Below are 55934 nucleotides of genomic sequence, written 5' to 3'. Positions count from 1 at the left end.
GTCAAATCTTGTAGTATGCCAAACCTTCACAACCATTATTCACAAGTTGTTGTTATTTGATACCACATCGGATCCAACTATACGCGACGACGTTTCGGAGGACGGCATCCGTTGTGAGGAACTGGTGTTACGTCTTTAATGAGGTTAACTTCCAATCCAGCTGCTTGAAGCGAACGAATTGCTGCTTCACGGCCAGCGCCTGGTCCTTTTACCATCACTTCTACGGTTCTCATGCCATGCTCCATTGCTGCTTTCGCAGCCGTTTCAGCAGCCATTTGAGCTGCGAAAGGCGTGCTCTTACGTGAGCCTTTGAAACCCATGTTACCAGAGCTTGCCCATGAAATCGCATTGCCGTGCGGATCCGTGATCGTAACGATCGTATTGTTGAACGTTGAGCGAATGTGCGCAACGCCAGTCTCAATATTTTTCCGGTCGCGACGTTTCGTACGAACGACTTTTTTTGGTTTAGCCATTGTCCATTATCCTCCCTTCTTATTTCTTCTTGTTAGCTACAGTCCGACGAGGACCTTTACGCGTACGCGCATTTGTTTTCGTACGTTGACCGCGAACAGGCAAGCCGCGACGGTGACGAAGACCACGGTAGCATCCGATTTCAGTCAGACGTTTAATGTTAAGCGAAATTTCGCGACGCAGGTCGCCTTCTACTTTAACAGATTTATCAATTGCTTCACGAAGGCGAGCAAGTTCATCTTCTGTCAAATCGCGAACGCGAGTGTCGTAGCTAACTTCAGCTGTATTCAAAAGTTTTTGCGACGTTGTTTTGCCGATACCGAAAATGTATGTCAGGGCGATTTCGACGCGTTTGTCACGCGGCAAGTCTACACCAGCTATACGTGCCATAGGCTATATTCCCCTCCTTCTATCCTTGTTTTTGTTTGTGTTTCGGATTTTCACAAATCACCATAACGTTGCCTTTGCGACGAATGACTTTGCATTTTTCGCAGATCGGCTTTACCGAAGGTCTTACCTTCATTGTGATTACCTCCCGAATCTTTCGTAACCAAGCAGCAACGGCTGCTTATTTACGATAGGTGATGCGCCCTTTTGATAAATCATAAGGCGATAACTGTATAACCACCTTGTCTCCTGTCAGGATGCGGATAAAGTGCATTCTGAGCTTACCGGAAACATGTGCGAGAATTTGGTGACCGTTCTCCAGTTCCACCTTAAACGTGGCATTCGGCAACGGCTCTATAACCGTACCTTCGACCTCAATGATGTCTTCCTTAGCCAAGCGTCATTCTCCTTTCGCATTAACATACTTCTGAATAGCGTAACGTAACTTTGCGTTGGTCACCCTGCCGGTTTCTTGCATGCTGCTTGAAACCTCAGAACTAATTGCAGGCTGTAACTCGAGATGTAGAACGTTCTTTCTCTTCGGCTGATCGAATCGGCGCTTATGGCCATCAGCAATCGTGACGAATCGATCATCAACGATTGTTAAGATAACCGCATAGCTTTCCTCATCTTTACCGCGAAGAACTTTGACGAACTGACCAATCTGGGGACGAGCATCCATCATCATGCTTATGACTGCTGCGGCAGAATGGTCAATATTTCAAAGCCGTCCTCTGTAACAGCTACTGTATGCTCGAAATGCGCACACCATGAGCCGTCTTCCGTTACAACCGTCCAATTGTCTTCGAGCGTACGGACATATCGTTCACCGATATTAACCATTGGTTCGATTGCAAGCACCATTCCGGTCTTCAAACGAGGGCCGCGATCAGGTATGCCGTAGTTCGGTATTTGTGGTTCCTCATGGAGGTCCGCGCCGATTCCGTGCCCTACGTATTCCCTAACTACGGAGAATCCTGCATCTTCAATTACCTTTTGAATAGCGTGCGAAATTGTATATAGTCTAATATCTGGTTTGATAAGCGCAAGCCCCGCATATAGCGATGCTTCCGTTACATCAAGCAGCTTCTGAACATCAGGCGTTACTGCTCCAACCGCATAGGTCCAAGCCGAGTCGCCATGATACCCTTCATACTGCGCACCGATATCGATACTAATAATATCGCCTTCGTTCAACTTGCGTGAACCAGGGAAGCCGTGCACCAGCTCGTCATTCACAGAAGCACAAATGCTGGAAGGAAAACCATTGTAACCTTTGAAGGATGGAATCGCATTTTGACTCTTAATGAACGTTTCAGCGATTTGGTCAAGCTCACGAGTCGTGATGCCTGGTTTCACAGCCTCCGCCATCAATCGATGCGTTTCCGCAACAATGCGTCCAGCTTCCCTCATATATCGCAGCTCCGATTCGGATTTGCAAATAATCATTACAATGAACCTCTCAAGTTGGAAATAATGTCGGATGTTACGACATCAATGTCCTTCTCGCCGTCGACTTCGCGAAGGAGACCTTTAGCACTGTAGTAATCAAGAAGAGGAGCCGTCTTGGATGAATACTCATCCAAACGCGTACCAACCTTTTCTTCCGTATCATCAGAACGCTGATACAGTTCGCCGCCGTCTTTATCGCAAATGCCTTCGACCTTAGGCGGGTTAAAGATTACGTGATAAGTCGTACCTGTCGTTTTCGATATGCGTCTGCCCGTCAAGCGAGCAAGCAGCAAACTGCGGTCAACCTTTAAATTTACAACATGGTCAATGCTGCGACCGAGCTCCGCAAGCATAACATCGAGTGCTTCTGCTTGCTGCAGTGTGCGAGGAAACCCGTCGAGCAAGAATCCATTTTTGCAATCGGATTGTTCGAGTCTTTCCTTCACAATACCGTTCGTGATCTCATCGGGAACGAGCAAGCCTTGATCGACATACTCTTTCGCTTTGATTCCAAGTGCGGTTCCTTCTTTCATAGCGAGACGGAAAGCATCGCCAGTAGAAATATGCGGAATACCGAACTCTTCAACGATCCGTTCAGCTTGTGTACCTTTACCGGCTCCCGGAGGGCCCATGAATAAAATGTTCATTGCTGAGTTCCTCGCTTTAAGCACAATAGGCTCGGGCGGGCTACCGCAGTGCGCAAGTTGACGAACGCGGAAGCCCGGTCAGAACCTATTGTTATTTATTGATAAACCCTTTGTAATGGCGTTTGATCAACTGGCTCTCGATTTGCTTCATCGTATCCAGTGCAACACCGATAACGATTAAGAGCGAGGTGCCGCCTAGCTGCACTGAGCGCGGTAATCCTGCCAACGTTCCGAAGAACACTGGAAGTACAGAGATGACAGCCAGGAAGATCGCACCAGTCAACGTGATACGCGACATAACGCGAGTCAAGTAAGACGATGTTGGCTTGCCTGGACGAATGCCAGGAATGTAGCCGCCGTTCTTCTTCATCTGATCAGCCATTTGAACCGGATTAATTTGCACGAATGTATAGAAGAAGGTAAAACCGATGATTAACAATACGTACAATACCATACCAAGAGGTCTGTCATAGTTCATATTGTCAGTAATCCATTTCGCCCAAGGCTGGGTGGACCAGAATTGTGCGATCGTAATCGGGAACATAACAAGCGATACCGCGAAGATAACCGGAATAACGCCCGCGCCGTTCACTTTCATAGGAATGTGAGTCGACTGTCCGCCGTACATTTTCCGTCCAACAACGCGCTTAGCGTATTGAACAGGAATTTTACGAATACCTTGTTGTACGAATATAACACCGACGATGATTGCGATGATCGCAATCAGGATCAGTACCATTTTGATAATGTTCAAGAACAACTGATCTTGGGCACCTACGAACTGATCTTCAACAATCGTACGAATGTGTCCAGGGATACCAGCTGCAATTGCAGCAAAGATAAGAATGGAAATACCATTTCCGATTCCTTTTTCCGTGATTTGCTCACCTAGCCACATCAAGAAAGCAGTACCTGCAGTCAAGATAATAGCAATGAGAACATAATCGACGAATGTCGCGCCAACAATCATTTCGTAACCGTATTGACGGTTAAAGCCGATTGCCGTAGCGAAACCTTGGATCAAACCAAGTACAATCGTACCATAACGCGTGATTTGCGCGAGCTTACGCTTACCGTTCTCGCCTTCCTTTGCCCATTCTGCAAACTTAGGAATAACGTCCATAGACAACAGCTGTACGATAATCGAAGCTGTAATGTAAGGCGTAATTCCGATTGCGAAGATGGAGAATTGGAACAAAGCACCGCCGGAAAACGTGTTAAGCAAGCCGAACAGATCCGCACCGGCTGCATCAACCTGCTTAAACACATCTTTGTTTACATCGGGAACCGGGATAAATGAACCGATGCGGTAAATCAAAAGGATGAAAAGCGTGAAGAGGATCCTTGTACGAAGATCCGCCACTTTCCAAATGTTGGACACGGTCTTGAACAATTAGATCACCTCGGTTTTACCGCCGGCAGCCTGGATTTTCTCTACCGCAGATTGAGAGAACTTGTTTGCTTTTACAGTAAGTGTAACGCTAACTTCACCATTACCCAAAATTTTGATTCCTGCGAGCGGGTTCTTAACGATCCCAGTCTCGATGAGAACTTCTGGAGTGACTTCAGTTCCTGCTGCAAACGCATTTAGTTCTTCAATGTTGACAATCGCGTACTCTTTGCGGAACGGGTTGTTAAATCCACGTTTCGGCACTCGACGATACAAAGGGTTTTGTCCGCCCTCGAAACCAGGACGAACGCCGCCGCCGGAACGAGCGTTTTGACCTTTGTGACCTTTACCGGCTGTTTTACCGTTACCGGAACCGATACCGCGACCTTTGCGCTTTGGCGCTTGGGTTGAGCCCGGTGCTGGTGCTAGCTCATGCAATTTCATCGTTCGTGCACCTCCTTATTTATTTCTTGGAACTACATGCTATTCTTGTACTTCTTCTACTTTTACCAAGTGACTAACAGTGTTAACCATGCCGCGGACAGCTGGGCTGTCGTTCAAAACAACTGCCTGACGAATCTTTTTAAGACCGAAAGATTCAACCGTTGCACGTTGTTTCTCGTTGCGACCGATTAAACTGCGAACGAGGGTGATTTGCAATTTTGCCATCTTATTTCCCTCCTTAGCGTAACAGCTCTTCGACTGTTTTTCCACGTAGCTTTGCAACTTCTTCCACGCGTTTAAGACGGGAAAGACCTTCAAGCGTTGCGTTAACCATATTCATGGAGTTCGAAGAACCTAGCGATTTCGTTAAGATGTCGCCGACGCCAGCAAGTTCGAGAACTGCACGAACCGGGCCGCCTGCGATAACGCCAGTACCTTCAGAAGCTGGCTTCAGAAGAACTTCACCTGCTCCGAAATGTCCGAGAACAAGGTGGGGAATAGTCGTGCCAACGATTGGAACGTGGATCAGGTTTTTCTTAGCATCTTCGATACCTTTGCGGATTGCATCAGGTACTTCGCCTGCTTTACCGATCCCTGCGCCAACGTAGCCTTTACCGTCGCCGACTACTACAAGTGCACTAAAGCTGAAACGGCGTCCGCCTTTTACAACTTTAGATACGCGATTGATATTAACAACTTTTTCAGTCAGTTCTAACGTATTTGGATCTACACGCAAGTCGTTTAACCTCCTTATAAATAAAGTCGATTAGAATTCTAGGCCAGCTTCGCGAGCTGCTGTAGCAAGTGCCTGAATTCTGCCGTGATACAAGTAACCGCCGCGATCAAATACTACTTGGGTTACACCCTTAGCTTGAGCGCGTTTCGCAATCAATTCTCCGACTTTGCTCGCTGCATCGATGTTGCCACCGTTGCCAACCGCTTCAGTCAATTCTTTATCCTGTGTGGATGCAGAAGCGATTGTTACGCCTGAAACATCGTCGATTAATTGAGCATACATATGCTTGGAGGAACGGAATACAGATAGACGCGGACGTGCAGCTGTACCGTTAATTTTTTTACGAACACGAAGGTGTCTTTTCAGACGAGCCTTGTTTTTGTCGCCTTTCGTAATCATACAAAGTTCACTCCTTTCTTTCAGCCTTAAGACGCTATCTTAAGCAAACGGACCGTTTGCTTATTTTTTCTTACCAGCTTTACCTTCTTTGCGGATGATACGTTCGCCTTCATACTTGATACCTTTGCCTTTATACGGCTCTGGTTCACGTACGGAACGAATTTTCGCTGCAGTTGCGCCAACAAGCTCTTTATCGATACCGCGAACAGTAATCTTAGTGTTCGCAGGCACGTCGAACTCGATGCCGCTATCTGGAGTGATCTCAACTGGGTGAGAGTAACCAACGTTAAGTGTGATTTTGTCACCAGTTTTGCTTGCACGGTAACCTACGCCGACTAGCTCCAAGTTTTTGGAGAAGCCTTCTGTAACGCCGCTCACCATGTTAGCGATGATGCTGCGAGTAGTACCGTGCAACGAGCGATGCAATTTATTATCGGAAGGACGTTCTACTAGGATTTCAGTTTCCGTTACGTTCACTTTCATTTCTTTGTGAATTTCACGCGAAAGTGTTCCTTTCGGTCCTTTTACAGTAATAACTGTGTTGTCCAAGTTGATTGTTACGCCGTTAGGCACTTGGATTGGTTTGCGACCAATACGGGACATTGTTACACCTCCTATCTTTGTGACTTGTTACTTACCAAACGTAGCAAACTACTTCGCCGCCAGATTTAACTTGGCGAGCTTCTTTATCAGTCATAATCCCTTTGGAAGTGGAAATGATAGCAATTCCAAGTCCACCGAGTACACGGGGGATTTCAGTTGATTGTGTATAAACGCGAAGGCCTGGTTTTGAAATACGTTTCAAGCCAGTAATAACGCGCTCTTGGTTAGGGCCGTATTTCAAGAAAATACGGATAATCCCTTGTTTGTTGTCTTCGATATATTCAGCGTCGCGGATAAAACCCTCGCGCTTCAAAATCTCAGCGATTTGCTTCTTCATTTTCGAAGCGGGCATTTCCACGGTCTCGTGACGAACAACATTCGCATTACGAATGCGCGTCAACATATCTGCAACCGGATCAGACATAACCATTGTGTTAACCTCCTTCCCAAACTAGGCTGATTACCAGCTTGCTTTTTTAACGCCAGGAATCTGGCCCTTATGTGCTAACTCACGGAAACAAATCCGGCAAATTTTAAACTTTTGCAAAACAGAATGCGGACGGCCGCAACGCTCACAGCGCGTATATGCACGCACTTTAAATTTCGGTGTGCGTTGTTGCTTCACTTTCATCGAAGTTTTTGCCACTGGGTATTACACCTCCTAAAAGTGGATTACTTCGTAAACGGCATGCCCATTTGGGTCAGCAGTTCACGAGATTCTTCGTCCGTTTTTGCCGTCGTGACGATGACGATGTCCATACCGCGCACTTTATCGACTTTGTCGTACTCGATCTCTGGGAATATCAATTGCTCTTTCAAGCCAAGCGTATAGTTACCACGGCCGTCGAAAGCTTTGTTCGATACACCGCGGAAGTCACGTACACGCGGAAGAGAAATGTTGAACAGTTTATCTAGGAAATGATACATGCGCTCGCCGCGCAATGTAACTTTAACCCCGATTGGCATGTTCTCACGAAGTTTGAAGCCTGCAATAGACTTCTTCGCACGAGTAACGACTGGTTTTTGACCGGAAATGATACGTAGTTCTTCAACTGCTACATCAAGGATTTTCGAATTGGAAACCGCTTCGCCTACCCCCATGTTGATAACTACCTTCTCAATTTTCGGCACTTGCATAACAGACGTATAGTTGAACTTCTGCATAAGAGCAGGAGTTATTTCGTTTAAGAAACGACCTTTCAATCTTGCTGCCATTGATCATGGACCTCCTTTCCTACCGTAACGATTAGTCGATTACTTCTCCGGAACGTTTCGCGATCCGAACTTTCTTGCCGTTGTCGAGCACTTTGTATCCGATACGTGTTACTTTACCGCTTTTCGGATCGATATGCATAACGTTTGATACGTGAATTGGTGCTTCTTGTTCGATAATACCGCCCTGTGGATTAGCTTGCGATGGACGAGTATGTTTCTTAACAGTGTTTACACCTTCTACGAGTACGCGGTTTTCACGCGGATACGCAGCGATAACGCGGCCCTTCTTACCTTTGTCTTTACCGGTAATGACGATAACCGTGTCGTCTTTTTTCACGTGCAATTTATTGTTATGGGATTCGAGTACTTTTTTCAGCCTTGGCATGAGTTACACCTCCTGCACGCTTGTGCTTTCAAGCTTATATTTGGTTCTTAGATTACTTCTGGTGCTAGCGATACGATTTTCATGAAATCTTTATCACGAAGCTCACGGGCAACTGGTCCAAAGATACGAGTACCGCGCGGGCTTTTGTCTTCCTTAACAATTACAGCTGCATTTTCGTCAAATGCGATGTACGAACCGTCTTTACGACGAACCGAACGCTTTGTACGAACGATAACCGCTTTAACAACGTCACCTTTTTTGACAACGCCGCCTGGTGTTGCTTGTTTAACCGAGCAAACGATCAAATCGCCGATGTGACCAACGCGACGTCCCGTTCCACCTAGTACACGGATACACATTAATTGCTTTGCGCCGGAGTTGTCAGCAACCGCTAAGCGCGAGAATGGTTGAATCATTTCAACGTCCTCCTTTCGGAAAAATGCTCAGGTACTGCATACGCTCATTAGATAATGACAGCAACTTCAACAACTTCTACAAGTCTGAAGCGTTTGTCTTTCGATAGCGGACGAGTCTCCATGATTTTCACGATGTCGCCAATTTTCGCTTGGTTATTTTCATCGTGCGCTTTAAATTTTTTCGTAACTTTAATGCGTTTATGGTACAAATCGTGTTTTTTGTATGTTTCGATAGCAACCACGATTGTTTTGTCCATCTTGTCGCTTACCACTTTGCCGATTTGAACTTTGCGGGCATTGCGTTCGCTCATGTTCTTCCTCCTTCCTTCAGCCGTGTTTATGCATTCATGTAAGGGATTGACTAGCTGCTAATTCCGAGTTCTCTTTCACGCAAAATCGTTTTAGCACGAGCGATTCCTTTACGCACATCACGGATCCGAGTCGGGTTATCCAATTGGCCAGTAGCCAGTTGGAAACGAAGATTGAAAAGCTCTTCTTTAAAACCAGCGACCTGTTGTTCAAGCTCAGCGGAGGTTAGGTTTCTAAATTCACTAGCTTTCATTTGCTTCACCACCCACTTCTTCACGTTTCACGAATTTAGTCTTGATTGGCAATTTATGAGCCGCAAGACGCATCGCTTCACGAGCGGTTTCTTCGGATACGCCAGCAAGTTCAAACAGGATTTTACCTGGTTTAACTACGGCTACCCATTTCTCAACGTTACCTTTACCACTACCCATACGCACTTCTAGAGGCTTTTGAGTAATTGGTTTAGCAGGGAAAATTTTAATCCACACTTTACCACCACGTTTGATGTAGCGAGTCATTGCAATACGAGCCGCTTCAATCTGACGGTTGGTGATCCATGATGGTTCTAGAGCTTGAAGACCGAATTCGCCGAATGCTACTGTAGTGCCGCCTTTAGCGCGACCCTTCATATGACCGCGTTGTTGTTTGCGGTGTTTGACACGTTTAGGTACCAACATGATTAGTTGCCTCCTTCCTGGGGAGCTTTCTTCTTAGTCGGAAGGACTTCGCCGCGATAGATCCATACTTTAACGCCAATACGGCCGTATGTTGTAGCCGCTTCAGCCGTGCCGTAATCGATATCTGCACGTAATGTATGAAGTGGTACTGTTCCTTCGCTGTAGCCTTCCGAACGTGCGATTTCCGCGCCACCGAGACGACCGCTAACTGCGGTTTTGATCCCTTTAGCACCTGAACGCATGGAGCGTTGAATTGCTTGCTTCAATGCGCGACGGAAAGATACACGACGCTCAAGTTGTTGTGCGATGCTTTCAGCTACAAGAATAGCGTCAAGATCTGCATATTTGATTTCAGAGATGTTGATGTGTACTTTTTTGCCTTTAGTGATTTTACCAAGCTCAGTACGAAGGTTTTCTACTTCGGAACCGCCTTTACCAATAACCATACCTGGTTTTGCGGTTTGGATCGTTACGTTCACGCGGTTAGCTGCACGTTCGATCTCGATGTGAGAAACTGCTGCGTCTTTCAGCTTGTTTTTCAAGTATTCACGGATTTTAACGTCTTCCATTAGAAGATCGCCGAAATCTTTGCCCGCGAACCATTTGGACTCCCAATCACGGATAACTCCGACCCGGAAGCCTACTGGATTTACCTTTTGACCCACACGTAATCCCTCCTTATTTTTCAGATACCACCAAGGTAATGTGGCTGGTTCTTTTATTGATCCGGCTTGCGCGACCCATCGCACGAGGACGGAAACGTTTCATCGTTGGCCCTTGGTTAACGAAGGCTTGCGATATAAACAATTTGTTTACGTCAAGCTGATAGTTATGCTCAGCGTTAGCAATGGCAGAGTTCAGCAGCTTCTCCAAAATTGGGGATGCAGACTTAGGCGTGTGACGCAAAATCGCGATTGCTTCGCCAACTTGTTTACCGCGAATCAAATCCGCAACAAGCTGTGCTTTACGGGGAGCAATTCGGATGAATTTAGCGTGCGCTTTAGCTTCTGGCATGTAGGAACCTCCTCTCGTTCAGTTAGAGATGTTTAAGGGCAAATTAACGTCTGCCCGTTTTTTTGTCTTCACCAGCATGGCCTTTATACGTACGAGTTGGTGCGAATTCACCAAGCTTGTGTCCAACCATATCTTCCGTTACATATACCGGTACGTGCTTGCGACCGTCATATACTGCAAACGTGTGACCAATGAATTGCGGGAAAATGGTCGAGCGGCGGGACCAGGTTTTGATAACGACCTTCTTCTCAGCTTCGTTCAATACCTCGACTTTTTTAAGCAGGTAACCGTCAATAAACGGCCCTTTCTTTAAACTGCGACCCATTTGAGTTCCTCCCTTCGTATAAGCGGTAGCGATACTTTCGTATCACGAAGTTTTATCAAGCTGCTATTATTTCGTGCGACGACGAATAATGTATTGGCTCGATGCTTTTTTCTTCTTGCGCGTTTTGTAACCAAGAGTTGGTTTACCCCATGGTGACAACGGAGATTTACGTCCGATTGGAGCACGGCCTTCACCACCACCGTGTGGGTGATCGTTAGGGTTCATGACGACACCACGTACAGTAGGACGATTTCCGAGCCAACGGTTACGGCCGGCTTTACCGATTTTCACAAGTTCATGATCTTCGTTACCAACAGAACCAATTGTTGCGCGGCAAGTGTTCAGAATGCGACGAACTTCACCTGAAGTCAAACGAACGGATACATAGTTTTCTTCTTTACCAAGAAGCTGCGCACTAGTACCAGCTGCACGAACAAGTTGTCCGCCTTTGCCCGGTTTCAATTCGATGTTGTGGATAACTGTACCGACTGGGATATTCACAAGCGGCAAAGTGTTTCCTGGTTTAATGTCAGAGCCAACACCAGAAGTGATTTTGTCTCCAACTTTCAAACCTTTTGGCGCAATGATGTATGCTTTCTCACCATCAGCGTAATGGATCAAAGCAATGTTGGATGAACGGTTCGGATCGTATTCGATCGTCGCTACGTTACCAACAATACCATCTTTCGTACGTTTGAAGTCGATAATCCGGTATTTACGTTTGTGTCCGCCGCCGTGGTGACGAACCGTAATTTTACCTTGGTTGTTACGTCCAGCTTTTTTGAAAAGCGGAGCAAGCAACGATTTCTCCGGTGTACTTGTCGTGATCTCTTCGAAAGTCGAGACGGACATGTTACGACGTGCTGGAGATGTCGGTTTGTACTTTTTAATTGGCACTTCGATTCCCTCCTTTTCTAAACAGACGTTTCAAAGAATTCAAGTTCTTTGCTGTCAGCGCTCAGTTGAACGATCGCTTTTTTCCAATCCGGTCTGTATCCGCTATGTTTACCATAACGTTTTGGTTTACCCGCAACACGCATCGTGTTAACGCCGGTTACTTTTACTTTAAAGATTTGCTCGATAGCAAGTTTGATTTCAGTTTTGTTTGAACGAAGATCAACTTCGAACACATACTTCTTATCAACCATGTAATCGGACGTACGTTCCGTGATAACCGGGCGCTTGATAATATCGCGTGGATTTTTCATTACGCAAGCACCTCCTGTACTTTCTCTACTGCTTCTTTAGTGATGATAAGGTTGTCATGCACCAATACATCCAGAACATTAATGCCGTCAGCTGCAACGAATTTAACACCTGGGATGTTACGAGCAGACAATGCTACGTTATCTTCATAATTAGCCGTTACTACAAGAGCTTTGCGGCCAACTTTAAGGTTGCTTAGAATTGCTGCGAATTCTTTCGTCTTAGGAGCTGCTAATGTCAGTTGATCCAGAACGATAATCTCGTTCGCAATCACTTTTGAAGACAAAGCGGATTTAATCGCAAGACGACGAACTTTCTTAGGAAGCTTGAATCCGTATGAGCGTGGAGTCGGTCCGAAAACCGTACCGCCGCCAACCCATTGCGGGGAGCGAATGCTACCTTGACGAGCACGGCCAGTACCTTTTTGTTTCCAAGGTTTACGACCGCCGCCGCGTACTTCGGAGCGTCCTTTAGTTTTGTGATTGCCGAAGCGTTCAGATGCTTGTTGGTTAACAACAGCACTGTGCAAAACATGAACGTTTGGTTGAATTCCGAAAACCGTCTCAGCCAGTTCAAGCTCGCCCACTTGCGCGCCACTCACGTTATATACTGTTACTTTAGGCATATCCTGTTCCTCCTTTCTTTAAAAGCGATTAGTTCTTAACGGTTTGTTTCACTTTTACAAATCCGTTTTTCGGGCCCGGAATCGAACCTTTTATTAGAAGAACGTTACGTTCTACATCTACACGGATAACTTCAAGCTTTTGGATCGTGATTGTTTCGTGACCCATATGTCCTGGAAGGCGTTTGCCTTTCGGTACACGGTTCGCTTGGATAGAACCCATCGAACCTGGTCCACGGTGGTAACGGGAACCGTGAGACATAGGACCCGTGCTTTGTCCCCAACGTTTGATAACGCCGGCAAAGCCTTTACCTTTCGAAATACCTGTTACGTCAACGAACTCGCCCTCTGTGAAAAGGTCAGCTTTAACTTCTTGGCCAACTTCATAATCGCCCAAGTTAATGCCGCGAATTTCACGAACGTAGCGCTTAGGTGTTGCATTTGCCTTTTTGGCGTGACCAGCTTCCGGCTTGTTCGATCTGCTTTCCTTTTTATCGGAGAAACCGAATTGAACAGCTTCGTAGCCATCGTTTTCTTGGTCTTTCTTCTGTAGTACTACGCAAGGTCCAGCTTCGATAACCGTTACTGGAACGACGTTACCTTCAGCAGTGAACACTTGAGTCATACCAAGTTTTTTTCCTAAGATACCTTTCATGTTGACACCTCATTTCCTTCCTATAATCGCATATGCTGATATTACAGTTTGATTTCGATATCTACACCGGATGGTAAATCCAGGCGCATCAACGCATCAACCGTTTGCGGCGTTGGGTTCACAATGTCGATCAAACGCTTATGAGTGCGTTGTTCGAATTGCTCCCTCGAATCCTTGTACTTGTGTACCGCACGGAGAATGGTGATGATTTGCTTTTCCGTTGGCAACGGAATCGGCCCGGATACGCCTGCACCGGAACGTTTTGCAGTTTCAACGATTTTCTCTGCGGATTGATCAAGAATCCTATGATCGTATGCTTTCAAGCGAATACGAATCTTTTGCTTTGCCATATAAGTCCCTCCTTCTATCGCCCAATTTATTATCGGACATACTCCGTAAGAAAACCCTGCACATGCCCCATGGCAAAGGGGCCGGGTGTGTCGGCAACCTCTCACATCATCGCAACGTCAGACCAACAGACATTATTATACCGAATTGAATGGGCAATTGCAACTTAAAGTTTAAGTTGTTTCAAAGTGCTACTCTACTTATCAAATGGCTCAGTAGTGCGGCCTGTCAGATCCGACACACTCTAGCAGTATAAGACTACAACAGGTCTGACTGAAACATGAAAACAAGGCAAACTCACATACATCACCCATTATGTCCCTTATTACAAGCGTTCAATACTTATCTGATTATAATAACGGACAAGATGGGTGCTTTCTGATTATAAACACATCCGATATGAAAAGACACCGCCAAATAACGCCAGAACCGAAGAGCCATTTATTCTAATTGGCATGTACGCCGCTACCTGCAGCTAGAAACCACTGATATCAGGACTCATACTTTCTGAATACAAAAAGAACCACACGTTCCGCATTAAAGCGAATCGGATGGTTCTTCGCATTATCCCAGTACAATTCGGTCATCAGCCAGCTTCTTGCCACTAATGATCTCGAATTCCCCGAGCAGTTCCGCAACAGTCAGGTCTTTCTTCCGTTCTTCCGGCACATCGAGAATGATTCGACCCTTGTCCATCATAATTAACCGGTTGCCAAGCCTGATGGCTTGCTCCATGTTGTGGGTCACCATCAACGTCGTAAGATTCATTTCCCTCACTAACGTTTCCGTTAACGTTGTAATAAGCTCCGCCCTCGCAGGATCAAGCGCAGCGGTATGCTCATCCAGGAGCAGAATCTGCGGCCTTGTAAAGGTAGCCATTAGCAAGCTTAACGCTTGTCTCTCCCCGCCGGACAACAAGCCTACCTTTGCGCTTAAGCGGTTCTCAAGCCCAATTCCCAACCGCTGAAGCTCTTGTTTGAATATGGCGCGTTTTGCACGCGTCACACCGAAAGAGAATCCGCGGGATTTGCCGCGCGCGTATGCAATTGCCAGGTTTTCTTCTATAGACATCCGCGGCGCAGTACCTGCCATCGGATCCTGGAACACGCGGCCAATCCATTTGCTCCGCTGATACTCCGTTAGATTGCTTATATTTTGACCATCAATCCTAACTTCACCCGCATCCGGCTTCATGACGCCGGATATGATATTCATCAGCGTTGATTTACCTGCGCCATTACTCCCAATTACCGTAATGAAATCACCCGGTTTCATTAGAAGGTTAGCACCGACAAGAGCGGTTTTCTCGTCTACCGTTCCCGGATTAAACAGCTTAGACACCTTTGCGATTTCCAACATCAGCGTTCACCTCCCGGTTGTGCTTTATCTAAGGCTGCCAGCATTTCCGCCGTGCGTCTGCGAGCCGTGTTTTTTTGCTTCCATACTCTTCGCGCTGAAGGAACTACAAGAGCAAATATAATGATCACTGCCGTTATAAGCTTCATATCGGATGCATCCAACCACTCCACGCGAAGAGCAAATGCATAAATGATACGATAAATGATAGAACCAAGAATAACCGCCAATGTCGCTCTAAATATCGTACGTGAACCGAATATCGCCTCACCGATAATAACAGAAGCAAGTCCGATGACGATCATCCCGATACCCATGCTGTTATCCGCATATTTTTGATAATGAGCGATCAATGCGCCTGAAGTGGCGACAAGAGCATTCGATAATGCAATGCCGAAAATAGTAGTAATATCGGTATTCGCACCAAAGCTGCGAATCATTCTTGAGTTATCCCCAGTCGCACGCAAGCTCAAGCCAATATCTGTCCTGAAAAATAGATCGAGGATGACCTTCACTACAATAACAAAAATGATCATCATACCTAGCGTAGACACATGATCGAATAGGTTTTCCTGTCCCCGCAACGAGACATTCGGTTTGCCCATAATTCTTAGATTAATGGAGTACAAGGCAATCATCATAATGATACCCGAGAGCAGGCCGTTGATTTTACCTTTCGTGTGCAAAAGTCCTGTACATGTACCTGCCAAAGCACCGCCAATAAATGCGCATAACACTGCAAGCCAAGGCGGCGTACCGCTAACGGTCATTACCGAGCCAATCGCAGCGCCTGTTGTAAAGCTTCCGTCTACCGTCAAATCCGGAAAGTCGAGTATACGGAACGTGATATAAACGCCAAGTGCCATAAGCGCATACAATAAACCGCTTTCTACAGCCCCTTGCATGGATGCGAGCATATGACATACCTCCTCTTCAAAACAAGAGGGTGAACCAGTTGCCTGATCCCCCCGTATCGTTTTTGTTCATATTATTTTAAACGCTTATTACCATTACTACTCAATGATGTTGTTTGCAGGATCTTTGACAAAAGCTTTCATTTCGTCCGTAACGGTAATGCCTTGCTCAGCAGCAGCCTTCATGTTGAAAATAAAATCAAGCTTTTGAGGAACAGTCACATTCATATCGCCAGGGTTTTTACCGTTTTTCAAAATTTCTACGGCCATTTGTCCAACTTCATAACCATGGTCATAATACTTGAAGCCGACTGCGGCAAACGCGCCTTTTTCTACGGTATCACGGTCAGCTGAAAAGAAAGGAATTTTGTTAGCGTTAGCTACTTCAATAATGGCATCCGCACCTGTAACAACCATATTGTCCAATGTGATGTAGATCGCATCAACACGGCCAACCAATGAGTCTGCAGCTTGTTTCACATCAGAAGAGTTAGCAACAGAAGCTTTAATCAATTTAATATTATGCTTCGCCAAAGCTTCTTCCGCGATATTGCCCATAACTACCGCGTTTTGTTCGCCTTCATTTATGATAAGGCCAACATTTTTTGTATTAGGGAATTGCGATGCAATGAAATCCATGGTTTGCGTGATAGCCGCAGGGTTCGTATCAGAGGCACCTGTAATATTGCCACCTGGTGCTTCCAATTGCGTTACGATACCAGCATCAATCGGATCTGTTACAGCAGCGAACAACACAGGGATGTCCTTAACGTCATCAGCAAGCGCTTGTGCTGTTGGCGTTGCGATTCCTAATGCAAGGTCACTTTTGCCGCTCGCGATTTTTTGAGAAATCGTTTTAATATTAGTTGCGTCGCCTTGCGCGTTATTGAAATCGATGGTTAGATTTTTGCCTTCCTCTATGCCTGCATCTTTAAGCGCTGCAATAAAGCCCTCTCGCGTAGCATCCAATGACGGATGTTCTACAATTTGAGAAATCGCTACAGTGTAAGACTTTTCAGCCTCGCCGCCCGTATTAGGCGCATTCGTGCCTGCGTTTGTTTCTGATTCCGTTTTGGCCCCACAAGCTGCCGTCACGATCATTACAGATGCCAATGCAATGCTGATCCAAAATTTTTTACTCATTCGTCTAAACCCCTCTCATCGTATAAATCCCTTAGTCATATGGCCCAATCGAACTCGTACATACACATCAAAGCAGCACTGCTTTCTCTCAGTAAAGTCAGCAGCTTCAACGGTACATCGATTATGGACTTCTCATGGACAACCTCTTTTTACTATTCCCTAATATTAAATGGGTGTAAGGTCAACCGTCAATCATTAGTTAATTGTAAAGATTAAGTAAATCACTTCAGTGATTCAATTATGAATGTCCTAAAAATCAAAAGCCCTCACCGAAGTGAGGGCTTTTTCTATTCATAGCGGCTAAGCCGCCATCAATTATTTTTGGATAGAAGCTACCGCGCCAGCGCCTACAGTACGGCCGCCTTCACGAATAGAGAAACGAGTTCCATCTTCTACAGCGATAGGAGCGATAAGCTCAACCGTTACAGTGATGTTGTCGCCAGGCATAACCATTTCAGTACCTTCTGGCAGGCTGATGATACCCGTTACGTCAGTTGTACGGAAGTAGAACTGTGGACGGTAGCCAGTGAAGAAAGGCTTGTGACGGCCACCCTCTTCTTTAGTAAGAACGTAGATTTGAGCTGTAAAGTTAGTGTGTGGTTTAACCGAACCCGGTTTAGCCAAAACTTGTCCACGCTCGATGTTGCTGCGGTCTACACCACGAAGCAATGCACCTACGTTGTCCCCAGCTTGAGCGGAGTCAAGCAATTTACGGAACATTTCAACGCCTGTTACTACGGATTTGCGGGACTCTTCAGCAAGACCGATAATTTCTACCTCGTCGCCTACTTTGATAACGCCACGCTCTACGCGACCTGTAGCAACTGTACCACGGCCAGTGATTGTGAATACGTCCTCGACAGGCATAAGGAAAGGCTTAGCTGTGTCGCGCTCAGGAGTTGGGATGTAAGTATCAACTTGCTCGAAAAGCTCGATGATTTTTTCAGCCCAAGGACCTTCTGGGTTAGCAAGAGCTTCACGAGCAGCTCCGCGGATGATTGGAGTGTCGTCGCCTGGGAACTCATACTCGGAAAGAAGGTCGCGAACTTCCATCTCAACTAGCTCAAGAAGCTCTTCGTCTTCAACCATGTCGCATTTGTTCAAGAAAACAACGATGTAAGGTACGCCTACTTGTTTCGAAAGCAAGATGTGCTCACGAGTTTGTGGCATAGGACCGTCAGTAGCGGAAACTACAAGAATAGCTCCGTCCATTTGAGCAGCACCAGTGATCATGTTTTTTACATAGTCGGCGTGACCTGGGCAGTCAACGTGAGCGTAGTGACGAGCTGGCGTCTCATACTCAACGTGAGCTGTCGAGATCGTGATACCGCGCTCGCGCTCTTCTGGAGCTTTATCGATTTGGTCGAATGCGATTGCTGCACCGCCGTATTTTTTGGAAAGTACAGTTGTGATAGCTGCAGTCAAAGTCGTTTTACCGTGGTCGACGTGACCGATTGTACCGATATTAACGTGCGGTTTGTTACGTTCAAATTTAGCCTTAGCCATTGAACTTGAGCCTCCTCAATATATCATGAATTTTTTATGTGTGGGCCGGCATCAGGTTTGCGAGCAAACAAGCTGACGGCCAAAAGCAAATGGTTTGGAAGGACAAAAACGATTACTCGCCTTTGTTCTTAGCAATGATCTCTTCAGAGATCGATTTTGGAACTTCTTCATAATGAGAAAGCTCCATGGAGAATACGCCGCGTCCTTGTGTACCGGAACGTAGTGTAGTGGAATAACCAAACATCTCGGAGAGAGGCACCTTGGAGCGGATAATTTGTGCACCTGCACGAGTATCCATACCTTCGATACGACCACGACGGGAGTTAAGCATACCCATAACATCGCCCATGTACTCTTCAGGAACAGTAACTTCTACTTTCATGATTGGCTCAAGAAGAACTGGCTTACATTTATCTTTGGCAGCTTTAAGCGCCATCGAGCCTGCAATTTTAAACGCCATCTCCGAGGAGTCAACATCATGATAAGATCCGTCTACTACAACAGCCTTGACATCAACGAGCGGGAAGCCGGCTACTACACCGTTCTTCATTGACTCTTCGATACCAGCCTGGATAGGAGCGATAAATTCACGAGGAATCGAACCGCCGACTGTTTTGTTTTCGAATACGAAGCCTGAACCTGGCTCAAGTGGTGAGAATTCAACCCAACAATGACCGAATTGACCTTTACCACCGGACTGACGAACGAACTTACCTTCAACCTTCGCAGCTTCACGGAACGTTTCACGGTAAGCAACTTGCGGTTTACCAACGTTAGTTTCAACTTTAAATTCGCGGAACATACGGTCAACGAGGATCTCAAGGTGAAGCTCACCCATACCAGAAATAATCGTCTGGTTTGTTTCTTCGTCCGTATGTGCACGGAAGGTAGGATCTTCTTCTGCCAGCTTGGAAATAGCGATACCTAGTTTGTCTTGGTCAGCTTTCGTTTTTGGTTCGATAGCAACCGAGATAACCGGCTCAGGGAAGTTCATGGACTCAAGAATGATGATATTCTTCTCGTCACATAGAGTGTCCCCAGTCGTCGTATCTTTAAGTCCAACTGCTGCAGCGATATCGCCTGCATACACTTCAGAAATCTCTTGACGAGCGTTCGCGTGCATTTGAAGAATACGTCCAATCCGCTCACGTTTGCCCTTAGTTGAGTTAAGAACATAAGAACCGGATTTCAGAATTCCCGAGTACACACGGAAGAACGTCAATCTACCAACATAAGGATCCGTCATGATTTTGAATGCCAAAGCCGAGAACGGCTCTGAATCGGATGATGGACGTTCGCCTTCTTCGCCTTCTTCAGTTGTACCTTTAATAGCTGGTACATCAAGAGGAGATGGAAGGTAGTCTACAACCGCATCCAACATCAGTTGAACACCTTTGTTGCGGTAGGAAGATCCAACGATTACAGGGAAGATTTTAACTTCGCAAACGCCTTTACGTAGCGCTGCTTTGATTTCTGGAATTGAAATTTCTTCGCCTTCCAGATATTTCATAGTCAACTCTTCGTCAAGCTCTGCTACCTTTTCAATCAATTCCGTACGAAGCTCTTCCACTTGGTCAGCATACTCCGAAGGAATTTCAACTTGAATAGGATCTTTACCTGTATCGTCTTTGTACTTGTAAGCTACGCGCTCAACGATATCGATAACGCCGACAAAATCAGACTCAGCACCAATCGGAATTTGAATGGCAACTGCGTTTGCTTGAAGACGCTCGCGCATATCCTTGATAACGTTTAGGAAGTCAGCACCAATGATGTCCATTTTGTTGACGTATGCGATCCGCGGAACGTTGTAACGGTCTGCTTGACGCCATACAGTCTCGGACTGTGGCTCGACTCCTTCTTTCGCACTGAAAACTCCAACGGCCCCGTCCAAAACGCGCAGGGAACGTTCAACTTCTACTGTGAAGTCAACGTGTCCCGGGGTATCGATAATATTGATACGGTGTCCATTCCATTGAGCGGTTGTCGCGGCAGACGTAATCGTGATACCGCGCTCTTGTTCTTGCTCCATCCAGTCCATCGTAGCTGCACCTTCGTGCACTTCTCCGATTTTGTGGGTACGGCCTGTGAAGAACAAGATCCGTTCAGTTGTCGTGGTTTTACCAGCATCAATATGCGCCATAATCCCGATGTTACGCGTATTGTTCAAGGAGAACTCTCTTGACATAAAATGGTCTCCTCTCGAATGTTAGAATTCTACCAGCGGTAGTGAGCAAATGCTTTATTTGCTTCAGCCATTTTGTGAGTGTCTTCGCGCTTTTTAACAGCTGCGCCAGTGTTATTGGAAGCATCTGTGATTTCAGCAGCTAAACGCTCTTCCATCGTTTTCTCGCCGCGGTTACGTGAGTAGTTCACGAGCCAACGGAGACCAAGTGCCGTACGGCGCTCTGGTTTAACTTCGATAGGCACTTGATAGTTCGCACCGCCGACACGGCGTGCTTTAACCTCAAGTACTGGCATAATATTTTTCAAAGCTGCTTCGAACACTTCCATCGGATCTTTACCCGTGCGTTCTTGAATCAGTTTGAATGCATCATACAATAGCGTTTGTGCAACGCCTCTTTTACCGTCTAGCATAATGCGGTTGATTAGGCGCGTTACCAGCTTGCTGTTATACAGCGGATCTGGAAGCACATCGCGTTTCGTTACAGGACCTTTGCGTGGCATGAGAAAGTCCCCCTTTCTTCTAATAGTCGCTATTTCTAGCATTTCAATGACCCGTTAGGGATATTTTCAATATCCCGTGCAAGGGTTAATCTTATGATTTTTTAACTTTCGGACGTTTTGTACCGTATTTCGAACGAGCTTGCATACGGTTGTTAACACCCGCAGTATCAAGCGCGCCGCGTACGATATGGTAACGTACTCCTGCTAAGTCTTTTACTTTACCACCGCGGATCAAAACAACGCTATGCTCTTGCAAGTTGTGTCCGATACCCGGAATGTAAGCCGTAACTTCTAAGCGGTTCGTTAAACGAACACGAGCATATTTACGAAGTGCGGAGTTCGGTTTCCTTGGAGTCATTGTACCTACACGAGTGCACACACCGCGTTTTTGAGGAGCGCTGATGTTAGTAGCTTCACGTTTCAATGCATTGAAACCTTTTTGCAATGCCGGCGATTTCGATTTAACGACTTTCGCTTGGCGTCCTTTACGGACTAGCTGGTTAATAGTTGGCATGTTGCCACCCCCTTCCTTATATTCATGTCTTTTGAGAATATAAGCATTTATAAATACATTTGTTTATAAATCAACTTATATTTCTTTTGCGTAAGCGGGCTCTTTCCACCAAAAGACGGCAACAGCCGTGTACGCTTGTATGGTAGACATTTTACCTAAAATTAAGCCCACAGATCCAGGCGGTTCATAAAAGAACAAACAAAAGTTCTCGCCAGTCAATCATCGTTAAATAATCAACTAACAAAAACGGATATTGCATTATTCTTCTTCGGTTACGAGCGCTGCCATCGCGGCCCCGATATCAATGCCGCAGGTTTCCCCAAGCTCATCCATTGAATCGATCCATTTCACCGGAACTCCCGTCCGCTCACATAGATGAACAATCTTCTCTTTCATCTGCGGATCTGCATCTCGTGCAACATAGACTTCAATCGCTCTTTCTTGCTCGAGCATCTTGGCAGTCTGCTTTGCGCCGACTTTGAATTGCATGAAAATCACCTTCAATTCTTCCATTCAGCGATCACACAATTAGGCACACTTCGATATAATAGCACCTATACCGTGATTGTGTCAAGAAACTTCAAGATAATCATTTGCAAACCAATTAACAATGAATTTCACACTGTAAACATGCAAAAGAGCGACCATCTTCCGCTTCCAAATAAAGCGGAAGATGTAACGCTCTTTCTGTATGGTTTAGTATCCGGTTATAGAGCGTAATCGGTAACCGTCAATTAATCGACAGTTACAGCTTCCGTCTCCAATTCCCCTTCAACTGCAGTAGTAGCTTCATCTTCTAGTCCAGCAAAGCGAATGTTACGGTATCGAGCCATTCCCGTACCTGCAGGAATCAACTTACCGATAATAACATTTTCCTTGAGTCCAAGCAACTGGTCAACTTTGCCTTTAATAGCTGCGTCAGTTAATACACGAGTTGTTTCTTGGAAGGATGCTGCTGACAAGAAAGAATCTGTCTCAAGCGATGCTTTCGTAATACCGAGCAAAACTGGTTTTGCGACAGCCGGCTCCAAATCTGCAAAGATCGCAGTGCGGTTCTGAGATTCATATTCATGAATGTCAACAAACGCGCCTGGAAGCAGAGTCGTACCGCCTGCGTCTACGATACGGATTTTCCGGAGCATTTGCTTAATCATGACCTCAACGTGCTTGTCATTGATTTCTACCCCTTGGTTCCGGTATACGCGCTGTACTTCTTGCAAAATGTAGTTTTGAACGCCACGGATACCTTTGATGCGCAGCATATCTTTAGGGTCAATCGATCCATCCGTCAGCTCATCACCGGCTTCGATTTGTTGACCTTGCGTTACGCGAATACGCGATCCATAGGTAACAGCATACACTTTCGATTCCGCTTCGCCTTGAACCTCGATTTCACGACGGTCCTTAGCTTCACGGATTTCTTTGATTACACCGTCAAGCTCAGAGATAATCGCTTGACCTTTCGGATTACGCGCCTCAAACAACTCTTGAATACGCGGCAAACCTTGTGTAATATCATCGCCGGCAACGCCGCCCGTATGGAACGTACGCATCGTCAGCTGTGTTCCTGGCTCTCCGATGGATTGTGCCGCGATAATACCAACCGCTTCCCCAATCTCAACGTGCTTGCCAGTTGCAAGGTTACGGCCGTAACAGATCTTACATACGCCGTGACGGGCACGGCAGCTCAGTACGGAACGAATTTGCAGTTTTTCTACGCCGGCATCGATAATCGCATCTGCTTTATTGGAATCAATAAGCTCGCTGCGGTTAACGATAATCTCGCCGGTTTTAGGGTTACGAACGGTTTCAAACGCATAGCGGCCTTCAATACGGTCATAAAGATCTTCGATAACCTCTTTACCGTCTTGGATTTTGCTTACGGAGAAGCCTTTATCCGTACCACAATCTTCTTCGCGCACGATTACGTCTTGTGCAACGTCGACAAGTCGACGAGTCAAGTAACCGGAATCGGCAGTCCGAAGTGCTGTATCCGCCAAACCTTTACGCGCTCCGTGAGTCGAGATAAAGTACTCGAGTACCGTTAGGCCTTCGCGGAAGTTCGATTTGATCGGCAACTCGATGATACGACCGGATGGATTGGCCATTAGACCACGCATACCGCCGAGCTGTGTAATTTGTGATTTGTTACCCCGTGCTTTGGAGTCTACCATGAGCATGATGTTGTTGTAACGATCCATCGACTTCATAAGAACTTCGGTGATTTCGTCTTTACATTTACTCCAAATGCTGATGATACGGTCATATCTCTCTTCGTTCGTAATCAAACCGCGACGGTACTGATTCATAACGGTAGATACCTTCTCATCGGAGCGCTTCATGATTTCGTCTTTCTCCACCGGGATGATAACGTCGGAAACGCCGATCGTAATACCAGCCTTGGTCGAGTACGTAAAGCCCAGTTGCTTAATGCGGTCAAGAAGCATCGCCGTAAGCGTTGTGTGGTATTGGCGGAAACATTCTGCAATGACTAATGCAAGATAATCCTTACCTACCGCACCTGGCGTGTCGATTGCATCCAAGAACTTAGGAAGATCGGCACCTTTTTCGTAGACGAAATATTTATCAGGCGTACCGTGCAGCAAATTCGTTTTTGTAGCTTCATTGATATAAGGGAAATCTTCAGGGAAAATTTCATTGAAGATAACTTTACCAACTGTCGTTACGAGAAGTGAATTTTGTTGCTGCTCGGTGAAATTAACTTTTTTGAGCACGCGAACTGGAATGAAAATTCTAGCGTGCAAGGAAACGATACCACGTTGGTAAGCAGAGATGGCCTCGTTAATGGTACCGAATACGGAACCACTGCCTTTGGCTTCTTTGTTATCCATCGTTAAGTAGAAGCTTCCCAATACCATATCCTGTGAAGGAGTAACGACCGGTTTGCCGTCTTTCGGGTTAAGAATGTTGCCTGACGCAAGCATTAACAAGCGAGCTTCCGCTTGTGCTTCAGCAGATAACGGAACGTGAACGGCCATTTGGTCACCGTCGAAGTCAGCGTTGTACGCTGTACATACGAGCGGATGAAGCTTAATTGCACGACCTTCTACTAGAATAGGTTCAAATGCTTGAATACCTAGTCTATGAAGCGTCGGGGCACGGTTAAGCAATACTGGGTGTTCCTTGATGACTTCCTCAAGAACGTCCCATACCTCAGGGCTTACGCGTTCGACTTTGCGCTTCGCGCTCTTGATGTTATGCGCTAGGCCTTTATTAACAAGCTCTTTCATAACGAAAGGCTTGAACAATTCTAGTGCCATTTCCTTTGGTAGGCCGCACTGGAACATTTTCAAGTTTGGACCTACTACGATAACCGAACGACCAGAGTAGTCAACCCGTTTACCGAGCAAGTTCTGACGGAAACGTCCTTGCTTACCCTTCAGCATATGGCTGAGGGATTTAAGCGGACGGTTACCAGGACCAGTTACGGGACGACCGCGACGACCATTATCGATCAATGCGTCGACCGCTTCCTGCAGCATCCGTTTTTCATTCTGAACGATGATGTCAGGAGCGCCTAGGTCTAGCAGTCTCTTCAAACGATTGTTACGGTTAATAACACGGCGATACAGATCGTTAAGGTCGGATGTCGCAAAACGTCCGCCGTCGAGCTGTACCATTGGACGAAGCTCAGGAGGAATGACAGGAAGCACGTCAAGAATCATCCATTCCGGCTCATTGCCGGAGTTGCGGAATGCTTCTACGACTTCTAGACGCTTAATAGCACGGTTGCGGCGTTGGCCTTGAGCCGTACGCAGCTCTTCCTTCAGTTGCTCAAGCTCTTTATCAACGTCGATATCCTGCAAAAGCTTTTTGACAGCTTCCGCGCCCATGCCAGCATGGAAACCATACCCGTATTTCTCACGGTAGCTGCGGTATTCTTTCTCCGAAAGGAGTTGTTTTTTCTCAAGCGGCGTATCACCTGGATCAGTAACCACATAGGATGCAAAGTAAATGATCTCCTCAAGCGAACGAGGGGACATATCCAGCGCAAGACCCATACGGCTTGGAATCCCTTTGAAATACCAAATATGGGAAACTGGCGCAGCCAGCTCAATGTGACCCATGCGCTCGCGACGTACTTTAGCGCGGGTTACTTCAACGCCACAGCGATCACAAACGACACCTTTATAGCGTACACGTTTGTATTTGCCGCAATGACATTCCCAGTCTTTTGTAGGTCCGAAAATTTTCTCGCAGAAGAGACCTTCCTTCTCCGGCTTTAAGGTCCTATAGTTGATCGTCTCCGGTTTCTTAACTTCTCCGCGGGACCACGAGCGAATTTTATCCGGCGATGCCAGACCGATTTTCATATACTCGAAGTTGTTCACGTCCAACAAGGAGCAACCCTCCTCCGTCATGTATGACAATGTCTATCTAATCAGCTAGATTCCGTCATAGGCGCGTGACCATGTGACGGAATCCAGCAACTAGTTTATTCAGCAGCGCCGATTTCGGCACCTTCAATATTGAGGTTGAGCTTATCGCCTGTAGCCTCGTCTTCATCGTCCATTTCTTTCATTTCGATCTCTTCTTCGTTCTCGGACAGAATTTTAACATCCATACCCAAACTTTGAAGCTCTTTGATCAAAACTTTGAACGATTCAGGAACGCCTGGTTCTGGAACATTCTCGCCTTTGACGATTGACTCGTATGTTTTCACACGACCAACCACATCATCGGATTTCACCGTCAAGATTTCTTGAAGCGTGTACGCAGCGCCATATGCCTCAAGCGCCCATACCTCCATCTCCCCGAAACGCTGTCCGCCGAATTGTGCTTTACCACCGAGCGGTTGTTGCGTAACGAGCGAGTAAGGTCCAGTTGAACGGGCATGGATTTTATCGTCGACCATGTGCGCCAGCTTGATCATATACATGACCCCAACCGTAACTTCACGTTCGAAATTCTCGCCTGTCCGTCCGTCATACAGCACGGTTTTACCGTTACGCTGCATGCCTGCTTCTTCCATCGTATCGAAAACGTCATTCTCGCGCGCACCATCGAATACCGGTGTCGCAGCATGAATGCCAAGATGCTTACAAGCCATACCCAAGTGAACTTCAAGTGCCTGACCAATATTCATCCGTGACGGAACGCCGAGCGGGTTTAGAACAACCTCAACCGGTGTGCCATCTGGAAGGAAAGGCATATCTTCTTCAGGCATAATACGAGCGATAACCCCTTTGTTACCATGACGGCCGGCCATTTTGTCGCCTTCGGATATTTTCCGTTTTTGAGCAATGTAAGCACGTACCAATTGGTTAACGCCTGGCGGTAACTCGTCGCCGTTCTCGCGAGTAAATACCTTAACATCAACAACGATACCATCTGTACCATGCGGTACGCGGAGCGAAGTATCACGAACCTCACGAGCCTTCTCACCGAAGATCGCATGAAGCAAACGTTCTTCCGCAGTCAGCTCCGTTACACCCTTCGGTGTTACTTTACCAACTAGGATATCGCCAGCGCCGATCTCAGCACCGACACGAATGATTCCGCGCTCATCCAGGTTGCGAAGAGCCTCTTCGCCAACGTTCGGGATATCGCGTGTGATTTCTTCCGGTCCAAGCTTCGTGTCACGAGCCTCAGACTCATATTCCTCAATGTGAATCGATGTATAAACATCTTCCTTCACAAGTTTTTCGCTAAGCAAGATCGCATCCTCGTAGTTGTAGCCTTCCCACGTCATGAATGCAACGACTACGTTGCGTCCAAGAGCCAATTCGCCCTTTTCAGTGGAAGGTCCATCCGCAAGGATATCACCTTTCTTGATTACATCGCCTTTACGCACAAGCGGGCGCTGATTGATGCACGTTCCTTGGTTTGAACGCATAAACTTGTGTAGCTTATGTTTCACAAGGTCGCCAGTTACCGGCTTGCCATCGATTTGTTCAACGCGGCGCAGCCAGATCTCATTCGCGGAGGAACGTTCAATTACGCCGTCATGCTTAGCAACGATACAAACTCCTGAATCCTTCGCAGCTTTATGCTCCATACCCGTACCAACAAGTGGAGATCTTGGGATAAGCAATGGAACCGCTTGACGTTGCATGTTCGATCCCATGAGGGCACGGTTGGAGTCATCGTTTTCCAGGAACGGAATTAACGCTGTCGCAACAGATACTACCTGCTTAGGAGATACGTCCATATAGTCAACGCGATCACTAGGCATTGTAAGAATGTTATCGGCTTGCTTGTTGTAACGAACGATCGTATTTTCTTCGGCAAACTTGTCTTCCGGAGTAAGCTTCGCATTCGCTTGCGCGATTACGTAGTTGTCTTCCTCGTCGGCAGTCAAGTACGCGATTTGCTCAGTAACAATTCCCGTCTTCGGATCAACCCAACGGTATGGCGCCTCAATGAAGCCATATTCGTTAATGCGGGCAAAAGATGACAAGGAGTTGATCAAACCGATATTCGGTCCCTCTGGCGTCTCGATCGGACACATCCGCCCATAGTGGGAGTGATGGACGTCACGTACTTCAAAGCCTGCGCGTTCCCGAGTCAAACCGCCGGGTCCGAGTGCGGATAGACGGCGTTTATGCGTCAATTCGGCAAGCGGATTCGTTTGGTCCATAAACTGGGAAAGCTGCGAGGAGCCGAAGAACTCTTTTATAGATGCAATAACCGGACGAATGTTGATTAGCGCTTGCGGCGTAATCGCATTCGCGTCTTGAATGGACATTCTCTCGCGCACTACGCGCTCCATACGAGACAAACCGATACGGAATTGATTTTGGAGCAGTTCGCCTACCGAACGGAGACGACGGTTACCAAGATGATCGATATCATCCGTGCTTCCTACGCCGTGCAGCAAATTAATAAAGTAGTTAATGGAAGAAATGATATCCGCAGGCGTAATGTGCTTAACGGATTTATCAATAATGCCATTCGCTATTACTTTAATTACTTTGCTTTCGTCATATGGCGAGAATACGCTGATCGTTTGTAGAGGAATACTATCAGCATCCAATACGCCGTTTGCAACGTGGTACGTCTTGAAGCCAACATCCTTCTCAAGCTTCTCGAGAATTTCATCAAGCAAGCGACGGTCAATCATTTGTCCCGATTCAGCGATAATTTCGCCTGTCGTAGGGTCAACTAGATTCTCCGCAAGCCGCTGATTAAACAAACGGTTCTTGATGTGGAGCTTTTTGTTTATTTTGTAACGGCCTACATTGGCCAAGTCATAACGTTTCGGGTCAAAGAAGCGAGCAACAAGCAAGCTCTTCGCATTGTCCAAAGTCGGAGGCTCGCCTGGACGAAGACGCTCATAAATTTCAATCAGCGCTTTCTCAGTGGAATCCGTATTATCTTTGTCAAGCGTGTTGCGAATGTACTCATCATGTCCTAGCAGTTCAAGAATTTCAGCGTCAGTACCGAAGCCTAACGAACGCAAAAGCACCGTTACCGGGATCTTCCGGGTCCGGTCAATACGCACGTAGATGATATCTTTCGCATCTGTTTCAAGCTCTAGCCAAGCGCCGCGGTTAGGAATAACCGTAGCCGTGTAGTTTTTCTTCCCGTTTTTATCGACCTTCGTGCTGAAGTACACACTCGGGGATCGAACCAATTGGCTAACTATGACACGCTCAGCCCCGTTAATAATAAACGTGCCAGTCTCTGTCATAAGCGGGAAATCACCCATGAAAACTTCTTGTTCCTTTACTTCGCCGGTCTCCTTATTGAAAAGTCGTACCTTAACGCGTAAAGGAGCCGCATACGTCACGTCGCGCTCTTTTGATTCATCGACCGAATATTTCGGTTCGCCTAAGCTATAGTCGATAAACTCAAGCGATAGATTGCCCGTAAAGTCCGAAATCGGAGAAATATCTTGGAACAATTCGATTAGATCGCTGTCCAAAAACTTCTCATACGATTTTTGTTGGATTTCAATCAGGTTCGGGACTTCCAGCACCTCGTTGATCCTGGCGTAGCTTCTGCGCGCGCGCCGACCATACTGAACAAGTTGTCCTGCCAACTTAACCTCACCCCTCATGTCTGTATCACAGCATCGATAATCACTGCGTCACTATAAACGGACCAGCCGCCTATATAGTCAAATAAAGAAAAGCCCTTATCGAATAGTTCGAAAAAAGAGCATGTTCCGGCAGTTAACCAATCACAGCGCGGCCGTGATAGTCTCATATCAAATAATTTTGCCCAAAACGTAAACATTATACGTCAAATGTGTAAAACTTATGCATTCCGCGCTTTAAATTTACACTTGACATTTTAGTTAACTAAAGAGATCGAGCCCAATTTAATGCTGACATTTTATAATTTTACCATATCTAAAATGTCAAGTCAATAATTTTTATTCCGTTTTCAAAGATATTTTCAAAACAGCATTTGTCTTTTTTTCCTATCCTTTTACAGCACGGAAAATGCGGTAGCCCTTATCCTTCGTAACTTCCTCAACATCTTCGAACAGCGACTCCAGCTTTGCTTTTGCCGAAGGTGCGCCTTGTTTCTTCTGAATGACAACCCACATGCTGCCACCGGACTCAAGCAATTCAAAGCCTTCTTCAAATATGCGATGAACAACGGTTTTGCCTGCGCGGATGGGCGGATTGGTCACTATCGTATCGAACGTTTTCCCTTTTACTGCTTCGAATAAGTCGCTCTGCAGAACCGTTACGTTCGTAAGCTGATTAAGCTTCGCATTTTCTTTCGAGAGCTGTACCGCTCTTTCATTTATATCAATCATTGTTACATGCCCAAGTTCTGCAAGCTTGGCTGAAGTTAATCCGATCGGACCGTAGCCGCAGCCGACATCGAGAACATTAGCATTCGTACTGATCTCAAGCGCGTCAATCAATACCTGACTCCCATAATCGACACCCGATTTCGAGAATACGCCTGCATCCGTCATAAACCGAAAAGAAAAGCCTCGTAGTGACACTTCATGAACCTGACGATTATGCTTCACGTCCGGGCTTTGTGAGTAATAGTGATTCGACATAATTCATCACTCTCCCGTTATTACAAAACTTCTTCAAACATTAAGCTGCCACCCTAACGAACGAAAGGCTATCCTCGCGTTGAAAGATAAGAATGTATAAGTCATTTCATTTATACATTCTTATCCTTTAACATACAACGAACCCCTTGAAACCTGACGGATTCAAGGGGCTCGCCAGCCGATTCATCGTACAATCGCATGATCAGCTTATATGGTTAAACGAATACTACTTAACTTCTACAGAAGCGCCAGCTTCAGAAAGTTTAGCTGCAACTGCTTCAGCTTCTTCTTTAGCAACTTTTTCTTTAACAGCTTTAGGAGCGCTATCAACCAAGTCTTTCGCTTCTTTCAGGCCAAGACCTGTAATTTCGCGAACAACTTTGATTACGTTGATTTTGGAAGCGCCAGGTCCGTTAAGGATAACGTCGAATTCTGTTTGCTCAGCTTCAACAGCCGCGCCTGCACCTGCTGCTGCTACTGGAGCTGCTGCAGTTACGCCGAATTCTTCTTCAATTGCTTTAACAAGCTCGTTCAGTTCAAGAACGTTCATAACTTTAATCGCTTCTAAGATTTGTTCTTTAGACATGATTATACCTCCGGGAATGTGGTTTATTTTTTTGTTTTATCCTAAGCCGGCTTACGCCGGTTCAATACTGTGAGCGGTTTTGAGTAGAAATTAAACGCCTGCTTCTTGTTTTTCACCGACTGCTTTAACTGCAAGCGCGAAGTTGCGCACTGGAGCTTGCAATACGCTGAGGAGCATAGAGAGCAAACCTTCGCGGGACGGAAGTTCCGCAAGAGCTTTAATTTCTTCTTGAGATACGACTTTACCTTCTACAACGCCGCCTTTAAGTTTCAAAGCATCGTTTTTCTTAGCAAAATCGTTCAAAATTTTTGCTGGAGCAACAGCGTCTTCCTTACCGAATGCAATTGCAGTAGGACCTGTAAGAATATTGTTCAATTCTACATAATCCGTACCTTCTGTTGCGCGGCGAACGAGCGAGTTTTTAAGAACTTGGAATTCAATTCCTGCTTCACGAAGCTGTTTCCGAAGCTCAGTAACTTGCGCAACGTTCAATCCACGGTAGTCAGCTACTACTGTACTGGAGCTAGAAGCAATTTTCGCCGCGATTACGGCAACTGCCTCTTGTTTCTCTTGGATGATATTTGCGTTAGCCAAACTGTACACCTCCCGTAATAGTATACATTCCGTTAATTACGACGGGCTTTCCACGCCTCGATGCATGAGAAAGGCCTTCGCAGACACTGCGAAGGCCATGATGTCGTTATCGCGCATCAACCCGGAAAGGATTGAATATTGCTTACAAACGTTTTATCATAACACCTCGGTAGGAAATTAAGCCTTATGGCACCTACTGTCTACGGTATGCGTATTCGAATTTAGTTCCGTTCTTCTTAGCGATAAACCGCTGTAGAAACACGAGCGCCAGGGCCCATTGTCGAAGAAACGGCGATGTTTTTCAGGTAAACGCCTTTTGCAGCAGCCGGTTTAGCACGGTTAAGTGCATCGATCAATGATTTGAGGTTCTCGTTGAGTTTCTCAGCATCAAATGATACTTTTCCGATTGGAGCATGGATTTGACCTGCTTTATCAAGACGGTATTCAATCTTACCGGCTTTAATTTCTTGAACGGCTTTAGCAACGTCAAACGTTACTGTACCAGCTTTAGGGTTAGGCATCAAGCCTTTACCACCAAGAATACGTCCAAGTTTACCAACTTCAGCCATCATGTCCGGCGTTGCTACGCAAACGTCGAATTCGAACCAGCCTTGTTGGATTTTGTTGATCATGTCTGCATCGCCGACAAAGTCTGCGCCCGCAGCTTCCGCTTCTTTCACTTTTTCGCCTTTTGCGAAAACGAGAACGCGTTTTGTTTTACCAGTTCCGTGTGGAAGTACAACTACGCCACGAACGGCTTGGTCTTGTTTACGCGGGTCTACACCCAAACGAACTGCTACTTCAACGGATTCGTCAAACTTAGCTGTTGCTGCCTTCTTTACAAGCTCAATCGCTTCTAAAGGCTCGTAAGTTGCTTCGCTGTCAATCAGCTTAACAGCTTCTAGATATTTTTTACCTTGTTTAGCCATTGTAATTTCCTCCTCATGTGGTAGTAGCGGAAAATCCTCCTAAGGATGATCCTCCCACTCGCGAAAGCCGAAGCTTCGCAAAGCAAGCTACTGAGTAAAATTAGTCAACAATAGTTACGCCCATGCTGCGAGCAGTACCTTCAACCATACGCATTGCCGCTTCAACTGAAGCTGCGTTAAGATCCGGCATTTTTTGCTCAGCGATTTCGCGAACTTTGTCACGTTTTACAGTAGCGACCTTTTTCTTGTTCGGTTCGCCTGAACCTTTTTCGATACCAGCTGCGACGCGAAGCAATACTGCTGCCGGCGGCGTTTTTGTTTCGAAAGTGAAAGAACGGTCTTCGAATACTGTAATAACGACTGGAATAATCAAGCCTGCTTGATCTGCGGTACGAGCATTAAACTCTTTACAAAACGCCATGATGTTAACGCCTGCTTGACCAAGTGCTGGACCGATCGGCGGCGCTGGGTTTGCTTTACCTGCAGGAACTTGCAATTTGACCATTTTAATGACCTTTTTTGCCATGCCTGACACACCTCCTTACCCTTTATTCCATGCGTAAATAGCATATGCCACTGATTAAGAGGCATTGCCACTTCGCGTCCAAACCTCCACCGGTTTAACCCTGTGGGTTTTGGAAACCAGATATTATATCTTTTCCACTTGAGTATAATCCAGCTCTAGCGGGGTCTCCCTGCCAAACATGTTTACATGAACCTTCAACTTCGCTTTGTCCAGCAAAATTTCTTCTACTGTACCAACAAAATCTGCGAAAGGACCTACTTTGACGCGAACCGTCTCTTTCAGATCAAACTCGATTTTCGGTTTCGGCTCTTCCATGCCCATGTGTTTGAGTATTTGCTCAACCTCATCTGGCAGTAGAGGAATCGGCTTTGAACCGGATCCAGTCGATCCTACAAATCCAGTTACGCCAGGCGTATTGCGAACAACGTACCATGAATCGTCGGTTTGAACCATTTCCACAAGAACATATCCGGGGTAGACCTTACGTTGGACAGTCTTTTTCTTACCGTCCTTCTCTACCACTTCATCTTCCATAGGAACGAGCACGCGGAAGATTTTGTCTTCCATGCCCATTGATTCAACACGGCGTTCCAAATTGGCTTTCACCTTGTTCTCATAGCCTGAGTAAGTATGCACGACGTACCATCTTTTTTCCATCACAAATCCACCTTTGGACCATTCTTAAACAATGAATTCAACCAGAGACGAGATCCCGATGTCAAGAAGCCAGAAATAAATCGTTACAAACGTGATCGTCAACAATACCACGATCGAATAGCTTGTCAACTCTTTACGGCTTGGCCAGCGAACCTTCTTAAGTTCCGCCCAGCTGTCGGCAAAAAAACTAAACGTTGTACCAAAGCTTTGCTTTAGTTTAGCCAAAAATGCCACGTTCACACCTCCAATTGACTATCTCGTCTCGCGATGAGGAGTCTGCTCGTTACAGAACTTGCAAAACTTCTTCAACTCGATGCGGTCGGGGTGATTGCGTTTGTTCTTGCTGCTCGCATAGTTTCTCTGTTTGCAGTTTGTGCATGCCAACGTGATAATTACCCGCATTGAATTACACCTCCCGAACTGCTACAAAATACGAATCATGAAGCTCTATATGAAAGTTCATTGATTCCAACGCCAAAACGAAAAAAAACCTCGATTTTAGGCCTACCTAAACACTTTATCACACAGCAATTTTGATGTCAATGTAAAAGATAAGTGTAAGGCCTGCGAAAAACTGGTAATCACAAGAGCATCGGGCTCGTTTCTACCATTATAGTCTACTTAAGCCCATTTAAAACAAAAAGGACCTATATTCCACCTGGACACCGCCAGATGGAAGACAGCCCTCATTAATGACGATTTACGTATGAATGCGTTTAACCGCTAATGTCTCTGACTTCCAAATAACGTTCTAACTTGCGTTTCACCCGTTGGAGAGCGTTATCAATGGATTTCACGTGTCGATCCAAATCGACTGCAATTTCCTGATACGATCTTCCATCCAAATAAAGCATAAGCACCTTGCGCTCAAGATCGCTTAAAATCTCGGACATCTTGTCTTCCAGACCAATAAACTCTTCTTGATTGATAATTAATTCTTCGGGATCAGATACTCGCGTACCACAGATGACATCCAGCAGCGTGCGATCCGAATCTTCGTCATAAATGGGCTTATCAAGCGATACGTAGGAATTAAGCGGGATATGCTTCTGACGCGTGGCTGTTTTGATGGCGGTAATAATCTGTCTAGTAATACACAACTCCGCAAAGGCCTTGAAGCTAGCTAGCTTGTCCCCTTTGAAATCACGAATTGCTTTATATAGACCTATCATACCCTCCTGCACGATATCTTCACGATCCGCGCCGATAAGAAAATAGGAGCGCGCTTTAGCCCTCACGAAATTCTTATACTTATTAATCAAGTATTCCAACGCCATACTGTCGCCATTGCGGACCGCTTCGACGATATCCTCGTCCGTACTGCTGTCATACTCGAGCGTACTCCATTCTTTGAGGTCGATACTCACGAACTATCCCTCCGGCCTGCAAGGCGTACACCGCTAGATTCGTATTCACGCAAATTTATCCTGCCGATCCAGTAGCATGGCCCCAGCAGCAATTTACGTCCAAAGATAAGAATGTTTCTTAACGAAATACAGCACGTTCTTATCGCTAATAATAGAGTCAGTATACATTATGTAACCTTACACCGTCAACCAATCGGGCATGCGCAAACTATCGAGTATCTAGCAATTTTGTAACTTTGTGGAATCTGCATTGGCGTTCGCTTCGCAAGATAAGCAAACACCGCCGCAATCCTTCCATTATTTTTCGCCGCGTCTCAGCTTTTCAAGTTGGCTGCGAATTTCAAGGCTAACAATTCCATCAACCGAATTGCGCGTGCCAGGTTTATCTTCCCGGAGCGACTGTTCTATGTTTTTCCGGTTTTGTCCAATATCGATGAGCAATTCACGGGCTGAAACCCTAAGCGCGCCTTTGCCGAAAGCAACATGCTGCTCCACCAAATCCGATGTGGCTACATAAATGTTCCTGCGACGCACATACAGCTCTGAGCATAGACGCTCGATGCACTCGTCAGCTGTTTCCTTTTCTTTCGTATATACGATAGTCAGCTTATGATGTCTATACGTTGCGCCGAGTCCCGGAACTTGATGCGCATCGAATACGACGTATACCTGCATCCCCGTAAAGCCTTGATAGTCTGCCATCATGTCCAGCAGCTTGTCCCGTGCTTCCTCAAGGTCATACTCCTTCAGCTTCTCTAGCACGGGCCAAGCGCCAATCATGTTATAACCATCGACTAACAAAATATCGTCCTTCCGGTTCATCACCTAAAGGCTCCGGCGTTGGCGTACAACCTCATACATAAGAACGCCTGCCGCTACAGAAGCATTCAAGGAGTTCAACTGCCCCAACATTGGCAATTTAACAAGGAAATCGCATTTCTCCTTGATCAGTCTTCCCATTCCTTTGCTTTCATTGCCGATAACCACAACGAGCGGCATGTCGAATTTCATTTTGTACACGTCCTGCGAAGCGCTCAGGTCCGTACCAGCTACCCACACCCCAGCCTCTTTCAGCTTATCGATGGTTTGAGCGAGGTTCGTCACGCGAGCAACCGGTACATGTTCTGCCGCTCCGGCTGAAGTTTTCAGCACCGTGGCCGTTAAGCCCGCGGACCTTCTTTTCGGAATGATCACGCCATGAACCCCAGTGCACTCTGCCGTACGCAATATCGACCCCAGGTTATGCGGATCCTCGATCTCATCGAGCAACAGAATAAAAGGAACTTCATCCCGCTCCTTCGCGCGTTCAAGGATTTCCTCTACCTCGACATAAGCAAATGCGGCTGCCTGTGCAACTACCCCTTGATGCGTAACCCCAGGCGTTAAGCTATCCAGCTTTCTTTTATCAACGAACTGTACAACGATCCCGAACTTTTTCGCTTCCGCCACAATCGGCTGCGTCAGTGTTTTCTGTGCGCCGTCGGCAATCCAAATCTTATTGATTTCCCGTCCGGAGCGCAAAGCTTCCAGCACCGGGTGTTTACCCGCAATCATCTCATCTTGTATCGTTTCTTCCGTCATTCGGTTACCCTCCTCGTATCTTTATAGTATCGTGCAAGGCTTTTTTAGCCTTCGACTGGCTGTTGTTTACCGATCGCAACCGAAAATAGCTCATGTATCCGTTCGATGCGACCTTCATAATAGAGATAACCGACTAAGCTCTCCAAAGCCGTTGCAAGGCGATAATCTGCGAGGTCCGCATTTTTGGGAGGTGCTCCCGATTTCGAATTGCGGCCGCGGCGAACGATGTCTGCCTCTTCTTCAGTCAGATGCGGCTGCCATAGATCAAGCACCTTTTTCTGGCCTTTGGCCGAAACAAACTTAGTTGCCTCTTTGTGAATATGATGGGACTTTTGGTTAGGAAGCGATATTAAATACTGCCTCACCAAAAGCTCGAACACGGCATCCCCCATATATGCAAGGATGACGGGGTTCATCAGCTGCGGCGTTTTGGAGGGTGCATGAAACAATAGTGCGTTCGTATCTATGCGCTCGCTCATTTGCGCCGCCAGCGGATACCCTGAGGCGTATCCTCAAGGACAATGTTTTTCTCTGTGAGCAGCACCCGAATTTCATCCGCTCTCGCCCAATTTTTCGTAGCTCTTGCTTCCGTACGCTCTACGATTAGCTGTTCGATATCCGCGTCAAGCAGCTCTGAGTCCGCCTGCTGCTGCGGCAGCAAGCCAAGCACCGCATCCATGTGCTCGAGCAGCGTGAGCAGAGCATTAACTCCGCCTGCGGCTGCTTCGGATCGATTGAGATATTGATTCGCCTCGGCAACCAAATCAAATACGGAGGTGATTGCGTCTGGCGTATTGAAATCATCGCTCATTTTGGCATGGAACTGGTCATGAATAACTTTCAGCCTCGCATCGAGCTCTGCATCCTCAGATGCGACAAGTCCAGTAGTTCCTACTGCCGCTTGGCTTGCTCCGCCTGCAGACGCTGCAAGCCTATGCCTAAGGTTGACCGCGCAATTAGCGATCCGCTCCACGCTATTTTCCGCTTGCGCTACCGTATCGTCGCTGAAATTAAGCGGGCTGCGGTAATGCGTAGAAAGCATGAAGTAACGAATCGCATGGGGTTTAACCCGCTTCACAAGCTCATGCACCGTTATGCCGTTGCCAAGCGATTTGGACATTTTCTCATTATTGATATGAATATACCCGTTATGCATCCAATAATTCGCCAGCGGCTTTCCTGTCAATGCCTCGGATTGCGCCACTTCGCATTCGTGGTGGGGGAATTGCAAATCATGCCCGCCTCCGTGAATATCGAGCGTATCGCCAAGGTAAGCGCGAGCCATGGCCGAGCATTCAATGTGCCAGCCTGGACGACCTTCCCCAAAGGGACTTTCCCACTTAATCTCTCCCGGCTTCGCGCCTTTCCACAATACGAAGTCCTGCTGATTCTCCTTCCGGTCGCCAATCTCGACACGGATACCAAACTGCAGCTCCTCGATGTTCTGATGCGACAGCTTGCCATAATCAGCGAAAGCAGCTGTCCGGTAATAAACGTCGCCATCGCTCATATATGCATAGCCTTTGTCGATTAGACCCTGGATAAACGCAATAATTTGAGGAATATGCTCCGTTACGCGCGGATTAAGCGTTGCCTTGTGCACGCCAAGCGTTTCAATGTCTTCATAAAATGCCGCAATGAACTTTTCCGCTACTTCCGGCACCGTAGTGCCAAGCTGTTCGGCTTTGCGGATAAGCTTGTCGTCCACATCCGTAAAGTTAACGACGTATTGCACGTCATTCCCGGACGCCTCCAAATAACGCCGCACAACGTCGAAGAAAATAACAGGGCGTGCATTGCCAATATGGATATAATCGTACACGGTTGGACCGCATACATACATTTTGACCTTACCCGGTTCTTGGGGCACAAAAGGCTCTTTAAGCCTTGAAACTGTATTGTAAATGGATACTGTCATTTTCGTATCTCTCCTCCGGCCACTGGTTCCCGAAGCTGCTTCAGCTCGGTTTTTAATTCATCAATTTCCTTCTGCATCGTACGGAACATTTCGATTACCGGATCCGGGAGCTGCGTATGGTCTAGACGGTCGCCTACCCGCTCGCCGTTTCGCTTCACGACGCGCCCAGGATTTCCGACTACCGTACAATTCGTCGGCACTTCCCGAAGCACAACCGCATTGGAGCCTATATTGGAAAACTCGCCTACTTGGAAGGAGCCCAGCACCTTCGCTCCGGAACCAATAACTACATTATTACCAATTGTCGGGTGGCGCTTACCTTTTTCCTTGCCAGTTCCGCCCAGAGTGACGCCTTGATAGATCACGACGTCATCGCCAATCTCGCAGGTTTCCCCGATAACGACACCCATGCCATGATCAATAAACAACCGATCGCCGATTCGCGCGCCTGGATGGATCTCTATCCCTGTCATGAACCGGCTTACCTGAGAGATCATTCGAGCTATCGTGAACCAGCCTTTTCGGTATAACGGATGAGCAATACGGTGTGCCCATATGGCATGCAAGCCCGAATAGGTGAAAACAACCTCGAAGCGGCTGCGTGCAGCCGGATCATTCTCAAAAACCGCTTGGATGTCCGATCGAAAGTGACGAAACATAAGCAATGCTCCTTTTTTCATGCGCTCATAAATTTCCAATAAAAAAAGCCCCTGCAGCATATTATGCTGCAGAGGCGTGCAATCTCGCGGTTCCACTCTGCTTGAACAAGCAAGGCGACGCTCAGCCTTGGATCATTCATCTCAAAGTCTTTAACGCAGACGATACGTTGCTGCCTACCCTGCCCAGTCCCATGTACGCCTTCAAGAACGATTATGCGTCTCCGCCTAATCCTACTGATCGTGCATGTCATGCTGAAGCAGCTCGGAACAAAGCTCCCAGGTGCATATTTCCGTTCGGCGGACCAGACAACTTGCAGCCCCACCCGAGTCTCATAGCCGCACCAAAATGGGGGGCGTCGATTCGAATGACGGTTGTCCTCTCTGCGAATCCACAAGCAAACGTACTTCTCCTGTTCATGGCCGTTCGATTCATTCTTCTATTAGTCATAGTATACCGAATACCCAAAAATGTGACAAGGGTATTCTATCCGTACGTATTGCTTTACCCTAACGGCCGTTAAACTGACCGACTAGCCAGACGATCCCGAAGACGCTTAACAACCTTCTCTTCGCCAAGCAAAGCAAGTGATTGATTAAGGTCAGGACCATGCGTCTGTCCAGTCAGCGCTGCCCGGATCGGCATGAATAGCTGCTTGCCTTTGAAGCCCGTTGCTTTCTGTACGGCTTTAATCATGTCCTTGATGCCGTCAACCTCGAATGGCGTCTCGCCCGCTTCAACAAGCGTCAAGAAAGCGTCAAGCACGGCCGGAACCTGCTCCTCCGCCAGAACGGCTGCCGCCTCTTCCTCGTCCACCACCGCATCGCGGAAGAAAAGCTCCGTCATCGGCACGATATCCGAAGCGCTGCGCAGCTTGTCTTGATGCAGGGCAACTAAATCCGTCACCCATGCGCGTCCAGCAGCGTCGAGTTCACTCTCAATGCGGCCTGCCTGCTGAAGGTGCGGCAGACATAGATCAACCACTCTAGCCGTGTCGGCTTTTTTCAAATATTCGTTATTCATCCAGCTTAGCTTCTGCGTATCGAATACGGCAGGGCTTTTGCTTAATCGATCCGCATTGAACACGGAGACTAGCTCCTCGCGCGTAAAGATCTCCTGCTCGCCCTCTGGTGACCAACCTAATAGCGTAATGAAATTAAACATCGCTTCGGGCAGATAACCTAAATCGTCATACTGCGAAATGAACTGAATAATGGACTCGTCGCGTTTGCTTAGCTTCTTGCGCTGTTCATTCACGATAAGCGTCATATGTCCGAATATAGGAGGCGCCCAGCCAAAAGCTTCATAGATCATCAGTTGGCGCGGCGTATTCGAAATATGGTCTTCGCCGCGGAGCACGTGGCTGATTCTCATCAAATAGTCGTCCAGCACAACCGCAAAGTTATACGTAGGAATGCCATCCTTCTTCACGATGACGAAATCGCCCATTTCGGCCGTATCAAAGCTTATCGAGCCTTTAACCAGATCATCAAAAGCATAGGTACGTCCTTCCGGCACGATAAAACGGATGCTCGGTATGCGGCCTTCCGCTTCGAAAGCCTGACGCTGCTCCTCGGTCAGATGGCGATGGCGGCCGGAATAACGAGGCGTCTCACCGCGTTCAGTCTGCTCTTCCCGCTCCTGCTCCAACTCTTCTTCCGTGCAGTAGCAGCGGTAAGCAAGACCCCGATCCAGAAGCTCTTGCCAATATTTGCTGTATATGTCGAGGCGCTCTGTCTGCCGATACGGTCCATAGCCGCCTCCAATGTCGATGCTCTCATCCCAATCGATGCCCAGCCACTTCAAATACTTGAGCTGGCTTTCTTCCCCGCCCGCTACGTTGCGCTTTACATCGGTATCCTCGATCCGAATGATGAATTTGCCGCCTTTGTTTCTTGCATACAAATAATTGAATAAGGCCGTTCTTGCGTTGCCGATATGTAAATGGCCCGTCGGTGACGGGGCATAACGAACTCTTACCTCTGCTGTCATCTCCAATTACCTCCTAAAAGTTTAGCTAGCGATTGCCGGTCTCCGCAAGCAATGCCTCTCCATGAATAAATCCGATCATATCACATCCATGATTAGACAAACAACGGATTGCGCCGCAATCCCTTCGCCGCGTCCCGTGAATCCAAGCTGCTCTGTTGTCGTTGCTTTGACGTTCACCTGTGAAATGTCCGCTTCCAGCGCTTTTGCAATGATGGCCGACATTTGCGGAATATACGGCAGCATTTTGGGCCGCTGGGCTATAATCGTCGAATCGATATTGCCAAGCTTATAGCCGCGCTCGCGCACGAGCTTCCATACGTCCTCAAGCAGCTTCAAGCTGTCAGCATCTTTGTAGGCTGCGTCCGTGTCAGGAAAATGCTTGCCGATATCACCAAGCCCAAGCGCGCCTAGAATGGCATCCGTAATCGCATGAAGAAGCACATCCGCGTCTGAATGGCCTAGCAACCCCTTTTCATAAGGAATCGTAACCCCGCCTATTATACATGGACGACCCTCTACCAATTGATGCACGTCAAACCCTTGTCCCACTCGAATCATCTTTGCTCACCTTTCCCCTCTGCCCTATCGGCACGACGCTTCGCAAGCAAAAATTCCGCCCACGGCAAATCCTCAGGCGTCGTTATTTTAATATTGGTGTATTCCCCTTCAGCGACCGTGACGTTCACGCCCATGCGCTCAACCACCATCGCATCATCCGTCCCAACGAACCGCTCCGCCAAAGCGCGCTCATGCGCTTCCAGCAGCAAGACACGCCGAAAAGCCTGCGGCGTTTGTATCGCCCACAAGCTTCGGCGGTCTGGCGTAGAGACGATCACACCCGCTTCATTGACTTGCTTAATCGTATCTTTAACAGGAACGGCGAGTACGGAGGCACCGCTTTGTTCCGCTTGCGCACAGCAAGCGCGCACAGCCTCAGCGGTGACAAGCGGACGTACCCCGTCATGGACCATCACCCAGTCCGTTGACAGCACCTGCAGCCCGCAGTGTACGGAATGCTGCCGCTCTGTTCCTCCGGCTACAACTGCCGTTACTTTCGACATTCCATATTCCTTCACCCAATCGCGGCAGCGTTCCACATCGTCGCTTCCGACGACAAGCACCGCTTCCTTGACCCAATCCAGCGACTGAAAAAGATCTAGCGTATGAACAAGTATAGGCTTGTCCGCTAGCTGCAAGTATTGCTTGCTTTCCTTCGTTCCCATCCGCGTGCCTTTACCGGCCGCTACGATGATGACTCCCCAATCTGCTCCCATGCACCGACCCGCCTCATACCGTGTTAAAGGATATGCGTCTATACAGCCTTCCTTATAGCTGCCCTATCCTTCACCGCGAAACGAGCTATTGCCGCCATGGAGCGGCGTCAGCCGTTTGCGCCTAAACAATAGTACTATCATACCTTGTTATAGCGCTTTTTCCAACAGCTTCGGCTTTGCAAATATCATTCTTCCTGCTGAGGTTTGCAGCACGCTGGTCACGAGCACTTCCATCGTTGTTCCAATGTATTCGCGGCCGCCCTCAACTACGATCATCGTGCCGTCATCCAAATAAGCGACGCCTTGCCCATGCTCTTTACCGTCCTTTATCACTTGTACGATGATTTCTTCTCCCGGTAACACAACTGGTTTTACTGCATTAGCCAAATCATTGATATTGAGCACGGAAACGCCCTGCAGCTCGCAAACCTTGTTTAAATTGAAATCATTGGTTACGACTTTCCCATGCAGCGCTTTAGCTAACTTCACAAGCTTGCTGTCCACCTCGCCAATCTCTTCGAAATCCCCTTCATAAATCAGAACTTTCACATCAAGCTCTTTTTGAATTTTGTTCAAAATATCAAGCCCGCGGCGTCCTCTATTGCGCTTAAGCAAATCGGATGAATCTGCAATGTGCTGAAGCTCCTCGAGCACAAACTCCGGAATGACCAGCGTGCCTTCAATGAAACCAGTCTTGCAGATATCCGCAATCCGGCCGTCAATAATTACGCTCGTATCGAGTATCTTATGTTCCTCGTAGCCGCCAGCCTCGTCGGCTGCAGGAGCAACCCTGCGCTTCTCCAGCATGGCAGCAAACCCGTCTGCAATCTCCTGCTGCTTATTCAAGCCAATGCGCATGCCCAAATAACCAAAGCATACCATCATTGCTGCCGGGATTAAGCTTCCGAGTCCTTCAAGTCCCGATACCGCTGGATAGATCAATACAGTAAGCAATAAACCTGCAAGAAGCCCTCCCGCGCCCGCGATAAGCTGCTGCATGGGAAGCTCAGCCGCCTGCTCGGCTCCCTTTTGCATATAACGGATAATTTGACCTGCGAGCATCGTTGCCACAACTACACCAAAAACCGCGCCAATGGCTACATTCATGTAATAAGTGCCGGATCGCTGCAGCATACCGAAGGATGAGCCTGACCATACGGCCGCTCCATTCACCCATCCGTATACCTCGCCACCTGCCATACCACCGAACAACATCCCCATCAATTGAATAATTCGTCTAACCATTATGGTTCACCTCCACTACAATTATGTTCCAATAATTGCCTTGTTAACCGTGGGGGCGCCTATTAATTGCAAACATTTATAAATTTTAATAATTCACATTTTGTAAACAGACGGGATCAAGCTTATAATGGAGTTAAAGATTTCAACATACGAGGTTGGTGAAAGAGGTGGAACCGATGAGCGCTCCTACACTGGATCAATTTCAGCAGCAAGTATCCGAATTGCTGCTTAGGCACCGCAGCTTGTTAGATGTTATGTCCAAGTTCGGACAATCCGGCGCTTCGGTCAATCGCGCAGTCACGAAAGCAGTCACTGACTGCGGCTGTATCGAGCTGAACGCACGTAAGCAGCAATATTCGGATGAACTGAATCTTGAGAACGCCAAAACGACGCTGCAAAGTCATCTTACCGGCGCCGTTTGCGAGCATTGCCGTGACGCGCTTAAGAATGATTTAGGTCGCAATCTGTTTTACATGACTGCTTTGTGCAACTTGCTGGATATTCAGTTGGATGAGGTTATTGCAGATGAGTACGACAAATGCTCAACATTGGGTCTGTTTAATTTAACGTAGCATACAATGACGGCAATCAGCTTAAAGCTTTGGGGAGCCTCTCTCCAAAGCTTTTTTTATTTCCGCTTTATTTCACTTTATCGTAGATGCCGTTGAAATAAATCCCTATCTCATGCTCCGGAAGCTCCAGCACCAAATCAACGATTTCCGCGTCAAATTGCGTATTCCGGTGTCGCTCAAGCTCTGTGTAGGCTTCGGATGCAGTCAGCGGTTTTTTATAAGGTCGCATGGATAACATCGAGTCCAGCGCATCGATAACCGAACAAGCTCTTGCAAACAAAGGAATTTGCTCGCCCTTCCTGCCCTCCGGATATCCTGCTCCGTCATATCGCTCATGATGAAACCTTACTAATTGCAAAATATTTTCGTCATAAAAGGCTTGGTTTCGAAGGATCTCCTCGCCATAGACAGGATGCTTGCGAAGTACGCTCCATTCCCAGTCATTCAATCTCTCTTTTTTATGCAAAATATCGTTCGGCACCTTCGTTTTCCCTACGTCGTGAAGAAAGCAGCCTCTAATGAACACAGCGTGCTCCTTCTCGTCAATCGGTAAATATGGAACAACAATTTCGGCTAACAAAGCTACTCTTACACAATGTCTGTATGTAGCAGGACTCTTATACATCAAGTACTTCATCCAACTGCCCGCGCCCGTATGCTGCATAGAAATCACTTCCGCATAGCTCTGACTAATCGTCATCCGCTTCTCCTCTTCAACCGAATTAAAATGACAATTCAGTTGCCTTTGTAACTTTTTTTGTAAATCATAGTCTATAGATTAGAAAAAATATACATACAGCGGGGTGTCGCATAATAACAGTTATACGACAACAAGAGGAGGATATCTGATGAGATCGGAAGCTATTTTCGAAGAAAAAGCTTTATTGCACGTAATGCCAGAGAACGAACCACGCTTTACAGACGAACAAAAAATCCAAATGTTTTTGAGCAGCAGAAGCCAATCCCAACATACCTACAAAAGCTACTTCAGAGCAATCGAACGCTTTCGCCTGTTCATATCCGGAAGAAACCTGAATGATGTTTCGTGGCGAGAAATTGAGGCATTCAAGCTCTTTTTGATGTCCATAAAAAACGAGAAAACCGGGCTTCCGCTAGCTCCTGCTACCGTCTCTGCCATTATTGCGGCTCTCAAATCTTTATATAAATGGGGCTGCGATCCCAACATTGGCTTGTTTAAACAGAACCCGACCAGCAGCGTCCGCCTCCCCGTTATTCCCTTAACAAGCAAAAAGCATTTTCTAACAAAAAACGAAGTTGGCAAGCTTCTGCATTTTCTACAGCATGACAATGAACGCAACTATTTAATTGCTTTGAGTCTTCTCCTGCTTGGACTGCGCGTCTCGGAGCTATGCGCAATCAAATGGTGCGACTTCTACTCCGACCCGTTAGAATCCACCGTGTGGCTTACGGTTACGAAGGGAAAAGGGGGGAAAATAAGAGATATCAAGGTCCCTCGCCATTTATGGATGCTATACTCTCGCTATCTCGACCGCCAGCCCCATCTAAGCAGTCGCTCAGATGTCGTTATATTCGGTATAACTTCAAGGCAAGTTGAGCGAATGATCAAAATTTCATGTTCCAAAACCGGACTGGACAAGCCCGTTACGCCCCACTGGTTAAGGCATACTAACGCAACGCTCGCCCTGCTTAACGGTGCCTCTCTGCAGCAGGTTCAAGAAAGCTTAGGCCACGCGCATATTAATACGACGCAACGCTACCTGCACACGGTTGAACAACTCGCCAAATCGGCTTCTGATTATGTAGAGGAGGTATTAATTAACTATATCTAAAAGACTGGACCAAAAGGTTCTTTTGACCTAGACAACCGCTCTCAACGTTGTTAAGATGGTATTAATGGCATATAATAGTAAGTAGCGAATTCGTTTAAAGTGTCTAAATTTGTCGTATAACTGTTATTATGCGACTACCCATCTGAAAATATAATATTTTTTTCATTAATTCTTCCTTACATACCGCAATAATAATCAAACAACTCATTAATAAACAAAAAATAGCGATTCTAAACACATTTGACTGTGTTCGAATCGCTATTTTTTCTTGTTTCATATTTATTTGCATATCATGCAGGTTTTTCTGATTGGACGGTATCATCGACAACCTCGTCGCGCTTCTTACGTTTCCGATTCCGCTTGGGCAACCGGCGATCAACGTTTTTTTTTAGGCCGTACAGCGCATATAACAGCAGCGGTACAAACAGTATTTTGGAAAGATCGTTTTTGAAAAATAAACCAAGCACCACAGCCACTACAACGATAATCGGTACAACCCAAACCGCACTTTTCGGAATGCCGACTTTCTTGAAGTTTGGATATTTAACCGTACTCACCATGAGCAGGGAAAGCACAACCGTGCTTGTTAACAGTATAGAAACATAAATGTCGTCTTTGAATAAAGCCATTGTCGCTAGGACGCCTCCAGCGGCCGGTATGGGGAGACCGATGAAATATCCTGGAGCGCTTGAAATCACATTGAAGCGAGCAAGCCGCAGTGCGCCGCATATGGGAAATAACGCCGTAACAATCCACGCCAACGCGGGACTAAGATCTTGAAAAGCAACTACGTACATAATAAAAGCTGGTGCTACGCCAAACGAAATGACATCGGATAATGAGTCAAGCTCCTTACCGAATTCGCTCTGAACGTTCAGCGCCCGAGCAACGCGTCCGTCTACACCATCAAGCAGCATGGCGATCAAAACCATCATTGCCGCTGTATCTGGTTTTTCATTAAATACAAGAATGATGGCGATTACTCCTAAGAATAAATTCCCCACCGTGAGAAGGCTCGGTATCGATTTTGCGATCATCTTTTCCACCTCTTCTCTACTATGCCCCAAAACACGAACGAATGCACGAGTTCGTACAGAACCACATTCAATCTATTGTATGGGATTTAGATTTGCCTGTCAATGAACATCTGCTCTTGAATTCGCTTAAGGCCCTCTTTGATCGCACGTGCGCGTACTTCTCCAATGCCCTCTACCTCATCCAGCTCTTCGATTGTCGCCATCAGAATATGAGGCAGGCGTCCAAAACGCTCGATTAAGTTATTCATGATGATGAGCGGTAACCGCGGAATTTTGTTCAGTAAACGATACCCGCGAGGGGAAACGGATTCATCATTCATATTGCTTGTATGTTGGTAACCAATGAGCCGAATGATTGGCGGTGCATCCAATAGCTCATCCGAGCTTAGTTTTTTCAGACCAGCACGAATTTCCCGGATTTTCTCATCCGAATTCTCTTTCGCATAGTCTTTAAGTAAGTACCAGGCATCCTCTTCCACGCCGCCGACCAGCTCATCCATTTGCATGCTGATTAGGCGGCCTTCCGTACCAAGCTCATTCACGTAGCGTTTGATTTCCATTTTTATGCGCAGCACCATCTCTACGCGCTGGATGACATGAGCCACTTCCTGGAGGGTAACCAGTTCCTCGAACTCAAGCGCCGATAAATTCGTAAACGATTGGCTGAGTACCGCTTTGTATTTCTCCAGCGTCTGAATCGCTTGGTTCGCTTTCGTTAGTATGACGCCCATGTCTTTCAGAGAGTATCTGAGGTTACCTTGGTAAAGCGTAATGATATTGCGCCGCTGGGATATTGAAACGACCAGCTTACCGGTCTGCTTCGCCACGCGCTCCGCGGTACGATGCCTAATGCCCGTTTCTATCGACGGTATCGAGCTATTCGGGATAAGCTGCGTGTTCGCATACAATATCCTGCGCATATCCTCGCTCAGTATAATCGCGCCATCCATTTTGGCTAGCTCATACAAATAGTTAGGCGAGAAGTCGCAATTGATGGAGAAACCTCCGTCGACGACCTCCATTACCTCAGGACTGTAGCCTACAACAAGCAACGCCCCCGTTTTGGCCCGAAGCACATTCTCAAGCCCATCACGAAAAGGGGTACCTGGTGCGACTAATTGCAACAATTGATTCATTATTTCAAGCTGAGTAGGTTCTTTCATCGTCTGCCCCCCTATCCAAGCGCTGCCTTAAGTGCTTCCGACACTGTGCCTACGCCAATAATTTCAATACCTTCGGGCGGCTTCCACCCTTTTAGACTTTTCTCCGGCATAATAACGCGTTTGAAGCCCAGCTTCTCTGCTTCTTTCACCCGCTGTTCCGCCCGTGATACTGCGCGAACCTCGCCCGTAAGCCCAACCTCGCCGAAAATAACGTCGTATGGCTTCGTTGGCGCGTCTCGAAAGCTTGAGGCGATGCTGACTGCAGCCGCGAGATCGACTGCCGGCTCATCCAGTTTTACACCGCCTGCCACATTCAAATAAGCATCCTGCGTTTGTAAAAACATTCCGTTGCGCTTCTCGAGCACCGCGATAATGAGCGCCATGCGGTTGTGATCGATACCCGTTGACATTCTTCGCGGGGATGGAAAGTTAGTTGTCGCCACGAGTGCCTGCAACTCCACGAGTACGGGTCTCGTTCCTTCCATGCTCGCTACGACCGTTGAACCCGATACGCCAAGCGGCCGTTCGGATAAGAACAATTCCGAAGGGTTCGAAACCTCCCGAAGTCCATCCTCGCCCATTTCGAAAATGCCGATTTCATTCGTCGAGCCGAAACGGTTTTTGACCGCCCGCAAAATGCGATAAGTATGATGGCGTTCTCCTTCGAAATATAGAACGCAATCGACCATATGCTCGAGCAATCTTGGGCCGGCAATAGCCCCTTCCTTCGTAACGTGGCCAACCAGAACCGTTGCAATTCCTTTAATTTTGGCTACTCTCATGAAATGCGCCGTGCATTCACGAACCTGCGACACGCTTCCAGGCGCAGATTGCACATTGGGGTCATATACGGTCTGTATGGAGTCGATAACGAGAAAATCCGGCTGCAGCGACTCGATCGCATCGTTAATTTGCTCCATATTGGTCTCGCATAATACATACAGCGATTCCGTCAAGGCACCAAGGCGATCCGCTCTAAGCCGCGTTTGCCGTACCGACTCCTCCCCCGAAATATAAAGAACCTTTAGCCCTTTTACGGCAAGGGCATGCGAGGTCTGGAGCAGCAGCGTTGACTTCCCGATACCAGGGTCACCGCCGACAAGGATGAGTGAGCCCGGCACAACGCCTCCGCCTAACACGCGGTTTAGCTCAAGCATCCTTGTTTCAATACGAGGCTCTTGCCCACTTTCTATATGTATGATGGACTGCGGCTTTTCTTTCGCATGAAACGAAGACAATCCGACTCCCTTCGTTTTTACGACCGTTTCCTTCTCTTCCACCATGGAGTTCCATGCATGGCAGCCCGGGCATTTGCCAAGCCATTTCGCCGATTCGGTCCCGCATTCTGAACAAACAAACTTCGTTTTTATTTTGGCCATTCTATACTCCTTAAACGTTATGGGTTAGCGTGAATAGATGAAGCCATCCCTAGCGATTGTGCTTAAAATGACACTATATAAAGTTTACCATTTTATCCCCCATGTATAAACCCACATTGTGAACGAAAAAAAGGCGATAACCTATCTATTATTCGTTAACCACAGTTAAACCTATCCCATTTACCCGTTTTTTTATTTCATCCACAGACTTACCAACAACTTATCAACATTATCCACAAGCCATCAACATATCCCCATATCGGATAATTGAAAAAACGGCATAAAAAAGGCCCCCTTTATCCACAGTGGATAAGAGAGCACTCCCATAGCTTTATGTCCGTATCATTCATTTAGCATCCGCCACGCCTTCGCTGTGCTGTACGATTCCCGCTTGTCTGGCAACCAATACGCGATGCGTAGTGAGCTGCGAACCGAGCATGACGCATTCGGTTTGCTCCCCATTCGCGGACTGCTGCGCACCCTTGCCCTTGTATGCATGTGCCTGCCGGAAGGAATCACTGTTCACCCAGCCCTCAAACGAAGCTTTATTCTCCCAAGTCGTGCTGACCTTCAGCTCATCGTACTCCTCTAGCCCTTCCGTGAACAATACCTCCATTCGCAAAAAACCTGGGGATAAATCAATTCCCTTTGAATTTTCGAATCGGTTAGCCACAGTCTCCCCATAGCCTTTTTTTACTTTTATCGTATTGGTAACAACTATCATCGTTGTTCCTCCTATTGTATCGCATCCTATTCATTATACGATAATGATTCTCATTGTCAATTAATTGCATAATAAAAGCTGTCCCGCAAACGATATTTCTATTTGCGGGACAGCTCGCGCTAAACGATTATTTGGTTGTGGATTCCTCAGGCTCTTGTTCCGGAATAGACTTGCTGACCGTTAAGCCGCCGTCTTTTTCATCGATCGTGAACGTATCGCCTTTTTGAATTTTGCCCATTAGCAGATCCTCCGACAAGCGATCCTCGATATGCTTTTGGATAGCTCGACGCAATGGACGTGCTCCATATTGCGGATCGTAGCCTTCTTTTGCAAGAAACGCTTTGGCAGCATCCGTCAATACGAAGTCAACCTCTTGCTCGCGCAGGCGCTTGCGGAGCTCCTCTGACATAAGCGTTACGATTTGAGCAATATGCTCCTCACCAAGGGAATGGAACACGATGCTCTCGTCGATACGGTTCAAGAACTCAGGACGGAAGCTTTTCTTAAGCTCTGCCATGACTTTGTCTTTCATTTGCAAGAAATCGCGTCCTGCATCCTGAACCGCTGTGAAGCCTAAGGAAGAATTCTTTTTGATCTGATCGGCGCCGACATTCGAAGTCATGATGATCAATGTATTGCGGAAGTCGACCACACGTCCTTTCGAATCGGTCAATCGGCCATCTTCAAGTACTTGCAGCAAAATATTAAATACTTCCGGATGGGCTTTCTCGATCTCATCGAGCAAAACTACGGAATAAGGCTTACGGCGTACCTTCTCAGTCAATTGGCCGCCTTCTTCATAACCGACGTAGCCTGGAGGCGCTCCAACTAGACGGGACGTAGAGTGCTTCTCCATATACTCCGACATATCGATTCGGATAACGGCATTCTCATCACCGAACATTGCTTCGGCAAGCGCTCTTGCCAGCTCTGTTTTACCTACACCAGTCGGACCTAGGAATATGAATGAGCCGATAGGACGCTTCGGATCCTTCAAGCCTGCGCGAGCACGGCGAATGGCTCTCGAAACCGATTTAACCGCATCCTCTTGACCGATGATACGATCATGGAGAATATCTTCCATCTTCAGCAAGCGCTCGGTTTCGCCTTCGGCCATTTTGCTTACCGGAATTCCTGTCCAGCTTGCTACGACCTGAGCAATATCCTCGGGCGTAACTTCGGAATCGGTGCGCCCTTGTTTTTCTTTCCACTGGTTTTTCGTAATGTCGAGCTCTTCGCGAATTTTTTGCTCCGTATCACGAAGCGCCGCTGCTTTCTCGAACTCCTGGCTCTGAACCGCTGCATCCTTTTCTTTGCGGATATCCTCAAGACGGTTTTCTAGTTGCTTCAAGTTAGGAGGTACCGTGTATGAGTTCAAACGCACCTTGGATCCAGCTTCGTCAATAAGATCAATCGCTTTGTCCGGCAGGAACCGATCCGGAATATAGCGGTCAGACAACTTCACCGCTTGCACAATAGCTTCATCCGTAATTTTCACACGGTGATGTGCCTCGTAACGGTCACGCAATCCGTACAATATTTGTATGGCTTCCTCAGGTGATGGCTGATCCACCGTAATCGGCTGGAACCGGCGTTCTAACGCCGCATCCTTCTCGATGTACTTCCGATATTCATCCAGCGTCGTAGCGCCGATGCATTGCAGCTCGCCGCGTGCCAATGCAGGCTTCAGAATATTCGAGGCGTCAATCGCCCCTTCAGCCCCGCCTGCACCAATAAGTGTATGAAGCTCATCGATGAAGAGAATAATATTGCCTGCTTGCCGAATTTCGTCCATGATTTTTTTCAGGCGATCCTCGAACTCGCCGCGGTATTTTGTGCCGGCTACGACCGAGCCCATATCTAGCGTCATTACGCGTTTGTCACGCAATGTTTCAGGAATCTCATTTTCAATAATTTTCTGGGCAAGGCCCTCGGCAATGGCTGTTTTACCAACGCCCGGTTCACCAATCAACACGGGATTGTTTTTGGTACGGCGGCTAAGCACTTGAATAACGCGCTCAATTTCCTTGCTGCGCCCGATTACAGGGTCCAAATTCCCTTCTTTTGCATAGGCAGTCAAATCTCTGGCAAGACCGTCCAGCGTCGGCGTGCTTACGTTGGCCGGAGATCCGTGGTTGCTTGATACGGCCTCACTGCTGCCTAGAAGCTGCAATACTTGCTGACGGGCCTTATTAAGGCTAATGCCCAGATTATTGAGTACGCGTGCTGCCACGCCTTCTCCCTCACGAATTAGGCCGAGCAGAATATGCTCCGTGCCTACATACGTATGTCCAAGCTTTCTTGCCTCATCCATCGAGAGCTCAATTACTTTTTTCGCGCGAGGCGTATAGGCAATATTGTTAGGCTGCTCTTGACCGCGGCCGATCAACGCTTCAACCTCGTCCTGAATTTTTTCAAGCCCGAGACCCAGCCCGATTAGCGCTTTTGCTGCAATGCCTTCCCCTTCGCGGATAAGACCAAGTAAAATATGCTCCGTACCTATATTGTTATGTCCTAGACGAACCGCTTCTTCCTGCGCCAATGCCAGCACCTTCTGTGCTCGCTCCGTGAATCTTCCAAACATCATAGTTACGCACCCCCATGGCCTTTTTCCACACGCAATTGATTGCGTATGAGTTCTGCTCTCCTGAAATCCCTCTGGTCTGGACTCATCTTCTCATCGAAGGTTTGCTGTAAGAATCCAGGCTGAGTCATCACTAAGAGCTCGTTTAACACTTGCGGCGTGACATCCGGCAATATGCCGAGGTCTGCACCGAGTCTTACGTCAGACAGCCGCTGTGCAGATTCTTTCGAGTCCATGATCTGGGCATGTGACAATATCCCGTACGATCTTTTCACGCGATCTTCTGTCCTTAATCTTGAATCATGCATCAGCCGCTTGCGGGCAGCCTTCTCATGCTCAATAATCTGCCTTGCAACGCCGTATAAATTTTCAATGATTTCATTCTCCGATTGTCCTAGCGTAATTTGGTTCGACACCTGAAATAAATTGCCAAGCGCCTCGCTCCCTTCGCCATACAATCCTCTAACGGCTAATCCAACCTGCGTTACCGCTGACAATATGCGGTTAATTTGCGACGTAAGCACGAGCGCCGGAAGATGCATCATAACCGAGGCCCTAATGCCGGTTCCTACATTCGTCGGACAAGTCGTCAAATAACCGCGTTTCTCATCAAAGGCATAATCCGCAGATTCCTCAAAAATATCGTCAATTCCGCTGGCCAATGCCCATGCTTCCTGGATTTGAAAACCCGGATACAGACATTGAATGCGCAAATGATCTTCTTCGTTAATCATTATGCTAACAGATTCGTTATCGCTCAAAATAACGGCCCCGCATCGCGAATCATTCGCTAAATTAGGACTGATTAAATGCTTTTCAACAAGCACCCTTTTATCAAGCTCACTCAAATCCGATAATACGATCGTCTCAAAAGAACCAATAGACTGCAGCTTCCCGCTCTGACTTACTTCTGTCAGCTGATCCATTACATCCTTGGATTGCTGATTTGTTGCAAGCAGCGGAAAAGGCTGATGACGTAAATTACGCGCTACCCGCACTCTGCTGCTTATGACTATTTCGGATTCGGGGCCAGTGTCCTTCATCCATTCACTAAGCGCATGCTGTGAGAATCGATGCTTAGTCAAGAGGATCTTTCACTCCTTCTATGCCAGCCTACAGGTCTGCAATTTTTCGTTCCAACTCGCGTATCCGGTCACGCAGCTGCGCTGCGCTCTCGAACTCCTCCTGATCAATCTTCTCTTGCAGGTTCCGCCTTAGCTCTTCAATTTCCCGTTTGCACTGGATTTGACCGCCTGAGCGCCTCGGAATCTTGCCGCTGTGCACGGTACTGCTGTGAACACGCTTGAGCAGCGGATCGAGCTTGCTTTCAAACGCTTGATAACAGGAGCTGCAGCCGAAACGACCAATCTTGCTGAACTGCGTATACGTAAGGCCGCATTCCTCGCATTGAAGCGTTGGCTGCTTAATACCGACGATACCCGAACCGCCTAACTGTTCGAAGTCAAGAAGACCTGACAATAAGCTATGAATGGAAAAACTATTCGGCGCGCCAGGAATGCCTTCCCCCTTCTCACGAGCACAGCTTTCACAAATGTGAAATTCGGTTTTCTCACCATTAACGATTTTTGTAAAATGAAGCGTAGCCGGCTTTTGGCCGCATTCTTGGCAAAACAAGCCTGATCCCTCCTCCCGGTATTAACGGCTGTTCGTCATTTAACGAGCAGTGAGATAAGCATAGACCTAAGCAACCGCGCCCGAATTTCATCTCTTAACGGCAGTTTAAGCGCGATCGTATCGCGATGGACTGCCGCACGAAGCAAATTCCCTTCGCGTTTGGTAATAAGCCTTGCTTCCTCAAGCTGATAAATAAGTCCTTCCGCCGCACCTTGGTCCACGCATTCCCCCACCGTTTCCTCGATGTGGAACTGAATCGCCTTCAGTGCCGGAAGATCAATCCGTTGTATTCGGATATAGCCTCCGCCTCCGCGCTTACTTTCAACCATGTATCCTTTCTCCATGGTAAATCGAGTACTGATTACATAATTGATTTGCGAAGGTACACAAGAAAATTTGTCAGCCAAGTCATTACGTTGAATTTCTACTGCGCCCTCCGGACTATCCTGGAGCATATGCTTCAAATACTGCTCGATGAGATCGGAAATGTTTCGCAAACCACCAACCTCCCTGAGAAATAACCAATAAAACTAAAATTGAAACAAATCAAACTTATCGATGCTACAATCAAATCAGTCATACACCAAATATTCGGACAATTGACTTTGACTTTCTTTGACCTTGATTTTATTATATGCAATTTCCGCAAAAGGTCAAGTGCTCCTTAAAAATCATTTTCTATTAGCTTGGTGTCGTTGCAAGCCGTTTATACATATGTCTGAAGAAAATAAGTCAAAATAAAGGGTAAAACAAAAAACCTACCGCATAAATGCGATAGGATTCTCGTGCTTGGCGACGTCCTACTCTCCCAAGACCCTGCGGTCTAAGTACCATTGGCGCTGGAGGGCTTAACGGTCGTGTTCGGTATGGGAACGCGTGGTTCCCCTCCGCC

Annotated in this window: 68 protein-coding genes, 1 rRNA gene and 1 other annotated feature; of the genes, 2 read left to right on the top strand and 67 right to left on the bottom strand. The window is 47.1% G+C overall.

Going from position 1 to position 55934, the window contains the following annotated elements; genetic code table 11:
- Nucleotides 1–77: 77 nt before the first annotated feature.
- The 57 genes from rpsK to AC0YN3_RS31235 form a co-directional block, all read right to left on the bottom strand.
- Nucleotides 78–473: a 30S ribosomal protein S11 gene (rpsK, locus tag AC0YN3_RS31515; RefSeq protein ID WP_053373921.1), complete on the bottom strand. Its 396-nt coding sequence runs from the start codon at nt 471–473 to the stop codon at nt 78–80.
- Nucleotides 474–492: 19 nt separating this feature from the next.
- A complete protein-coding gene (rpsM, locus tag AC0YN3_RS31510) occupies nt 493–861 on the bottom strand; it encodes a 30S ribosomal protein S13 (RefSeq protein WP_054025308.1) in 369 nt (122 codons plus the stop codon).
- Nucleotides 862–880: 19 nt separating this feature from the next.
- Complete coding sequence (gene rpmJ / locus AC0YN3_RS31505; protein ID WP_003333770.1) at nt 881–994, bottom strand: 50S ribosomal protein L36; 114 nt, start codon at nt 992–994, stop codon at nt 881–883.
- A gap of 45 nt (nt 995–1039) precedes the next feature.
- The gene (gene infA / locus AC0YN3_RS31500; protein WP_053373919.1) at nt 1040–1255 is read right to left on the bottom strand and encodes a translation initiation factor IF-1; all 216 of its coding nucleotides are present in this window, start codon (nt 1253–1255) and stop codon (nt 1040–1042) included.
- Nucleotides 1256–1258: 3 nt separating this feature from the next.
- On the bottom strand, nt 1259–1540 hold the full coding sequence (locus AC0YN3_RS31495; RefSeq protein WP_183571427.1) for a KOW domain-containing RNA-binding protein: 282 nt from the start codon (nt 1538–1540) through the stop codon (nt 1259–1261).
- Nucleotides 1541–1548: 8 nt separating this feature from the next.
- On the bottom strand, nt 1549–2307 hold the full coding sequence (gene map / locus AC0YN3_RS31490) for a type I methionyl aminopeptidase (RefSeq protein ID WP_183571414.1): 759 nt from the start codon (nt 2305–2307) through the stop codon (nt 1549–1551).
- Nucleotides 2307–2957, bottom strand: coding sequence for an adenylate kinase (locus AC0YN3_RS31485; RefSeq protein WP_183571412.1), 651 nt, complete (start codon nt 2955–2957; stop codon nt 2307–2309). The genes map and AC0YN3_RS31485 overlap by 1 nt, the downstream gene beginning before the upstream one ends.
- A gap of 91 nt (nt 2958–3048) precedes the next feature.
- Nucleotides 3049–4350, bottom strand: coding sequence for a preprotein translocase subunit SecY (secY, locus tag AC0YN3_RS31480; protein ID WP_475778809.1), 1302 nt, complete (start codon nt 4348–4350; stop codon nt 3049–3051).
- Complete coding sequence (gene rplO / locus AC0YN3_RS31475; RefSeq protein WP_053373914.1) at nt 4351–4791, bottom strand: 50S ribosomal protein L15; 441 nt, start codon at nt 4789–4791, stop codon at nt 4351–4353.
- Between the two features lie 39 nt (nt 4792–4830).
- On the bottom strand, nt 4831–5016 hold the full coding sequence (gene rpmD / locus AC0YN3_RS31470; protein ID WP_076271422.1) for a 50S ribosomal protein L30: 186 nt from the start codon (nt 5014–5016) through the stop codon (nt 4831–4833).
- Nucleotides 5017–5029: 13 nt separating this feature from the next.
- Nucleotides 5030–5527: a 30S ribosomal protein S5 gene (gene rpsE / locus AC0YN3_RS31465; RefSeq protein WP_054025314.1), complete on the bottom strand. Its 498-nt coding sequence runs from the start codon at nt 5525–5527 to the stop codon at nt 5030–5032.
- Nucleotides 5528–5557: 30 nt separating this feature from the next.
- Nucleotides 5558–5926 (bottom strand): 50S ribosomal protein L18, encoded by a 369-nt coding sequence (gene rplR, locus AC0YN3_RS31460; protein ID WP_475778808.1) that lies wholly within the window; start codon nt 5924–5926, stop codon nt 5558–5560.
- A gap of 60 nt (nt 5927–5986) precedes the next feature.
- Nucleotides 5987–6529, bottom strand: a complete 543-nt coding sequence (rplF, locus tag AC0YN3_RS31455) for a 50S ribosomal protein L6 (RefSeq protein WP_141503809.1) — start codon at nt 6527–6529, stop codon at nt 5987–5989.
- A gap of 31 nt (nt 6530–6560) precedes the next feature.
- Nucleotides 6561–6959: a 30S ribosomal protein S8 gene (gene rpsH, locus AC0YN3_RS31450; protein WP_053373909.1), complete on the bottom strand. Its 399-nt coding sequence runs from the start codon at nt 6957–6959 to the stop codon at nt 6561–6563.
- A gap of 30 nt (nt 6960–6989) precedes the next feature.
- Entirely contained in the window at nt 6990–7175 is a 186-nt protein-coding gene (locus AC0YN3_RS31445; protein WP_037291562.1) for a type Z 30S ribosomal protein S14, read from the bottom strand.
- Nucleotides 7176–7201: 26 nt separating this feature from the next.
- Nucleotides 7202–7744: a 50S ribosomal protein L5 gene (gene rplE / locus AC0YN3_RS31440; protein ID WP_053373908.1), complete on the bottom strand. Its 543-nt coding sequence runs from the start codon at nt 7742–7744 to the stop codon at nt 7202–7204.
- 31 nt (nt 7745–7775) lie between these two features.
- Complete coding sequence (gene rplX, locus AC0YN3_RS31435; RefSeq protein WP_076271424.1) at nt 7776–8129, bottom strand: 50S ribosomal protein L24; 354 nt, start codon at nt 8127–8129, stop codon at nt 7776–7778.
- A gap of 47 nt (nt 8130–8176) precedes the next feature.
- Entirely contained in the window at nt 8177–8545 is a 369-nt protein-coding gene (gene rplN / locus AC0YN3_RS31430) for a 50S ribosomal protein L14 (RefSeq protein WP_054025318.1), read from the bottom strand.
- Nucleotides 8546–8592: 47 nt separating this feature from the next.
- Nucleotides 8593–8856 carry a 30S ribosomal protein S17 gene (rpsQ, locus tag AC0YN3_RS31425; protein ID WP_475778807.1) on the bottom strand — a complete coding sequence of 88 codons (264 nt, stop codon included), beginning with the start codon at nt 8854–8856 and terminating at the stop codon, nt 8593–8595.
- Nucleotides 8857–8906: 50 nt separating this feature from the next.
- Nucleotides 8907–9107 (bottom strand): 50S ribosomal protein L29, encoded by a 201-nt coding sequence (rpmC, locus tag AC0YN3_RS31420; protein WP_053373905.1) that lies wholly within the window; start codon nt 9105–9107, stop codon nt 8907–8909.
- A complete protein-coding gene (gene rplP / locus AC0YN3_RS31415) occupies nt 9097–9531 on the bottom strand; it encodes a 50S ribosomal protein L16 (RefSeq protein WP_028609647.1) in 435 nt (144 codons plus the stop codon). The genes rpmC and rplP overlap by 11 nt, the downstream gene beginning before the upstream one ends.
- 2 nt (nt 9532–9533) lie before the next feature.
- Complete coding sequence (gene rpsC / locus AC0YN3_RS31410; protein ID WP_475778806.1) at nt 9534–10196, bottom strand: 30S ribosomal protein S3; 663 nt, start codon at nt 10194–10196, stop codon at nt 9534–9536.
- A 13-nt stretch (nt 10197–10209) separates the two neighbouring features.
- A complete protein-coding gene (gene rplV, locus AC0YN3_RS31405) occupies nt 10210–10545 on the bottom strand; it encodes a 50S ribosomal protein L22 (protein WP_028609649.1) in 336 nt (111 codons plus the stop codon).
- A gap of 43 nt (nt 10546–10588) precedes the next feature.
- Nucleotides 10589–10870 carry a 30S ribosomal protein S19 gene (gene rpsS, locus AC0YN3_RS31400; protein WP_053373902.1) on the bottom strand — a complete coding sequence of 94 codons (282 nt, stop codon included), beginning with the start codon at nt 10868–10870 and terminating at the stop codon, nt 10589–10591.
- A 66-nt stretch (nt 10871–10936) separates the two neighbouring features.
- Nucleotides 10937–11767, bottom strand: a complete 831-nt coding sequence (gene rplB / locus AC0YN3_RS31395; protein WP_475778805.1) for a 50S ribosomal protein L2 — start codon at nt 11765–11767, stop codon at nt 10937–10939.
- 17 nt (nt 11768–11784) lie between these two features.
- The gene (gene rplW / locus AC0YN3_RS31390; RefSeq protein ID WP_053373900.1) at nt 11785–12078 is read right to left on the bottom strand and encodes a 50S ribosomal protein L23; all 294 of its coding nucleotides are present in this window, start codon (nt 12076–12078) and stop codon (nt 11785–11787) included.
- Nucleotides 12078–12701 carry a 50S ribosomal protein L4 gene (gene rplD, locus AC0YN3_RS31385; RefSeq protein ID WP_138756285.1) on the bottom strand — a complete coding sequence of 208 codons (624 nt, stop codon included), beginning with the start codon at nt 12699–12701 and terminating at the stop codon, nt 12078–12080. The genes rplW and rplD overlap by 1 nt, the downstream gene beginning before the upstream one ends.
- A gap of 28 nt (nt 12702–12729) precedes the next feature.
- Nucleotides 12730–13353 carry a 50S ribosomal protein L3 gene (gene rplC, locus AC0YN3_RS31380; protein ID WP_138756286.1) on the bottom strand — a complete coding sequence of 208 codons (624 nt, stop codon included), beginning with the start codon at nt 13351–13353 and terminating at the stop codon, nt 12730–12732.
- A 41-nt stretch (nt 13354–13394) separates the two neighbouring features.
- On the bottom strand, nt 13395–13703 hold the full coding sequence (gene rpsJ / locus AC0YN3_RS31375; protein WP_017692074.1) for a 30S ribosomal protein S10: 309 nt from the start codon (nt 13701–13703) through the stop codon (nt 13395–13397).
- Between the two features lie 562 nt (nt 13704–14265).
- Complete coding sequence (locus AC0YN3_RS31370) at nt 14266–15060, bottom strand: ABC transporter ATP-binding protein (protein ID WP_475778804.1); 795 nt, start codon at nt 15058–15060, stop codon at nt 14266–14268.
- Entirely contained in the window at nt 15060–15974 is a 915-nt protein-coding gene (locus AC0YN3_RS31365; RefSeq protein ID WP_475778803.1) for an ABC transporter permease, read from the bottom strand. Before AC0YN3_RS31365 ends, AC0YN3_RS31370 begins: the two co-directional genes overlap by 1 nt.
- A gap of 96 nt (nt 15975–16070) precedes the next feature.
- Complete coding sequence (locus AC0YN3_RS31360) at nt 16071–17114, bottom strand: ABC transporter substrate-binding protein (protein WP_475778802.1); 1044 nt, start codon at nt 17112–17114, stop codon at nt 16071–16073.
- Between the two features lie 315 nt (nt 17115–17429).
- The gene (tuf, locus tag AC0YN3_RS31355) at nt 17430–18620 is read right to left on the bottom strand and encodes an elongation factor Tu (protein WP_138756290.1); all 1191 of its coding nucleotides are present in this window, start codon (nt 18618–18620) and stop codon (nt 17430–17432) included.
- Nucleotides 18621–18732: 112 nt separating this feature from the next.
- Entirely contained in the window at nt 18733–20808 is a 2076-nt protein-coding gene (gene fusA, locus AC0YN3_RS31350; protein WP_475778801.1) for an elongation factor G, read from the bottom strand.
- A gap of 29 nt (nt 20809–20837) precedes the next feature.
- A complete protein-coding gene (gene rpsG / locus AC0YN3_RS31345) occupies nt 20838–21308 on the bottom strand; it encodes a 30S ribosomal protein S7 (protein ID WP_028609662.1) in 471 nt (156 codons plus the stop codon).
- Between the two features lie 91 nt (nt 21309–21399).
- Nucleotides 21400–21822: a 30S ribosomal protein S12 gene (rpsL, locus tag AC0YN3_RS31340; RefSeq protein ID WP_054025332.1), complete on the bottom strand. Its 423-nt coding sequence runs from the start codon at nt 21820–21822 to the stop codon at nt 21400–21402.
- A 258-nt stretch (nt 21823–22080) separates the two neighbouring features.
- A complete protein-coding gene (locus AC0YN3_RS31335; RefSeq protein ID WP_475778800.1) occupies nt 22081–22311 on the bottom strand; it encodes a ribosomal L7Ae/L30e/S12e/Gadd45 family protein in 231 nt (76 codons plus the stop codon).
- Between the two features lie 245 nt (nt 22312–22556).
- Complete coding sequence (gene rpoC, locus AC0YN3_RS31330; protein ID WP_475778799.1) at nt 22557–26183, bottom strand: DNA-directed RNA polymerase subunit beta'; 3627 nt, start codon at nt 26181–26183, stop codon at nt 22557–22559.
- 95 nt (nt 26184–26278) lie between these two features.
- A complete protein-coding gene (gene rpoB, locus AC0YN3_RS31325) occupies nt 26279–29827 on the bottom strand; it encodes a DNA-directed RNA polymerase subunit beta (protein ID WP_475778798.1) in 3549 nt (1182 codons plus the stop codon).
- A 384-nt stretch (nt 29828–30211) separates the two neighbouring features.
- The gene (locus tag AC0YN3_RS31320) at nt 30212–30811 is read right to left on the bottom strand and encodes a class I SAM-dependent methyltransferase (protein ID WP_475778797.1); all 600 of its coding nucleotides are present in this window, start codon (nt 30809–30811) and stop codon (nt 30212–30214) included.
- A 226-nt stretch (nt 30812–31037) separates the two neighbouring features.
- A complete protein-coding gene (rplL, locus tag AC0YN3_RS31315; RefSeq protein WP_475778796.1) occupies nt 31038–31397 on the bottom strand; it encodes a 50S ribosomal protein L7/L12 in 360 nt (119 codons plus the stop codon).
- Nucleotides 31398–31487: 90 nt separating this feature from the next.
- Nucleotides 31488–31991 carry a 50S ribosomal protein L10 gene (gene rplJ, locus AC0YN3_RS31310; RefSeq protein WP_183571376.1) on the bottom strand — a complete coding sequence of 168 codons (504 nt, stop codon included), beginning with the start codon at nt 31989–31991 and terminating at the stop codon, nt 31488–31490.
- A 57-nt stretch (nt 31992–32048) separates the two neighbouring features.
- Nucleotides 32049–32215: a sequence feature (ribosomal protein L10 leader region), on the bottom strand.
- Between the two features lie 12 nt (nt 32216–32227).
- Entirely contained in the window at nt 32228–32920 is a 693-nt protein-coding gene (gene rplA / locus AC0YN3_RS31305; RefSeq protein ID WP_183571375.1) for a 50S ribosomal protein L1, read from the bottom strand.
- 100 nt (nt 32921–33020) lie between these two features.
- Nucleotides 33021–33446, bottom strand: coding sequence for a 50S ribosomal protein L11 (rplK, locus tag AC0YN3_RS31300; protein WP_028609671.1), 426 nt, complete (start codon nt 33444–33446; stop codon nt 33021–33023).
- Nucleotides 33447–33569: 123 nt separating this feature from the next.
- Nucleotides 33570–34103 (bottom strand): transcription termination/antitermination protein NusG, encoded by a 534-nt coding sequence (gene nusG / locus AC0YN3_RS31295; protein WP_053373884.1) that lies wholly within the window; start codon nt 34101–34103, stop codon nt 33570–33572.
- A gap of 24 nt (nt 34104–34127) precedes the next feature.
- The gene (gene secE, locus AC0YN3_RS31290) at nt 34128–34337 is read right to left on the bottom strand and encodes a preprotein translocase subunit SecE (RefSeq protein WP_138756299.1); all 210 of its coding nucleotides are present in this window, start codon (nt 34335–34337) and stop codon (nt 34128–34130) included.
- An 18-nt stretch (nt 34338–34355) separates the two neighbouring features.
- Nucleotides 34356–34505 (bottom strand): 50S ribosomal protein L33, encoded by a 150-nt coding sequence (gene rpmG / locus AC0YN3_RS31285; RefSeq protein WP_015847242.1) that lies wholly within the window; start codon nt 34503–34505, stop codon nt 34356–34358.
- A gap of 314 nt (nt 34506–34819) precedes the next feature.
- Nucleotides 34820–35470 (bottom strand): RNA polymerase sporulation sigma factor SigH, encoded by a 651-nt coding sequence (gene sigH, locus AC0YN3_RS31280; protein ID WP_054025342.1) that lies wholly within the window; start codon nt 35468–35470, stop codon nt 34820–34822.
- A 297-nt stretch (nt 35471–35767) separates the two neighbouring features.
- Nucleotides 35768–36292 carry an NYN domain-containing protein gene (locus AC0YN3_RS31275; RefSeq protein ID WP_441946561.1) on the bottom strand — a complete coding sequence of 175 codons (525 nt, stop codon included), beginning with the start codon at nt 36290–36292 and terminating at the stop codon, nt 35768–35770.
- 3 nt (nt 36293–36295) lie between these two features.
- A complete protein-coding gene (gene rlmB / locus AC0YN3_RS31270; RefSeq protein ID WP_475778795.1) occupies nt 36296–37051 on the bottom strand; it encodes a 23S rRNA (guanosine(2251)-2'-O)-methyltransferase RlmB in 756 nt (251 codons plus the stop codon).
- A 44-nt stretch (nt 37052–37095) separates the two neighbouring features.
- Nucleotides 37096–37530 (bottom strand): Mini-ribonuclease 3, encoded by a 435-nt coding sequence (locus AC0YN3_RS31265; protein WP_475778794.1) that lies wholly within the window; start codon nt 37528–37530, stop codon nt 37096–37098.
- Nucleotides 37527–38969, bottom strand: coding sequence for a cysteine--tRNA ligase (gene cysS / locus AC0YN3_RS31260; RefSeq protein WP_475778793.1), 1443 nt, complete (start codon nt 38967–38969; stop codon nt 37527–37529). Before cysS ends, AC0YN3_RS31265 begins: the two co-directional genes overlap by 4 nt.
- Entirely contained in the window at nt 38966–39724 is a 759-nt protein-coding gene (gene cysE, locus AC0YN3_RS31255; RefSeq protein WP_475778792.1) for a serine O-acetyltransferase, read from the bottom strand. Before cysE ends, cysS begins: the two co-directional genes overlap by 4 nt.
- A gap of 421 nt (nt 39725–40145) precedes the next feature.
- A complete protein-coding gene (gene gltX / locus AC0YN3_RS31250; protein WP_475778791.1) occupies nt 40146–41618 on the bottom strand; it encodes a glutamate--tRNA ligase in 1473 nt (490 codons plus the stop codon).
- Between the two features lie 75 nt (nt 41619–41693).
- A complete protein-coding gene (gene ispF, locus AC0YN3_RS31245; RefSeq protein ID WP_475778790.1) occupies nt 41694–42176 on the bottom strand; it encodes a 2-C-methyl-D-erythritol 2,4-cyclodiphosphate synthase in 483 nt (160 codons plus the stop codon).
- Complete coding sequence (ispD, locus tag AC0YN3_RS31240) at nt 42173–42892, bottom strand: 2-C-methyl-D-erythritol 4-phosphate cytidylyltransferase (protein WP_475778789.1); 720 nt, start codon at nt 42890–42892, stop codon at nt 42173–42175. Before ispD ends, ispF begins: the two co-directional genes overlap by 4 nt.
- Nucleotides 42893–43039: 147 nt before the next feature.
- Nucleotides 43040–44137: a PIN/TRAM domain-containing protein gene (locus AC0YN3_RS31235; protein ID WP_475778788.1), complete on the bottom strand. Its 1098-nt coding sequence runs from the start codon at nt 44135–44137 to the stop codon at nt 43040–43042.
- Nucleotides 44138–44313: 176 nt separating this feature from the next.
- Here AC0YN3_RS31235 and AC0YN3_RS31230 point away from each other — a divergent pair, with 176 nt between their 5' ends.
- Complete coding sequence (locus tag AC0YN3_RS31230; protein ID WP_138756310.1) at nt 44314–44709, top strand: nucleoside triphosphate pyrophosphohydrolase family protein; 396 nt, start codon at nt 44314–44316, stop codon at nt 44707–44709.
- 67 nt (nt 44710–44776) lie between these two features.
- Here AC0YN3_RS31230 and AC0YN3_RS31225 read toward each other — a convergent pair whose 3' ends face one another.
- Entirely contained in the window at nt 44777–45409 is a 633-nt protein-coding gene (locus tag AC0YN3_RS31225) for an HD-GYP domain-containing protein (RefSeq protein WP_475778787.1), read from the bottom strand.
- A gap of 148 nt (nt 45410–45557) precedes the next feature.
- Between AC0YN3_RS31225 and AC0YN3_RS31220 the strand changes: the two genes are divergently transcribed.
- Nucleotides 45558–46520: a tyrosine-type recombinase/integrase gene (locus tag AC0YN3_RS31220; protein WP_475778786.1), complete on the top strand. Its 963-nt coding sequence runs from the start codon at nt 45558–45560 to the stop codon at nt 46518–46520.
- Nucleotides 46521–46810: 290 nt separating this feature from the next.
- On the opposite strand, the gene pssA is transcribed toward AC0YN3_RS31220, so the two are convergent.
- The 9 genes from pssA to rrf form a co-directional block, all read right to left on the bottom strand.
- The gene (pssA, locus tag AC0YN3_RS31215; protein ID WP_475778785.1) at nt 46811–47557 is read right to left on the bottom strand and encodes a CDP-diacylglycerol--serine O-phosphatidyltransferase; all 747 of its coding nucleotides are present in this window, start codon (nt 47555–47557) and stop codon (nt 46811–46813) included.
- An 86-nt stretch (nt 47558–47643) separates the two neighbouring features.
- A complete protein-coding gene (disA, locus tag AC0YN3_RS31210; RefSeq protein ID WP_183571348.1) occupies nt 47644–48720 on the bottom strand; it encodes a DNA integrity scanning diadenylate cyclase DisA in 1077 nt (358 codons plus the stop codon).
- Nucleotides 48721–48731: 11 nt separating this feature from the next.
- Nucleotides 48732–50099: a DNA repair protein RadA gene (gene radA / locus AC0YN3_RS31205; protein WP_475778784.1), complete on the bottom strand. Its 1368-nt coding sequence runs from the start codon at nt 50097–50099 to the stop codon at nt 48732–48734.
- Between the two features lie 346 nt (nt 50100–50445).
- Entirely contained in the window at nt 50446–50823 is a 378-nt protein-coding gene (locus AC0YN3_RS31200; RefSeq protein ID WP_475778783.1) for an antibiotic biosynthesis monooxygenase, read from the bottom strand.
- Between the two features lie 127 nt (nt 50824–50950).
- Nucleotides 50951–53410, bottom strand: coding sequence for an ATP-dependent protease ATP-binding subunit ClpC (gene clpC / locus AC0YN3_RS31195; RefSeq protein WP_475778782.1), 2460 nt, complete (start codon nt 53408–53410; stop codon nt 50951–50953).
- Between the two features lie 2 nt (nt 53411–53412).
- Nucleotides 53413–54492 (bottom strand): protein arginine kinase, encoded by a 1080-nt coding sequence (locus tag AC0YN3_RS31190; protein WP_475778781.1) that lies wholly within the window; start codon nt 54490–54492, stop codon nt 53413–53415.
- Nucleotides 54493–54520: 28 nt separating this feature from the next.
- The gene (locus tag AC0YN3_RS31185) at nt 54521–55042 is read right to left on the bottom strand and encodes a UvrB/UvrC motif-containing protein (RefSeq protein ID WP_475778780.1); all 522 of its coding nucleotides are present in this window, start codon (nt 55040–55042) and stop codon (nt 54521–54523) included.
- Between the two features lie 35 nt (nt 55043–55077).
- Nucleotides 55078–55539 carry a CtsR family transcriptional regulator gene (locus tag AC0YN3_RS31180; RefSeq protein ID WP_138756318.1) on the bottom strand — a complete coding sequence of 154 codons (462 nt, stop codon included), beginning with the start codon at nt 55537–55539 and terminating at the stop codon, nt 55078–55080.
- 290 nt (nt 55540–55829) lie between these two features.
- Nucleotides 55830–55934: ribosomal RNA gene (gene rrf, locus AC0YN3_RS31175) — 5S ribosomal RNA — on the bottom strand; the annotation flags it as partial.

Source organism: Paenibacillus sp. J22R232 (assembly GCF_056269165.1).
Note: the sequence above shows the minus strand (reverse complement) of the source record. Positions and strands in the feature narration are given on the sequence as shown.

What these genes read in the sequence shown, in the direction of transcription:
- AC0YN3_RS31220 (WP_475778786.1), top strand. Translation starts at nt 45,558, where the DNA reads ATGAGATCGGAAGCTATTTTCGAAGAAAAAGCTTTATTGCACGTAATG.
- AC0YN3_RS31265 (WP_475778794.1), bottom strand. Translation starts at nt 37,530, where the DNA reads ATGAGCGAGCGCATAGATACGAACGCACTATTGTTTCATGCACCCTCC.
- rplL (WP_475778796.1), bottom strand. Translation starts at nt 31,397, where the DNA reads ATGTCTAAAGAACAAATCTTAGAAGCGATTAAAGTTATGAACGTTCTT.
- AC0YN3_RS31320 (WP_475778797.1), bottom strand. Translation starts at nt 30,811, where the DNA reads ATGTCGAATCACTATTACTCACAAAGCCCGGACGTGAAGCATAATCGT.
- rplX (WP_076271424.1), bottom strand. Translation starts at nt 8,129, where the DNA reads ATGCCAAGGCTGAAAAAAGTACTCGAATCCCATAACAATAAATTGCAC.
- rpsS (WP_053373902.1), bottom strand. Translation starts at nt 10,870, where the DNA reads ATGGGTCGCAGTTTAAAGAAAGGGCCGTTTATTGACGGTTACCTGCTT.
- fusA (WP_475778801.1), bottom strand. Translation starts at nt 20,808, where the DNA reads ATGTCAAGAGAGTTCTCCTTGAACAATACGCGTAACATCGGGATTATG.
- AC0YN3_RS31335 (WP_475778800.1), bottom strand. Translation starts at nt 22,311, where the DNA reads ATGCAATTCAAAGTCGGCGCAAAGCAGACTGCCAAGATGCTCGAGCAA.
- nusG (WP_053373884.1), bottom strand. Translation starts at nt 34,103, where the DNA reads ATGGAAAAAAGATGGTACGTCGTGCATACTTACTCAGGCTATGAGAAC.
- rpsK (WP_053373921.1), bottom strand. Translation starts at nt 473, where the DNA reads ATGGCTAAACCAAAAAAAGTCGTTCGTACGAAACGTCGCGACCGGAAA.
- rlmB (WP_475778795.1), bottom strand. Translation starts at nt 37,051, where the DNA reads ATGACGGAAGAAACGATACAAGATGAGATGATTGCGGGTAAACACCCG.
- AC0YN3_RS31275 (WP_441946561.1), bottom strand. Translation starts at nt 36,292, where the DNA reads ATGAACCGGAAGGACGATATTTTGTTAGTCGATGGTTATAACATGATT.
- clpC (WP_475778782.1), bottom strand. Translation starts at nt 53,410, where the DNA reads ATGATGTTTGGAAGATTCACGGAGCGAGCACAGAAGGTGCTGGCATTG.
- rplD (WP_138756285.1), bottom strand. Translation starts at nt 12,701, where the DNA reads ATGCCTAAAGTAACAGTATATAACGTGAGTGGCGCGCAAGTGGGCGAG.
- tuf (WP_138756290.1), bottom strand. Translation starts at nt 18,620, where the DNA reads ATGGCTAAGGCTAAATTTGAACGTAACAAACCGCACGTTAATATCGGT.
- rplR (WP_475778808.1), bottom strand. Translation starts at nt 5,926, where the DNA reads ATGATTACGAAAGGCGACAAAAACAAGGCTCGTCTGAAAAGACACCTT.
- rpmG (WP_015847242.1), bottom strand. Translation starts at nt 34,505, where the DNA reads ATGCGGGTAATTATCACGTTGGCATGCACAAACTGCAAACAGAGAAAC.
- AC0YN3_RS31370 (WP_475778804.1), bottom strand. Translation starts at nt 15,060, where the DNA reads ATGTTGGAAATCGCAAAGGTGTCTAAGCTGTTTAATCCGGGAACGGTA.
- rpsQ (WP_475778807.1), bottom strand. Translation starts at nt 8,856, where the DNA reads ATGAGCGAACGCAATGCCCGCAAAGTTCAAATCGGCAAAGTGGTAAGC.
- disA (WP_183571348.1), bottom strand. Translation starts at nt 48,720, where the DNA reads ATGAAAGAACCTACTCAGCTTGAAATAATGAATCAATTGTTGCAATTA.
- pssA (WP_475778785.1), bottom strand. Translation starts at nt 47,557, where the DNA reads ATGATCGCAAAATCGATACCGAGCCTTCTCACGGTGGGGAATTTATTC.
- ispD (WP_475778789.1), bottom strand. Translation starts at nt 42,892, where the DNA reads ATGGGAGCAGATTGGGGAGTCATCATCGTAGCGGCCGGTAAAGGCACG.
- rplO (WP_053373914.1), bottom strand. Translation starts at nt 4,791, where the DNA reads ATGAAATTGCATGAGCTAGCACCAGCACCGGGCTCAACCCAAGCGCCA.
- rpmJ (WP_003333770.1), bottom strand. Translation starts at nt 994, where the DNA reads ATGAAGGTAAGACCTTCGGTAAAGCCGATCTGCGAAAAATGCAAAGTC.
- rplA (WP_183571375.1), bottom strand. Translation starts at nt 32,920, where the DNA reads ATGGCTAAACAAGGTAAAAAATATCTAGAAGCTGTTAAGCTGATTGAC.
- rpmC (WP_053373905.1), bottom strand. Translation starts at nt 9,107, where the DNA reads ATGAAAGCTAGTGAATTTAGAAACCTAACCTCCGCTGAGCTTGAACAA.
- AC0YN3_RS31235 (WP_475778788.1), bottom strand. Translation starts at nt 44,137, where the DNA reads ATGGTTAGACGAATTATTCAATTGATGGGGATGTTGTTCGGTGGTATG.
- rplN (WP_054025318.1), bottom strand. Translation starts at nt 8,545, where the DNA reads ATGATTCAACCATTCTCGCGCTTAGCGGTTGCTGACAACTCCGGCGCA.
- rplF (WP_141503809.1), bottom strand. Translation starts at nt 6,529, where the DNA reads ATGTCCCGTATTGGTCGCAAACCAATCCAAGTGCCTAACGGCGTAACA.
- rplE (WP_053373908.1), bottom strand. Translation starts at nt 7,744, where the DNA reads ATGGCAGCAAGATTGAAAGGTCGTTTCTTAAACGAAATAACTCCTGCT.
- AC0YN3_RS31200 (WP_475778783.1), bottom strand. Translation starts at nt 50,823, where the DNA reads ATGATAGTTGTTACCAATACGATAAAAGTAAAAAAAGGCTATGGGGAG.
- AC0YN3_RS31365 (WP_475778803.1), bottom strand. Translation starts at nt 15,974, where the DNA reads ATGCTCGCATCCATGCAAGGGGCTGTAGAAAGCGGTTTATTGTATGCG.
- rplV (WP_028609649.1), bottom strand. Translation starts at nt 10,545, where the DNA reads ATGCCAGAAGCTAAAGCGCACGCTAAATTCATCCGAATTGCTCCCCGT.
- cysS (WP_475778793.1), bottom strand. Translation starts at nt 38,969, where the DNA reads ATGACAGTATCCATTTACAATACAGTTTCAAGGCTTAAAGAGCCTTTT.
- rpsH (WP_053373909.1), bottom strand. Translation starts at nt 6,959, where the DNA reads ATGGTTATGTCTGATCCGGTTGCAGATATGTTGACGCGCATTCGTAAT.
- AC0YN3_RS31230 (WP_138756310.1), top strand. Translation starts at nt 44,314, where the DNA reads ATGAGCGCTCCTACACTGGATCAATTTCAGCAGCAAGTATCCGAATTG.
- gltX (WP_475778791.1), bottom strand. Translation starts at nt 41,618, where the DNA reads ATGACAGCAGAGGTAAGAGTTCGTTATGCCCCGTCACCGACGGGCCAT.
- rpsJ (WP_017692074.1), bottom strand. Translation starts at nt 13,703, where the DNA reads ATGGCAAAGCAAAAGATTCGTATTCGCTTGAAAGCATACGATCATAGG.
- radA (WP_475778784.1), bottom strand. Translation starts at nt 50,099, where the DNA reads ATGGCCAAAATAAAAACGAAGTTTGTTTGTTCAGAATGCGGGACCGAA.
- rplK (WP_028609671.1), bottom strand. Translation starts at nt 33,446, where the DNA reads ATGGCAAAAAAGGTCATTAAAATGGTCAAATTGCAAGTTCCTGCAGGT.
- AC0YN3_RS31495 (WP_183571427.1), bottom strand. Translation starts at nt 1,540, where the DNA reads ATGGATGCTCGTCCCCAGATTGGTCAGTTCGTCAAAGTTCTTCGCGGT.
- AC0YN3_RS31485 (WP_183571412.1), bottom strand. Translation starts at nt 2,957, where the DNA reads ATGAACATTTTATTCATGGGCCCTCCGGGAGCCGGTAAAGGTACACAA.
- rpsG (WP_028609662.1), bottom strand. Translation starts at nt 21,308, where the DNA reads ATGCCACGCAAAGGTCCTGTAACGAAACGCGATGTGCTTCCAGATCCG.
- rplC (WP_138756286.1), bottom strand. Translation starts at nt 13,353, where the DNA reads ATGAAAGGTATCTTAGGAAAAAAACTTGGTATGACTCAAGTGTTCACT.
- AC0YN3_RS31360 (WP_475778802.1), bottom strand. Translation starts at nt 17,114, where the DNA reads ATGAGTAAAAAATTTTGGATCAGCATTGCATTGGCATCTGTAATGATC.
- rpsL (WP_054025332.1), bottom strand. Translation starts at nt 21,822, where the DNA reads ATGCCAACTATTAACCAGCTAGTCCGTAAAGGACGCCAAGCGAAAGTC.
- rpmD (WP_076271422.1), bottom strand. Translation starts at nt 5,016, where the DNA reads ATGGCAAAATTGCAAATCACCCTCGTTCGCAGTTTAATCGGTCGCAAC.
- ispF (WP_475778790.1), bottom strand. Translation starts at nt 42,176, where the DNA reads ATGATTCGAGTGGGACAAGGGTTTGACGTGCATCAATTGGTAGAGGGT.
- rplW (WP_053373900.1), bottom strand. Translation starts at nt 12,078, where the DNA reads ATGAAAAATCCACGCGATATTATCAAGCGCCCGGTTATCACGGAACGT.
- rplP (WP_028609647.1), bottom strand. Translation starts at nt 9,531, where the DNA reads ATGTTGGTACCTAAACGTGTCAAACACCGCAAACAACAACGCGGTCAT.
- AC0YN3_RS31225 (WP_475778787.1), bottom strand. Translation starts at nt 45,409, where the DNA reads ATGACGATTAGTCAGAGCTATGCGGAAGTGATTTCTATGCAGCATACG.
- rpsM (WP_054025308.1), bottom strand. Translation starts at nt 861, where the DNA reads ATGGCACGTATAGCTGGTGTAGACTTGCCGCGTGACAAACGCGTCGAA.
- map (WP_183571414.1), bottom strand. Translation starts at nt 2,307, where the DNA reads ATGATTATTTGCAAATCCGAATCGGAGCTGCGATATATGAGGGAAGCT.